Raw genomic sequence first — 57,671 nt, forward strand, 5'->3', positions numbered from 1 at the left:
TATATTTAATATTAATCGTGTTTTATGAATGCTGATTGCTGATTGCTGATTGCTGATTGCTGATTGCCTGCTTTTCACCATATTTAAAGACATAAAAAAACCTCCACGTGGGAGGTTTTTCTGTATTTTTATACTTAGATTTGTTTTGGTTCGCCAACACTTTCTTTTAGGTGTTTACGAATGGTTTCAAACGAGAAATTTTTTGAATCCATGCGTTTTGGCAAAATATATGCACCTTGCTGATCTTTGACTTTGAAGTTGATCAATAAGAAATCTGGTGCGTTGTACCATTCGTACATATCTTTCCAACCAACTGTACCAACACCTTCTTGCATACCCATTTGTTGACGCATAACAAGACCATGAGGTTGTACACCTAAACGAATGCCTTTAATTTCCTGTGCAGGGAATTCGTTCATTTTGCGTTTGACGTACCATTCCAAACCAAACTTGCGGATCAGTAGATAAATTACCACACAGGCAATTGCGACCCAGCAAAAAATAGTTGAATAGTTTTTAATGAGTGCGATACCCACTAAAGCCAATACGACAACAGCACCCATAATTGCCCAAGCTTTCAGGCTAATTTTATTGGTACTACGCCAAATCATCAGCTGTGCATTACGCTGTTCAGCTTCGGAAACTTCATAATTTACGGGTTGCAAAGTATATGCATATAAGGATTTAGCGGTCATAGCGAATAGTTACAAATAGATACTCAAAAAGTTTAGCATTAAACATTGGCGAAACGTGAACATATTACACCAAAATCGCAGCTTTTAAAGAGATGCCAATTCACTGGCATCATTATTCTGCTCATTACTTAAATTCTGTTTTAAGCGCATGAGCTGATCAAGTATGCCAAACATGAGCGAGAGTTGCTGCAAAATAATCAGCGCTTTTTGATCATCCTGATTGCTTTGGGATAAACGTTGGCGAATGTTTTGTAGCATGTTTTGTGCATTCAAGTCTGGACGTTCATCACGTAGTAAAGCACCTTGGATGTCATCTAATGCAGTATTGAGCAGAGTCAGAATTTCAGGATCTTGAATTTGCTCACGATGAGCACCGAGTGCGGCAATATAACTTAAAAAGGTATGGCTCAAGCAGAGTAAGTCAAAAGCGGCAGTTTTTTGACTAGGATCAAAATCAGGTTCTGTTGCCAGTGTTGAAATGAGTGAAGCCAGTTCAGCATCCCGATTATGTGCAGTACGACGTTTAACACGATAATCTAGTCCGTTATTGCGACCATTACGGTATTGCTGAACCACTTCGGTTAGATAATCACATTGAGCGTTGAGTGCACGACGAATGCTGTGCGGCAGGCGACGGAATTTCCAGTCTGGAAAAATAAATGTCACGCCTAACCATGCAAAGCCACAACCAATCAGTGTGTCAATCATCCGCGGTAGGGCTGCGGTTGTACCCATCCCATCAAGGTTGAAATTGATTAGGGCTAAAATTGTGATAAAGGCAGTGGCTTGGGCATATTGTTTACTACGAAGTTCAAAGAACAAAATACCACTTAAGATCAGGACAAACAGTTGGCCTTCGGTAGAGGGAATCAAGTTTAATATCGCAAGACCAATCATGATTCCCAGTAGAGTCCCCCAAATTCGTAGACGTAAACGACGTTTGGTGGCGTTAAAGTTAGGCTGGCTAACAAACAACGCAGTCAATAAAATCCAGTAGCCATATTGAATATGATTATGGGTGATTTGTACAAAAATATAGGCACAAAAAAGCACAACCGAAACGCGAATTGCATGACGGAATAAAACGGATTCTGGGGTGAGGTTTTGTAAAATACGAACTTTAATGTCAGCCCAACCTTTGAGATCATCATCTTTAAGCTGAAGCTCTGTTTGTTTGCCAGTATCAAGACTAATTGCGCGCTCAGCTTCAAGGTTACGCAGTTGTCCATCAATCGCTTTTAAATTTTGATAGAGTGAAGTCAGTGCATTAACCCAAATCGGATCGTCAGGATACTGTTCTGGCAGTTTTTTTAGGGATAAGCGGAGGTTTTCAAAGGCATGTTTAAAGCGTTTGTTGTGCTGATAAGGCATTTGTTTGGTGATGCTATCACTTAAATCCTTACAGGCTTTACCTTGTAGTGACAAAATTCGCTGAAAGCGAAAGAGGATGTCGCTGTGTTTAAAATTATCAGCCAGTTGTTGATAATCGATATGGGCTGAATCGGCACGTTCATGAATATCCTGAGCGACAAAATAATATTGTAGGCTACGACGCGTATCTTTTTGTCCACGGTCACCTTTTAGGCGGGTGAGTAACGCAGTTTTCATGTCATTAAACAGCGCAATCAATTTGCCATTTTCCATCGACAGATCGATCATGCTTTGCCGATAGCTCTCTGGTGTCATGTCGACATCGAACAGATTGGATTTTGCAAATAGAAAGTCACCCAGACAGGTATAACTTTGAGCCAGTTTGACTTGTACAGGACGAATCGGAAACAGCAAGAAACTAATTGTTGAAAGAATGCCGTACCAGATTGCACCTGTCAGTAACAGTAATGGTTGCATATACCAATCTTCAAACAAATGCACGCCGAGCATGGCATAGACAGAAACGACCAAACAGCCATATGAAATCGTGGCGTAACGTCGCCCTAAAGAGCCTAATAAAATCAGCACAATACAGGCAATAATTAAACTAAATGCAAAGAAAAAGGGATGGGGAAATAAAAGTTGAACAGAGCTTGCCGCAATAAAGAAACCGAAATAGGTATAAAACTGATTTAAAATACGAACCGTAAAGCGGTCATCTATATCACTTAATCCTGCTGCAACTACACCCAATGTCAGTGGAATAGTTGCGAGTTGAAAATGCAGAAAATAAGGCACAAAAGCCGTTCCGATAAAGGCAATAGCCATACGGAAGTTATACATCAGCGATGCATTGTAGGTCACTTGACGAATGCGATTTAGCCCAAGATTCAAGTTGTATTTTCCCCAGTCAAAGAATGTCTTGTGATTAAAAATGTACAGTCAGTACAGTTATTTTAGCTGAATAATAAAATTATACGTTGAGGATAATCGACTTGTCTTTAACGTTTACGATTAAAATTAGTGGCCTGTTATTTTTACAGTATTTTTAGGAAACTTTGAGGTAATCTCCATCGGCGGTGACATTATGTCCGAAGCCACAACTGCTGTCTGGTGAACCGTTGGTCGTCGTGGTGACATGCAGTCGATTTGGTTGGAATTTGAGTTGAATTCGGCAAAAATCATGTTCGATTGGATCAGGATAGCTCCACGTTGATTGTCGATTTTGAATTTTCCCTTGATATTCATATTCACCCAAGTTTGGCCCATAGAGCAAACCATTTAAACCAAAATATAAACCTTCAAAATGAATCAGATATTGCTGATGGGCTTGGGCTTTTATGGTATAGCTTTGCCAAGCGCCTAAGCCTGCATAGATCCAGTATTCACCAGCGACACTGTTGTTGGTTGGATGTTGTGGAATCAGTTTTAAATTGAATGCAGTTTTTGGTGATTGAGGTGCAAGGCTCAGCCACGCTTTGGCTTTGCCATAATCATGAGTTTTGATATAGGTCAGGGCAATGCTGTTATATAAGGTATCCAAACTGTTTTGGGTCAAATAAGCAGAATTTTTTGCAGTGAAAATCTGCTTGGCTTGATCACTCGGATCTTCTTTCATGCGTAAACAGCTTTCCAAATATCCCACATGTTCCGTCCAAACTTTGCGGGCTTGTATATACTGTGCTTTTTGATAGTACTGCATGGCTTGAATATTTTTTGCTGCGAGTGTGGTACAAAACTTGAGTTGCTGGGTTTCATTTTCTGGCCAGTCTGCATGTGCGAAAGAACTTATGATGAGGCATAGACTGGTGCTAATGAGACTTATTTTTAAAATAGAAGACATGGTTTATTCTCAAGAAATTTGCAATTTTGTTACAGCATAAAAGTAATCGTTTTCGGCATAATCAGCTTTTTTGTATCTGATAAAAATAGTGAAAATGAAAAAAAGTATCGCAGTGGGTATGTTACTTGGCGGCATGGCAGTTTTTGCCCATGCAGATGATCAATCATTTGAATATAAAGACTGGGAAATGGCTTGTGATAATACTAGAACTTGTCGTGCAGCTGGATATTCCAGTGATGATGCACACGCAAGAGTGTCTGTATTGTTGACGCGTAAGGCTGGTGTGAGTCAGTCGGTCAATGCCAAGCTTCAACTTGCCAATGTGGGCGATGAAGGTGATCCTGCGATTCCTAAAGCCGTGGATTTCTGGGTGGGTCAGCAAAATTTAGGCAAAATTATTTTAAAAGATGCTGCTGGGAATTTTAATTTAGTACAAACTCGTGCGTTACTTACTGCATTGAAAGGCAGCCAGCGTATTTATTTTGCTGCGGGCAAATCCCGTTGGGAACTGTCGAGCGAGGGGGCAAATGCAGTCTTACTGAAACTCGATGAACAGCAAGGGCGTTTAAATACTCCATCTGCCTTGATTCGTGTGGGTAATCAGTCTGAAAAGTCAGTTTTTGCTGCTTTACCGATGCCGATTATTCATCAACAGAAAATTCCAGTCGCCAATTTAAAGCTTTGGCAAAAACAGGTGGATTGGAGTCTTTTGACTCAAAACTTGAAAGTGCAGCAAGCAAAAAACAAATCCGATGAGCGGGAATGTTCGAGTCTGACTGAAAATGACAAATACACCAAATTTGAGCCACAAGTCGAAGCAGTTTTACCGAATAAACGCTTACTGGTGAGTGGGCTATGTTGGCGTGGTGCATATAATGAAGGTCATGGCTATTGGGTGATTCAGCAGCAAAAACCATATAAACCACTATTGGTAACAACTGATGCATCGGGTTATGAGAATGGTGTGATTGAATCATCACAGAAAGGTCGTGGTTTGGGAGATTGTTGGTGGCATGCCCAGTGGGTTTGGAATGGTCAAAACTTCGTAAAAAGTTCAGATACCACGACAGGCATGTGCCGCATGATTCAACTGGGCGGTGCTTGGGATTTACCGAGCTATGTCAGTCAGGTGAAATAAGTATGAGGGATGCGAAGCCAGACATCCCTCTATGGATTATGCTTGTGGATAGGCATAGCGCTGAAAAAATTCAGTCTGTTCCATCTGCTGTTGCAGCTTTGTGATTAAGGGATAACTTTCCTGTGAAATCAAACCTGTGAGTTTGTGCTGGATAAATGTCCATACAATCGCAAGGCTAATACAGACCTGATCTGCTGGATTGAGCTGATAGTTTTGCAGCTGCTGTTCAATCGCTTGGCAAGCTTTCTCAGCTTGATCTAGAACTCTTTGTTTCCATGCTGGGTTTTGCAGTTCTTCTCGACGTAATTGGGTTTCATAGACATATTGCACCGCTTTTTCTGCTAAAGCTAAAGTGAGTCCCAAAAGTTGATAACCTTGAGCTGAGAGTACAAAGCAGTTGAGTTTTTGTTGATGCTCCAGATATTGCAAAATCAGGGTGGAATCCATCAGGTATGTGCCATCATCAAGCAATAAGGTTGGTGCTTTAACGACGGGATTGATCTGAGAAAATTGCTCAAAGGTAGAAAAGACGGATAATTGAATCAGTTCAAAATCGACCTGTTGACTGGCAAGACTGATGGCAACACGTCGTACAAAAGGTGAATCAAGCATTCCGTAAAGTTTCATGGCAAATCTCTGTGTTGCATGATGTTTTTCTTAGCATACACAAATCATTGAACGTGGGTTTTCGTATTTCTAACACAAGCTGTAAGGATGACTTACATGGCACAATTGCCATCATTACACATGCTCAAAAGCTTTGAAGCGGTCAGTCGACTGGGAAGTTTTACTCAGGCCGCAGCAGAATTGCATGTTTCACATTCGGCAATCAGTCAGCAGATTAAAGCACTTGAAGCTTATCTGGGGCGGCAGTTACTACAAAGACATGCCAAGAAAGTCACCGTTTCAGAAGATGGGCGTTTATATGCGATCCAAATTCGGGATGCCTTGAAGTCATTGGAAGATGCCACTTTTCAACTCAAAAGTAATCCACGTCAAACCGAGTTGGTGGTTGCGACTTTACCGTCCTTTGCTGCACAGTGGCTTGCTCCACGTTTGGTAGATTTTCGCCAGCAGTATCCACAAATTCATTTAAAGCTACAGGTCGATTTGGCACTGGGCGATCTTGCTGAGCCGCAGGCTGATGTGGCGATTCGTATGGGAAATGGTGATTGGCGGGCAGCAGCTCAGACCAATCTGTTGTTCTATGATGAATTGTGGGTCGTTGCAGCAGCAGATTATCAACAAGGGCGACTGTATTTTTCGGATCAGGAGATTATTGAAACCCCAATCATTTCATCAATGGAAGCATGGAACTGGTGGTGTGAAAAGGCAGATGTGGCATTCCCTCGGCAGACTTTATTGCAGGTGAATGATTCGAATGTGGTGATTGAAATGCTGCGCCGTGGGCTAGGCATTGCCCTGGAACGTAAAAGTCTGGTGTTTGATTTGGTACAGCAAGGTATCCTTAAAAGAATTTCCAATACGGTGGCGGCGTATCCGTGGGCGTACTGGAGTGTGATACCTGAAGGGCAGACTTTGCAACCTGAAACCAGTCTGTTTTTAGACTGGCTCAAGCAACAGGTGCAGCTTTATGAAAATGATTTAGGGTGCGATACTGCGTTGTAATTGCTGGATGACATCATCTAGCACTTTAATGCGTTTAACTTCATCCCAAAGTTGCTTGGCTTCAGGGTAGGCTTTGCTCATCATACCGAGCCATTGTTTATAACGTCCGACCATGCCAATTTCAGTTTTGCTTGGGCCATTCAGGAAGCGAATTTGTAGCTCGACCAAGTCCTGCCAAGATAGCAAAGCCTGATCAGATTTCTGGCGAATACATTGCGTCAAATCAGGTGTGGTGACTGCACCACGACCCAGCATCAAATCTTCACAGCCTGATTGAAGTTGACATGCTTTGGCATGTTGATAATTCCAGATTTCACCATTGGCAATGACATTAATTTTGAGTGCTTCGCGAATCGGTCGAATTTTTTCCCAGAAGGCAGGCGGTGTATAACCATCGGCTTTAGTACGTGCATGCACCGTCAGCCAGTTTGCACCTGCATCTTCAATGGCGTGGGCATTGTCCAATGTGTAGTTTTCATCGAGATAGCCCAAACGCATTTTGGCAGACACAGGAATATGAGCAGGCACGGCATCGCGAACTGCTTTCACCAAAATATGCACTACATCAGGTTCATCAAGCAGAATAGAACCGCCACGGTGACGGTTGACAGTTTTGGCAGGACAGCCAAAATTCAGGTCGATAGCAGGGGCACCGAGTTCCACTGCACGGACAGCATTGGCTGCCAGCATTTCGGGATTATTTCCCAAAAACTGCACATGTACAGGTGTCCCAGCAGCCGTTTTTCCGCCATTTTTTAGTTCAGGACAATAGCTATCATAGACATGTTCGGGTAACAGACTATCGGTAACGCGAATGAACTCTGTGACACACCAGTCAAAACTGCCGACATGCGTCAGCACATCACGCATAATCGGATCGGTTAAGCCTTCCATCGGTGCAAGAATCAGTTTCAAAGCGATTGCCCTAAAAATAAAAACAGCGTTATACGCAAATTGTACAACGCTGTCTAGGGTGATTGGACAGGATTAGCGTCCTAAAATCATTTCCAAAATAAACTTACTGCCAATAAATCCGACAGCAAGCAGGACAAAACCAATCAAGGTAAAACGAATGGCTTTTTGTCCACGCCAGCCAAATTTAAAGTGACCAACGAGCAACACGCCATAAACAATCCATGAGATAATGCTAAACACCGTTTTATGTGCCAGATGTTGCCCCAAAAAGCTGTCTACGGTAAAGAATCCAAAGCCAAGTGCAATGGTCAGTACCACAAAACCTGTCATGAGCATGTCAAATAACAAGGACTCCATGACTTGAAAGGGTGGTAATAGGTTGACCCACAAACGTTTTTGTTTTTTCTTTAATTCACGGTCTTGGAACCACATCAGAACAGCTTGAATGGTTGCCATAAGCAACACAGCATATGCTGAAAGCGATAAAATGATATGAACATCTAGTCCAAGTGAGTGTTCTTCAGTGAACTGATCGGGTTGGCTAAAGGCAAAACCGAAAATAAGCCCTGTCGCAGCGACAGGAATACCCAGTAAATTGAGGGCAAGAACGGGACGATAGGTGCTGTATACTGCGCTCAAGACGAGCATTAATCCAGAAGTAAACGACATTAGGTTGAAAACGTCGTAATTGACCCCATGTGTTGTCAGCATGTCATTTTGTAAAATATAGCCATGTAACAACAGACCTATGCTCAGAATGATGCCAATAAACCAACGGTTTGGCTCACGCTTCGCCAATAAGTGCATAAAGGAGTACCAAAAACCAGTGGTATAAGCGATTAAAGCCAGTATCGTGTACACCAAGGGGAGACTGATCATGTCAAACCTTTGTTGGAATAATGAATATTCATGCTATGCGATATAATTTCGATGTGAACTCAAGTATCCTATAGCATTTCATGCATAAATTTTCTATTTTTGAGAAAGATTTTTTTGCAACAGACCATTTTAAGCGGAATTTGCAATGTTTGACACCTTAACAGAACGACTCTCACAGAGTTTAAGAAATGTTACCGGTACAGGCCAACTGACCGAAGACAATATTAAAGACACCCTGCGAGAAGTGCGTATGGCACTTCTAGAGGCGGATGTTGCCTTACCTGTAACGCGTGAGTTTATCGCGAAAGTTAAGGAACAGGCACTTGGACAAGAAGTCATGAGCCAGCTCTCTCCAGGGCAGGCTTTTGTCAAGATTGTGCATGACGAACTGACCAAAATGATGGGGGCGGAAAACGAAACCCTTGATTTGGCAGCGAAACCGCCAGTGGTCGTGTTATTGGCAGGTTTGCAGGGTGCAGGTAAAACCACCACTGCAGCAAAATTGGCACGTTTCTTAAAAGAGCGCCAAAAGAAAAAAGTCATGACGGTTTCTGCCGACGTTTATCGTCCTGCGGCGATTAAACAGTTAGAAACGGTTTCAGGTGAAGTCGGTGCAGAATTTATTCCATCTGACCCAACTGAAAAACCCATTGATATTGTGAATCGTGCAATTGAACAGGCAAAAATCAAATTTGCCGATGTCTTGATTGTCGATACAGCAGGTCGTTTACATGTCGATGAAGACATGATGGGCGAAATTAAAGAATTACACGCAGCGGTTAAACCAACTGAAACTTTGTTCGTGGTTGATGCCATGACAGGTCAGGATGCGGCAAATACTGCTAAGGCATTTAACGATGCCTTGCCACTGACAGGTGTGATTCTAACCAAAACTGATGGTGATGCACGCGGTGGTGCGGCACTTTCAGTACGTGCTATTACAGGTAAGCCAATCAAGTTCTTGGGTATGGGTGAAAAACTCGATGCGCTTGAACCATTCCACCCAGAACGTATTGCCCAACGTATTTTGGGTATGGGTGACGTGCTGTCTTTGGTTGAGGAAGTTGAACGCAAACTCGACAAAGAAAAAGCCGAAAAAATGGCGAAAAAATTGCAAAAAGGCGGTAGCTTCAACTTTGAAGATATGCTGACGCAATTTGAGCAAATGAGCAAAATGGGCGGCATGATGGGCTTCTTGGACAAGTTGCCAGGTATGAGCGGTGCTGGTTTGCAACAAGCGATCCAGCAAGCCAATCCTGAAAAACAAGTTAAAAAGATGGAAGCGATTATCTTGTCGATGACGCTCAAAGAGCGCCGTAATCCAGACTTGATGAACCCGAGCCGTAAAAAACGTATTGCAGCAGGCTGTGGTATGGATGTTGCTGAAGTGAATAAATTGATTAAGCAACATGCGCAAATGGCGAAAATGATGAAGAAATTTGCTAATCCATCGGGTTTAGGCAAAATGATGCGTTCGCTCAGCGGTATGCAAAAACAGTTTGGTGGCGGCGGTGGCATGGGCCCACTGTTCGGCAACAACGATCAGAAGAAATAAAATATTCTGAAGATAAAAAAAGGCGCATCTTGCGCCTTTTTTTATTGTTCTTCTTCGGCGAGTGCCTGATTACGATTATTCAGCAGATTCATCAGTAAATAACAAGGATCAAGCTGGTTTTGAGGTTCTAATGATTTTTCAGCAAAGCATTCATTTTCAGGGATGACTTGACCGTGAGGATCCCAACCTTGTGCTTTTAACACATGCCAGTCTTTATTAAACTTTACTTTTAGGGCTGGGACATTTGGGCTATACCAGTAATCACTCTGAATAGTGCCATCTTTATAAGTGACTTCTTTGGATAGTAGCTGACCTTTGCGGTTGAACAATTGACTTGGGCCAATGAGTTGTTGTTTTTGATTGTACTGAGTCGTAAAAAATAGCTCACCCGTTGGGTAGTACAGTTTGAGTGTACCTGTGACAGAAATTGGGTCAAAACTGTGAAGGTCTTCAGTTTGGCTTAACCAGAAAGGATCTGATTGTTTACTCTTGCTCTTGATATAGAAGTCTTGAACCAAGTATTGACCGTGTGCTTTTTTCTTCAATAAAACGCGATAGTAGCCTGTTGTGAGAGGGGTTGCGGAATACTCATTACCCAAAGTTACGGGAGAAAAATAAGCAATAATTTGATTTTTTTGAATGGTATGTGTTGTTGGCGATAATTGATCGAGCGCCTTTGCCGACACGATGGTCGGCATAAAGAGATGGCAAATGAATAGGCTGGTGAACAGTATTTTTTTCATTATGATTCATTGATCGATGACAAAGATGTACTCAATTTTAAACTGACCAAAACCTGTGTTTAGTCAGCCATCGTTGAGCTTGCTTGATAAAGCTGCATCAGTAATTGGTAACATTGGTCGTTTGTGTTTTTAGGATTGAGCGTATTTTCAGCAAAACATTGACTGCTTGGAATCGCATGCTGCTGCTCATCCCAACCTTTTGCAGAAGTCACCTGATTATTGGCATTCATTTCAAACGTCAGCGCCAAGTGGAGATTGGCTGGATACCAGAAACGTCCCGAATATGAACCATCTGCACGGTTTTCTTCCTGTACAACCAGTTTGCCTTGTGGGTTATATGTCGATGCTGGCCCAATTGGTTGATGTTTTGCGCTATAGGTTGCACGTTGATAAACATGACCATTTGGATAATATAGTGTTAAATCTCCCACCATCGAAGTCGGTGCAACTCGGTTTAAGTCGGCAGGATTCGTCAGTAAAACAGGACTGGACTGAGGTTTTTTGGACGCCTGAAAAAAGTCCTGTACCAAATAACCACGCTGGTCATGTTTGATGAGGACGCGATAGACATCGGCATTACGGGCATTGGTCAGTAAGACACCCCCCGTTTCCATAGACGAAAAATAAGCAACGACAGACTGATCCGCATTTGAAGGGTTTTGTGTTGTGGCGACTGATGTTGATGTCGTGGTTTGACATGCCGATAGGGCAAGACCACAGCCAGCTAAAGCAAAGATTTTGTAATGGCTTTTCATGTTCATCCTTAAATTACTCATTATTTTTGTGATGCAAAGTATAGTGTTGCAGACCTTTGAGCAAGAGGTCTGATTCAACAATTGGGTGGTAATCCTGTAAAAAAGGGGCAAATAATGCTGCATCACCACCTGTTAGAATCAACTGGCGTGGCGATTGCTCTAAAATTTTTTGAATAGTACTAATCAGCCCAAGCAAAATTCCATGATGTACACAATCGACGGTTGTCCGTCCAGGTGCTAGGTTTTCAAAGGCTGAATCTGGAATTTTAATGCCCTTGGTGTTTTGAATCAGGGAATCGCGTTGCAAATACAGATTTGGCAAGATATAGCCACCCAAATGCTGCATGCCTTGGGTCAGGTCAATGGTCAAGGCAGTGCCACAGCCAATCACACACAAATTCTGATCAGGGTTTGCCACTGCCAAAAGTTGCAGCCAACGGTCAATCCCGAGTTGTTGAATATCTTCATAACCACAATGCAAACCTGCGTATTCTCGCTGCACTTTGGCAATCGCAAGCGGGGCGTTGAGCCGTTTTAAAATGCGGCTAATACGGTCATTATTTTTCTTGTCCAGTACCGAAGAAATTCCGATACGGCTAATCTGCATGGCTTTAAAGTGATGAACTAAGCCCAGTAATAAATCGGCAGGGGACTGCAAATGCAGCTCTGCGCCGTGTTCAATCACATCCGTACCTTGGGTAATCCAGTATTTTAGGCGTGTGTTCCCAATATCGAGCCATAAATTTTGCATGATATTCTCGGATTACTGTGCAGAAGGAAGTGGGCGTAAACGTCCCTGATAATAAACGGTTTGTCCTTGAGCGGTACTCAGGAGAATGCCACCATCATTTTGAATGCCGAGGAACACGCCTTCAGCAACCCCTTGCTGATGTTCGAAAACAACAGGTTCATCCTTAAACATCGCAACGCGATTAAAGCGTTCAGCCAAATTGTAGCAACCATGATTAAACCATGCGCCTGCTTGCTGAATCGCCACGTAAATATCATGGATGAGTTCGATTCGGCTACGATTATGCAGCCCGAGTTCACTCAGAGAAGTGACTGCCTGATCTAAATTTTGCAGATCGGGCGGGGTGATAATGTTGATTCCGACCCCGACAATTGCTTGATGCGCAGAAATTGGCTCGACCAGAATGCCGCCCCATTTGCCTTGATGGCTATATAGATCATTGGGCCATTTAATTTGTAAATCAAAGTCTTTGAGCACAGGCATATGAATCAGATTTAAGGCAACTTCTAATGCCAAACGTCCATCAATTGCTGTTTTGGTATTGATGACTGTGCTTAAATAGATGTTTCCTTGTGGTGAAACCCATTGTCTCTGATGTTGTCCACGACCTTGTGTTTGTATTTCACTACACACCAAGGCCGTATGCATGCCTTGTTGCGCCAGTGCACGGACGTCGTCATTGGTCGATGTCGTGCTATGTTTCAGCAATACAATATCGGGGGTACAGTTGGACTGTTCGAGTAGCTGCTGTAATTGACGAGTATCCGCATCCATAATCAATCATTCGTGGGAAAACATAAGATGGAGTTAATCATATATTTACTGATTGGTGCAATTGCAGGTTTTGCCGCAGGGCTGTTTGGCGTGGGTGGCGGACTGATTATTGTGCCGATTTTATATATTGTGTTTGCCCAACAGCATTATGCGCCCGACCTGATTATGCACATGGCGCTCGGTACGTCACTTGCTACGATTATGATTACCTCTTTAAGTTCGATTATGGCTCATCATCAAAAAGGCGCGGTGATGTGGACGGTGGTGCGTAATATTGCCCCTGGTTTGGTGATTGGTTCCTTTCTTGGCGCGGGTGTTGCCGATGTCTTGTCGGGACATAGTTTGCAACTGATTATCGGGGTGTTTGCACTTTGGGTGTCACAGCGCATGTTTTTTGGTGCCAATAAAGCGGTTGATACCTCAAAACAACTCCCTACGGTTTGGCAACAGGCACTGGCTGGTTCGGGAATTGGCGTGGCATCAGCAATTTTTGGAATTGGGGGTGGCTCATTGACTGTGCCGTACTTAAACAAACATGGCGTGGTGATGCAAAAAGCGGTGGCGACTTCAGCCGCTTGTGGTTTTCCGATTGCGGTTGCAGGTGCGTTGGGTTTTATGTGGTTCGGGGCTAAACAGAGCGCACAGATTCCGCATGCGATTGGTTATGTGCATATTTATGCCTTTATTGGTATTAGTATTATGAGTTTTGTCACTGCCAAGTTTGGGGCAAAAGTGGCACATGCCTTGTCCCCAGCCATGTTGAAAAAATGTTTTAGCGGCTTACTTTTTACAGTGGGGAGTTATTTTATTTATCAGGGTGTGATACAACTTTTACACAGCACACATTAAAAACAAAATTAAAAAATTCAGCAGGTGAAACATGCTTCAGCAGTCCGCACAACAATGTCTTGCCGAACAGATTGCAGATCGGATTGCACAGCAAATCATTACTGGCGAATTGTTAGAGGGAGAGCGTATTCCTGAACTACGCATTGCCAAAGAAATGCAAGTCAGTCGGGGTTCAGTACGTGAAGCTTTATTGCTATTACAACGCACCCATTTAATCGAGATTTATCCACGTCGTGGGGCAATTGTCACGGAAATGAGTGTGGAGCAGGTCAATCAGCTCTTTGAAAGTTGTGACATGTTGTTGAGTCAGTTGATTCAATGTTTTATCTATCACCATGTATCCAGCGAAAAACAGAAATTTGAACAGCTTGAGCTGCAACTGGCACTGCATGTCAAACAGATGCAGTCCGAACAGTTTTATGATTTGTGGTTCTATTTTCTACTGAATCACGTGGGGCAATTCCATAATTTGTATTTCGCCCAGTTCTTTCAAGATTTGTTCCCCGCACTGCGCCGTTGTTATTTTTTAATCCTGAATACTTCGCGGCGGGATTTGGAGGAAACCTTTAATCGCATAAAATGGATGATTGATGCTATTTTGACCCAAAATTTGCAACAAGCCACTTTATTTATGCACGATTTTTGCCGACACTTGCGAGGGCTTGTGTTGGACTCCCTGACACGAATGAAACAGATCGAGTTGGCATGGGCACGTCGCTCACGTCATTAATTAGGACAGTATGCGTTTAAGCAGTTTAAAACTCTCAGGCTTCAAGTCATTTGCCGACAGTACCACATTACACTTTAAAGCGAACCGTAGTGCGATTGTGGGGCCAAATGGTTGTGGAAAATCCAACGTGATTGATGCCATTCGCTGGGTTATGGGCGAGTCGAGTGCACGCCAGTTACGTGGTGGCAGCATGCAGGACGTGATTTTCACAGGAACAGCCAAACGTAAACCTGTGGGCGTTGCGAGTGTCGAACTGCGTTTTGAAAATACGCTGGGCAAACTCGGTGGCATGTACAATGCCTATTCTGAACTGGCAGTGCGCCGTCAGGTGACGCGTGATGGTAAATCGGAATACTTTCTGAATGGTACACGCTGCCGCCGCCGTGATATTACCGATATTTTCTTGGGAACAGGCTTGGGGCCACGTTCCTACGCGATTATCGAACAGGGCATGATCAACCGTTTGGTCGATGCCAAACCTGAAGAAATGCGTGTGTTTGTGGAAGAAGCCGCAGGCGTATCGCGTTATCAGGCGCGTCGTCGTGAAACTTTGCAACATCTGGAACATACCACACAGAACTTGGAACGTCTGGAAGATATTGCTCACGAGCTGAAAGCCCAACTCAAAACCCTGAAACGCCAGTCCGAAGCCGCAGTTCAATACAAACAGCTTGAACAGCAAGTCCGCACCTTAAAAATTGAAATTTTGTCGTTCCAATGTCAGCAAAGCCAACGCTTGCAGCAGGAATATACCGCGCAAATGACCGAGTTTGGTGAGCAGTTTAAACTGGTGCGTTCGGAACTGAACACAGTGGAACATGACCTGACAGAAACCAGTGGTTTGTTTCAACGCCTGATTCAACAGTCCACGCCATTACAGCAAGCTTGGCAAACTGCCGAGAAAAAACTGGCAGAACTGCAACTCAATGTCGAACAAAAGCAAAATATTCAGCAGCAAAACAGTCAGCAAGTCGTGCAGCTTGAACAGCAAAAAACACAGCTCAAAGAGCAGTTACAACTGACTGAAATGCAACTGGATACCTTGCATGAAGAGTGTGAGCAACTGGCTGAAACGGTTCAGCATGCCGAGCAAAATGATCAACAGCAACAACAGCAAAATTCAGATTTGTCTGCACAATATCAAACAGCATTGCAGCAATATCAACAGGTCAAAACCCAAGTTGAGCAGCAACAGCAAAAGCATGCACAAATGCAGTCGCAACTGGAGCAACTCAATAAAAATATTCTGCGTTTAGAACATCAAAAAGAAACACTGGCACAGCAATATCAACAGGTCAAAGCGCAGGTGGCTCAACCTGAACTGGACGATTTTACCGAGCAACAGCAGTGTGTTGCCGAGCAATTGCAGCAGGCTGAACAGCAGCTTCACGCATTTGAACAACAAAAACAGCAGCAACAAGAAATTGTACAGCAACAGCAAAAAGCACTGGCTGCGCAGCAGTCACAGCTCAAAATCTTGCACGCTGAACAAAACAACCTGCAAAAACTGATGACCAAACAGCAGCCGAAACAGCAGTCATCAGCCCAGCAGTTGATGCAGGTTTTGCAGTTACACGAGGTCGCGAAACCGCATGCAGGATTGGTGGAGAAATATCTGGCACAGTGGCTATCGGCACATGTGTTAGCAGAAGAAACCACATTTAGCCCTGAACAGGCGAGACAACTACACATTACTGAAACGACGGTGCAGACTGAACTTTTAGGTTTGCCAACACTTGCCAGTTGGATTGCTTACCCACAAAATTCGTTGTGGCAGAACGTGGCGATTGTCCCTGATTTTATTCAGGCACAGGCATTACAAACTGAACTACAGGCAGGGCAAAGCTTACTTAGTTTGGATGGTTATTTGCTGGGTCAAGACTGGGTCATCGGGCTGCTGTATGACGAGCAAAGTCAGGCGGCACAAGGTGCATTGAGTCACCGTATTCGTTTGCAGGAAATTGAGCAGGAACAGGCAGAAGGGCAGCAGCAGTTACAGGTTTCGCAGCAACAGACAAGCGATGCTGAACAAGCCTTGCAGTCCACGCAGCAACAGATTCAAACCCTGCAACAGCAAACTAAAGCACTCCGTCAACAGCAACAGCAACTGGATGTGCAGGTTGCAAAATTACACAGCGCACAGCAAGCCTTTGCCGTACAGCAGCAACAATTGCAGATGCAACTCCAGCAATTCGATCTGCAAATCGAAGAAGATGCCATGCAAAAAGATGATCTGGAGATTGATCTGCATGCTGTTGCAATCAAGCTGGAGCAGGCATTACCCCATTATAAAACCTTGCAATATCAGGTCGATGAGCTGGCTGAGCAATGTGAAGAACAACAACAGCAACGTCAGCAAGTGCAAGGGCAGTTACAAGACAGCAAGCAGCAGCTCCAACAGCAGCAACAACAAATCGAACTGCTTGAAAAAGATCTGAGCTTTTTGAAAAGCCAATACGCGCAGTGTGTACAACAGCTTCAGCAAGCACAAAGTGTATTGCAACCGATTCAGCTTGAATTGCCGAGTTTGCAGGCGCAGCTTGAAGAACAGCAACAGCAAACCGCGGTACTGCAAAAACAGTGGCAGGAATGGCAACTTGAACTCAATACGGTTCAGGAAAAACAGCAGCATCTGACCGAGCAGCGCCATCAGTTGCAGCAGCAAGATGAACACGTCCGTGAATTGCTGGAGCAAAAACGACTGGCATGGCAAGCAGCCAAATCCGATTTGAGCCACTATAGCGAACAACTTGAACAGCTCAATGCTGAGCAGTTAAAAGTGGTCGATATTGAGCTTACAGCGCATCAGGCACAATTACAAAAAGCGCAGCAACAGTTCGACAAAATCGGTGCGGTGAATCTGACAGCATCACAAGAATATGAAGAAGTGGCACAGCGCTATGAAGAACTGACTCACCAAATGCAAGATTTGCAAAACACGGTGGAACAGTTACAGCAAGCCATGAAAAGTATTGATCAGGAAACCCGAAAGTTATTTATGCAAACTTTCGAACAGATCAATCTTGAGTTGCAGGAACTCTTTCCAAAAGTGTTTAATGGGGGAGAAGCCAGTTTGAGTTTAGAAAGTGACTGGCAGTCGGGTGTAAAACTGATGGCTCGACCACCGGGTAAACGTAACAGTACTTTGGCATTATTGTCGGGCGGAGAAAAAGCCCTGACGGCCTTGGCACTGGTCTTTGCGATTTTCCGTCTGAATCCAGCACCGTTTTGTGTACTGGATGAAGTTGATGCACCGCTGGATGATGCCAACGTACAGCGTTTTTGCAATTTGGTGCAGGAATTGTCCGAGCAGGTACAATTTGTCTTCATCACGCATAATAAACTGGCAATGACCATGGCGACCGATTTATTGGGTGTTACAATGCCTGAACCAGGCACATCTAAATTGGTTACTGTGAATTTAGAAGAAGCGAAAGAATACGGGTTAGTTGCGGAGTCATAGTATGGAAATCACCACAATCGTAGGTATTGTGATCGCGGTTGCTATTATTTTATTTGGGTTGGTTTTGATCTTTCGAAAACCGAAAGAATATGTCCCTTCTCTTGAGTCGGAATTGCATATTAACCCTGAAACCAGTCAGCCTGTGATTCCGCGTTTTGTGCGTGATCAGTTATCTACAGCACAAGCTCTAGAGCAGCGTGTTGAACCGCATTTAGATGATGAAGATGACAAAACTGAAGCGACACCAGAAGCTGAGCCTGTTTTAGAACAAAAAGCAGTAGAAACCAATCAGAAAGTTGATGCTGAAAAAGTTGTTGCATCTGAGTCAGCAGTGCAAGAAAGCAAACAACCAGAAGCTGAAACGGTAAAAGAAACAGCGGTTGTTGAAGCTGAAGAGGCTAAAAAAGCAGAAGAAATTGAGCTCAGCCTAAATCCTGATGTTGAGACAGTTGCGATTGCAGACTTTGAAGAAGAAAGCTCAATTTTAGATATGCATTTGCATGAACAGCAGCGCTATGACGATGAAAGTGCCTTGTCGAATGCCGAATATATTTTTGCACTCAATGTTTATCCGAACCCACGCCGTGTCCTGTCTGGTGATCGCGCACTGAAAGTGTTACTGAAATACGGTCTGCGTTTTGGTGAGTTGTCGTGTTTCCATCGCTATGAAAATACCGAAGAAGAAAGTCCGCTGATGTTTTCGGTGTTACGTGTAACCGATGAAGGCCCTGCAGGTTTTGATTTGGAAACACTCTCGGCTGAGCAGGTTCAAGGTTTTGCATTTTTCTTGGCATTGCCAAATCCAAATGCACAAACAGGCTTTGACATGATGGTCAGCATTGCCAACCTGATTGCCCGCGACATCGATGGTAAAGTGTTCGATGAAAATAACTGTGAACTGACACAGCAGTTAAAAGAACACTGGCGTCATCAAATTATTGATTACAAACCGCAAGCAGCACAGAGCAACTAATTAAAAGCGCTGAGTTTAGACTTTAGGGTGGACGATGTCCGCCCTTTTATATGGTGAAATTTTATGGTGGATACAAACGCAATCATTGCGCAGATGCGTCAATTGATTCAAATTTTGGCAAAACATAACCATGCCTATTATGTGATGGATCAACCGACCATTTCTGACAGTGAATATGATCATCTTTTTCATCAGTTAAAAGCATTAGAACAACAACATCCTGAACTGGTTCAGCAAGATACACCAACATCAAAAGTCGGTGGTCAGGCACTGAGCAAATTCGAAAGCGTGACCCATGCCGTCCCGATGCTGTCCTTGGGCAATGTCTTTAATCAAGAAGAATTATTTGCCTTTGCCCGTCGTGTTGAGGAGCGATTACCGAGCCAACAGGTTCAATACGATGTTGAGCTGAAACTAGATGGCCTAGCCATTTCTCTCTGGTATGAACAGGGTGTTTTGGTGCGTGGTGTAACCCGTGGTGATGGTGAAACAGGAGAAGACATTACCCAAAATGTCAAAACCATTCGCAACCTGCCGAAATTTTTATATAGCAACGATATTCAGATTCCTGACTTGCTCGAAGTTCGTGGCGAAGTGTTGATGCCAAAATCAGGCTTTGAGAAACTCAATGCCGATCAGCAAGCACGTGGCGACAAAACCTTTGCCAATCCGCGAAATGCTGCTGCAGGCAGTTTGCGTCAGCTTGACCCCGAAATTGCAGGGTCTCGTCCGCTAGCCTTTTATGCCTATGGGATTGCCCAATGTCAGCCTGATCATGGTTTGCCTTCAATGCATGAAAGCTTGGAATGGTTAACCAAGATTGGTTTTGAAATCGCTGAACGCCAGTTCTTGTGCCAGTCTATTCAGGAAGTGCAAGAGAAATACCAACAGATTCAACAGGAACGCCCTGATTTATCGGTTGAAATTGATGGCATGGTGATTAAAGTCGATAGCCTGAAACAACAACAACAATTGGGCTTTTTGAGTCGTGAACCACGTTGGGCGACCGCGTATAAGTTTCCTGCTGTTGCTGCATTAACCACGGTTGATCACATCGACTGGCAGGTTGGCCGTACAGGGACGCTGACACCTGTTGCGCGCTTAAATCCAGTCTTTGTCGGTGGTGTAACGGTGTCGAATGTGACCTTGCACAATATCGGCGAAATTCATCGTTTGGATGTGCGTGTAGGTGATACTGTAAGTGTGTATCGTACAGGCGATGTGATTCCAAAAGTTGAAAAAGTCTGGCCTGAGTTTCGTCCAAATGATGCTTTAGAAATTCAGCTTCCAAGCCAGTGCCCAGTCTGTGATTCTCCAGTGGTCATGCCCGAAGGTGAAGCCTTGGCGCGCTGTTCAGGTGGTTTGTACTGTGCTGCGCAGCGTATCGAAGCGATTCGCCATTTTGTATCCCGTAAAGCCTTGGATATTGAAGGTTTGGGGGATCGCTGGGTGGAATCCTTATTGCATTTAGAATTGCTGAATGATGTCTCAGATATTTACCAGTTACATCTGCATCGTGAAACCTTGCTTGGCATTGAAAAAATGGGCGAGAAATCGGTACAAAACCTATTTGATGCGATTGATGCTAGCAAGAAAACAACACTAGCACGATTTATTTATGCTTTAGGAATTCGTGGTGTGGGTGAAACCACTGCACGTATGCTTGCCAACACCTTCCAAACCTTTGAAGCGCTGCGCCAAGCCGATATTGAAAGTCTAAAGAAAACCCCAGATGTGGGCGATATTACCGCAGAATGGATCGTGGATTTCTTTCAGGCACAGCACAATATTGAAGTGGTTGAGCGTTTACTGGCAGCAGGGATTGAGTGGGATGCACCAACAGCACCGACCCGTCAGCCACTCAATGGTGAAAGCTGGGTGCTTACGGGAACCTTACAGCAACTGACCCGTGATCAGGCGACACAAATGCTTCAGGCATTGGGTGCGCGTGTTAGTGGAAGTGTGTCGAGCAAGACCAAATGTGTCGTGGCAGGTGAAAAAGCAGGTTCTAAACTCGAAAAAGCAGAAAAGCTGGGTGTGCAAGTCATCAGTGAATCTGACTTTTTAAACCTGATGGCAGAATATGGTCAGCAGGTAATTGCTGAATAATTTTTGAGCCATTGATGCTTGATGAATGTTGAAATTTGTAACCTGAATTTGTCATCGTCTAAGCCCTTAAAGTGATTTAAGGGCTTATTTTTAATTCATAAAATCGATAAAATTAGAGTGTAAATGCGTATGCTTCTCATTTTAATTTTATGAAAATCATATACTTATGGGTTTTATTTTTTGCTTTTTGAAGTTAAACGCCGCATACTAGAGTGTATATTATAAGGAGAATTTCATCATGCGTGGCAATCCAGAAGTCATAGACTATTTAAATATGTTGATCGGTGGCGAACTGGCTGCTCGTGATCAATACCTGATCCATTCACGTATGTACGATGATTGGGGTTTAAATAAAATTTACGAACGCATTGACCATGAAATGCAGGAAGAAGCTTCTCATGCCGATGCCATTATTCGCCGTGTGCTGTTTTTAGGTGGCACACCCAACATGCAGCGCGATGATGTTGATGTCGGTACGGATGTCGTGAGCTGTTTAAAAGCCGATCTTGCACTTGAATATCATGTGCGTGAAAAGCTGGTTCAAGGCATTAAATTGTGTGAAGACAAGGGCGATTACATTAGCCGTGACATGTTGCGGCAGCAGTTGTCTGATACCGAAGAAGATCATACTTATTGGTTAGAAAAACAAATGCGTTTGATCGAACTGATTGGTTTGCAAAACTATATTCAGTCGCAAATCTGATTTGATTCCAAATCTGAAGAAGCAGCCCGAAGGCTGCTTTTTTATTGGCTAAACTTTTGAATATCTTGTAAAACCTGTGCAGCATGAGTTTGAGTATCGACACTGGTATAGTGATAAACAATCGTTCCTTTAGGGTCAATTAAAAAGCTTTCGCGCTTGGCGATTTTGGTGAAACCTAAATTGCGTACAATCCCAAACTGTTTAGCCAGTTTCTGCTGATCATCAGCCAAAATGGGAAAGGGAAGATTGAGCTTTTCTGAAAATTTTTGATGTGATTTTACATCATCGAGGCTGACACCCAAGATGACAGCATTGTTTTTAATAAATTGAGGATAAAGCGCTTTAAATTGATTGGCTTCTTGCGTACAGCCAGGCGAATTGTCTTTCGGATAGAAATACAGGACAACCCATTGACCTTGGTATTGAGAAAGTTGGTGCCACTGACCTTGTTGATCTTGTAGTTTGAATGCTGGCGCTTTTTGTCCAACCCATTGTTTTTGAATTGCGGTGAGTAAATTGTCACTTTCTTTTTTGGCAAAAACGAAAGGACTCATGGTGATTAAGCCTGTAATAGCACAACTGGCCAAGAGTGCACGAAAGATGGTCATAATCTCACTCTAAATGACTTGATATCGTTCATTTTAGAGAATATGAGATAGCTTGCAACGCCTAAATTTTGTTACAAGCTATCCTGAATTTAAGCTAGACGTAATCTAAGCCAATATCCAAATAACGAGCACTGTGAGTCACATAACCAAGCGCCAAGAAATCGACCCCTGTTTCTGCAATGCTGGCTGCTGTTTCAGGGGTAATGCCACCCGAAGCTTCAGTCTGTGCTTTGCCCTGACACATGGCTACAGCTGTACGCAATTGCTCTAGACTCATGTTGTCTAAAAGTACCAAAGACACCCCTTCTTTGAGAACTTCTTCAAGTTGCTCAAGGGTATCGACTTCAACTTCAACGGTAATTAAATGCCCTGCATAAGCTTTGGCACGTTGAATGGTTTGAATAATGTCACCACCTGCCAAAGCAATATGATTGTCTTTAATCAGAATGGCATCATCAAGGCCCATACGGTGATTGCGACCACCACCTACACGCACAGCATATTTTTGTACATCGCGTAAACCGGGAATGGTTTTACGTGTACAGGTAATTTTTGCTGACGTATGGGAAATACTGCTTTGCAATTCGTGAGTTGTGGTGGCAATTCCGCTTAAATGAGTTAAGAAATTTAAAGCGGTACGTTCAGCACTTAAAATGGCTTGTGCATTACCTTTAATGCTTGCAATGATGCTGCCTTTTTCCAAGACATCACCATCTTGCAACTGTGCTTTAAACTCAATTGCTGGGTCCATAAGTGCAAAGGCAAGGCGAGCCAGTTGAACACCACACACAATGCCTGCTTCACGTGCAATTATATGTAATTCAGTGGTTTGCTGTGAATCAATGGTGGCTTCGGAGGTAATATCTCCGCGTCGTCCCAAGTCTTCCCTTAATGCGGATTGAACCAGTGGTTGAAGTAACACATCTGGCAATGCATAACGCATGACGAATCTCTCCAATATATGCTCAAACGGAGTATATATTGTTCACTATCCAACACGCAAATATTAATTTTTAGTACAAATACTTGTCATAAATTTTGACTATAGTACTGATTTTGAGCAGAAGTAAAAAGATTTGATTGAGGGTAGAGCGTTTTAATAATTGATAAAAATATAAATTTCAAATATTTATCATTAATTTGGTGTGATTTTTAGTGCAAGCTTATCTGGATTTATATCTATTTTGAGTTAAATAGTAAATTTCTCAATATTTACTATTTAACTTTTAATCAAAAACAGCAAATTAGTTGTTCATAATCGGGAGCTTGTAACCTGAAAGTAAACTTTCCTGATGCACATTTTTTTTGAAGCGATAAAGCTGTGCAGGGCGACCCCGTTCCGGAATCGCTTCTTTACCTGTCGGTTCAACCAGATTTTGGTTGTGAATCAGGCGGCGAAAATTCTGTTTGTGTAGCTCTACACCACTGAGTGCCTGAATACTTTGTTGTAATTGGTACAAGGTGAATTCAGGTGGCATCAATTCGAAAATCACAGGTCGATATTGTAGTTTGGAGCGCAAACGAGACATGGCTGTTGCTAGAACACGACGATGATGATTGTGCATGGCTTTACCTGTAACTGATTCAGGTAGGCGACCATCGTAATATGGAGATTCAGCGATTAAGCCAGATTCATACATCAGTTCATAACGAAGAAGCGTGTTTTCTTCGAGCCATTCGTAACTGGAGAGTCCCCAACATAAATTCATGCGTTGCTGACGTGCTTGGCGCAAGTAGACTGAGGCTGCGGAGTCTACCCAGTCTTGAATTTTAGGCAAAATTTTCTGACAGACTTCCTCGGCATCTTTGCTGCGACGATCTTCCCACGGAAAATATTCATACCAATCGTGCCATTTAGCGGCCAATTTCAGCTTTTGCTCATCGGCTTCTTTCACTAAACCGAGGTAACTAATGTAGACCACAGGGTGTCTTGAATCTTGTGAGCGTTTGATGTCAACGAAAGTGTAAAGTTGTTCCATGTAGCCAAGCGGCTGCTCGGTTTGTTGTTGCACCCAAGTTCGTGCTCCCGCTTGGAGTGAATGGTGAATTGGGGTGAGCGGCCCAAAAGGTAAAAGTGTGCCATCTTGAATCGTGAGTACCCGTGCGGAAAAGTTGGTCACCGCAATTAAAACCGCGACCAGTTCGGTTGCGGTTTCTTGAGAAGGGGAAGGCTCTAAATGGACATGTGACTGCATCTTTGGTCTTATGTTTGTTGCTATCGGGTTCATTGTATGAGAAATATTGGGTGAAACAAAACCTTTACGTACATTCTCTACACGCTTTTGTTATATAAAAAATAAATACATAAACAACAGTCATTTAACATTATTTATGCTCTTTTTGAGCAAAAAGGATTTGAATTTATATACTCACTGTGAGCATAATTGCTCGGACAATCATCGTTGGAACGCCGTTATGAAGGAACATTTGGCTAGCTATCCTTATGAAAAGCCAAGCTTAGATTATATGCAGGCACATATTGAGTCAGCCGTTGATGCTCAGCAAAGCAATGCCTGTACGCTACATGAAGCGTGGGCAAAGGTGCCAGCACCATTAAATGCGACAGAAATTCAGCAATACCAAGAAGAAATCCGTGAACTGTTGAAACAGCATAATGCGGTGATGGTGGCGCATTACTATGTTGAGCCCGAATTACAAGACCTTGCACTTGCAACAGGTGGCATGGTGGGCGACTCACTCGAAATGGCGAAATTCTGTAAAAACCATCCTGCTGATACTTTACTGGTGGTGGGTGTGCGTTTTATGGGAGAAACTGCCAAGATTCTTAGTCCGCAAAAAACTGTATTGATGCCAGATTTGGAAGCGACCTGTTCTCTCGATTTGGGCTGTCCAGCCGATGAATTTAAACAATTTTGTGATGAACACCCTGACCGCACCGTGGTGGTCTATGCCAACACCAGTGCTGAAGTGAAAGCACATGCAGACTGGGTGGTCACCTCTTCAATTGCGATTGAAATTGTTGAGCATTTACATAGCCAAGGCAAAAAAATCATCTGGGGACCTGACCGCCATCTTGGGCAATATATCCAAGATAAAACAGGTGCAGACATGTTGCTTTGGCAAGGTTCATGTATCGTACATAACGAGTTCAAAGGTATTGAACTGACCCATTTAAAACAGCAGCATCCTGAAGCGATTGTTCTGGTACATCCTGAATCACCTGCTGAAGTGGTGGCACTTGCCGATGTTGTTGGCTCGACCAGTAAACTACTCAATGCTGCGGTACAGCGCCCAGAACATGAGTTTATTGTGGCGACTGATCAAGGCATTTTGCATGAAATGCAAAAACAAGCACCGCACAAGAAATTCTTTGCTGCACCGACTGCGGGTAATGGCGCAACCTGTAAATCCTGTGCATTTTGCCCTTGGATGGCCATGAATGGTTTGGCAGCCTGCGCAAAAGTCCTGCGCGATCACAGTCAGGAAGTTCAACTCGATGCTGCGCTGATTGAAGAAGCGCGTGCACCAATTCAACGGATGTTAGATTTTTCAGAAGCGTATAAAAACTATCATCAACAGCATCAACAATTGGGTGCGGGTCTGGCTCAATTTCAACAATGGCTGGCAACACAACATGAAGCAAAATATTCAACATTATGATGTTTTAATTGTGGGCGCAGGCTTGGCAGGGCTTACCGTAGCACTGTCTTTGCCTGAACAGTTTAAAATTGCCCTGTTGGCGAAGCAGGATTTAGACACCTGTTCCAGCAATATGGCACAAGGTGGCATTGCCGCGGTACTTGACCCGCAAGATACTGTCGATGAGCATGTTCAAGATACGCTAGTCGCAGGTGCGGGACTGTGTCATGTGGAAAATACCACGCACATTCTATCGCATGCGGCGGAAGCGATTGACTGGCTCTGTCAGTTTGGCGTGCCATTTACCTACCATGATCAAAGTTTGCATTTGACCCGTGAAGGTGGACATGGACAGCGTCGTATTGTGCATGCGGCTGATCACACAGGTTGGTCGGTTACCCAGACTTTACAGCAACAACTGGCGCAAAAAAATAATGTCACCTGTTTAACTGAGCATCGCTTGCAACAACTCTATGTTGAAGATCAGCGCTGTTATGGGGCTGAACTTAAAGATGCAGCGCAACAGTTGGTACAAGTCTTTGCTAAATATGTGATTTTAGCGACAGGTGGTACGGGTCAACTGTTTGAACTCACCACCAACCCTGAAACCTCTACAGGTGATGGTGTGGCATTGGCATGGCAGGCAGGTTGTCGCGTTGCCAATCTGGAGTTTGTCCAGTTCCATCCAACAGCATTGGCGCTGAAAGGTAGTAAAACATTCCTGATTTCTGAAGCCTTGCGCGGTGAAGGTGGTATCTTGCGTAATCAACAGGGCGAGCGTTTTATGCCTGCCTATGATGAACGCTTAGAACTTGCGCCACGCGATATTGTGGCACGTGCGATTGCCGATCAAATTCAGAAACAGCAACAACAACCTGTTTTGCTGGATATGACCCATCTGGAAAAAGCCTTTATTACCGAGCATTTCCCTTCGATTTATCAGCATTGTCTTGAACAAGGTTTAGATATCAGTCAACAACCGATTCCTGTTGCACCTGCCGCACATTATGCCTGTGGTGGTGTGTTAACCGATGCGATTGGGCACACCGATCTTGAAAATCTGTTTGCGATTGGCGAAGTGTCCTGTACAGGTTTACATGGGGCCAACCGTTTAGCCAGTAATTCATTGCTTGAATGTATTGTGATGGGACGTGATGTTGCACAAGCGATTGTTCAGCAAGATGAATGGCAAGTTCCAAAATCTGAAGCGGAACTGGTACAGCCAAATTTCACTGCGGTTGCCACCCAGTTTGAACTAGAAGATGATTTTGATGTTGCGCGATTACAGCAGAAAATGACGCAGTATTTTGGCATTCAGCGTGACTTTGCAGGCATGCAGTATTTGTATGCACAGCTCAATCACTGGTGGTTGATGACTGAGCAGCAATATCCAATGCTTTTAACTGCAATGCTCATGGTGCATAGTGCGCTGCAACGTCAGGAAAGTCGCGGAACGCATTTCAATCGTGACTGTCCGCAAACCTTGCCAGAGGCAGAAATGAGCGTGATTGCTGCGCCTGTACAGCAAGCCGTGCCACAGCCAGAGGCAGCCTCTTTAGTGTGCTAGCTACATTAAAAATGGTAGATCTTGCACATCGATCATAAATGCTTTGTCTTATACTGCTAGGCACTGAGTTGTAGTTGAGAACAAGGCAATGCCAAAGAAAATCTTGCTGATTACGGGATGGGGTGTGGGAACTGCGCCCCTGATGCCATTACAACAGGCATTACAGCAAGTTGGGCATCAGGTTGAACTGGTGGATATTTTCGACTGGTTTGATACCATTCAAAAACAGCAGATGCTTTCCCGTGTTGCCGAAGTCGATGTGGTTATCGGCTGGTCACTCGGTGGGCAATTGGCGTTGTTGCTGGCTGATGCCTATCAACAGCTTACAGGACAGCACAAAACACTGATTAACTTAGCGAGTAATCCCTGTTTTGTGACACAAGAAAACTGGTCTTGTGCCATGCCTGAAACTGAATTTACTCAGTTTTTCCAAGCCTTTCAGCAACATCCTCAAGCGACACTCAAACGTTTTTATCTGAATATTTGCCGTGGTGATGCACAGGCGAAACAGCATTGGCTGAACTTACAAAATGGCGCAAATCCGCCTGATCATGCGCTTTTAATGCAAGGCTTGATCATGTTGCGTGATTTAAACTTGGCAGACAAATGGTTGGAATTTGCCAATTCAGCTTATTTCATCTTTGCGGAACAAGATGCAGTCATTCCTTGCCAGATTTTGCAAAAAGCCCCTGATATTGCGGTTGAAGCTGCCCATATTGTGATGCTGGAAAATCTGAGTCATGCCTTTCCTGTGACTCATCCTGAACTGACTGCTGAGCAAATTGGTCAATTGGTGACTGAAGCGTCGTTTGTCTGAATTTGACTGATCTGGCAATCGCATCCATGTCAAAAACGGATTAAGATTGGCGACATTGAGGTTAAAAAGGCGGTATTTGGATGACGGATTTATTTGATGCAGAACATATATGGCATCCATATACATCAATGATTAATCCATTACCCACATTTAAGGTGAAGCAGGCATTCGCCTCGACCATTGAGCTTGAAGATGGTCGCCAACTCATCGATGGGATGTCGTCTTGGTGGTGTGCGATTCATGGCTATAATCATCCTGTCCTGAATCAGGCAGTGACCGATCAGTTGCAACGCATGTCACATATCATGTTTGGTGGATTTACCCATGATCCTGCGATTGAACTGGGTAAGGCACTGCTTGAAATTGTGCCACCATCACTCGATAAAATTTTCTATGCAGACTCAGGTTCGGTGTCGGTTGAAGTTGCATTGAAAATGGCCGTGCAATACTGGACAGCACAAGGGCAGCAGCAAAAGACCAATTTTATTACCACGCGTTCGGGTTATCACGGCGATACATGGAATGCCATGTCGGTATGTGACCCTGTGACAGGTATGCATCAGATTTTCGGCTCATGTTTGCCGATTCGTTATTTTGTCCCTGCACCGCAAAGCCGTTTTGATGGTGAATGGGATTCACAAGATATTGCTGAACTGGCAAAAACTCTAGAACAACAGCATCAAAATATTGCTGCATTGATTATTGAACCGATTGTACAAGGTGCGGGCGGGATGCGTTTTTATCATCCTGAATATTTGCGCCAAGCCAAATTGCTCTGTGAAAAATACAATATTTTGCTGATTTTTGATGAAATCGCAACAGGTTTTGGGCGTACAGGCAAGCTCTTTGCATGGGAACATGCGGGGGTTGAACCTGACATTATGTGTATTGGTAAAGGTTTGACGGGTGGTTATATGACACTGGCAGCGACTTTAACCACGCGACATGTAGCAGAAACCATTTCCAAAGGTGAAGCAGGCGTGTTTATGCATGGCCCAACCTTTATGGCAAATCCACTGGCCTGTGCGGTGGCGGTTGCGAGTACCAAGTTGTTGTTGTCGCAAGACTGGCAAGCCAATATTCAGCGTATTGAACAGCATTTAAAACAAGGCTTGGCACCACTTGCGGAGTTGGAGCATGTGGCCGATGTCCGTGTACTCGGTGCAATTGGTGTGGTGGAACTGAACGAATCCGTCAATATGGCGAGCTTGCAACAGCAATTTGTTGCACGTGGGATTTGGGTGCGTCCATTTGGCAAGTTGGTCTATGTCATGCCGCCGTATGTGATTCGCCCCGAAGAATTAGAAATTTTATTACGTGAACTCAAAGCGGTGGTCGCAGCAATAACCTCAGGAGAAGCGCATGTCACTGCTTGAACACTATGCAGCACAGCTTGATCAATTAAAACAACAAGGCAACTATCGCCAGTTTACTGAAAACCGCCAGCACGGGCAGTACATCGAAATTGCAGGGCAGCAGATGCTGAACCTGTCCTCCAATGACTATTTGGGACTTGCTGCTGAGATCAGTTTGCGTGAGCAGTTTTTTGCCCAGTATCCAGTGGCAGAGTGCTACTTGAGTAGTTCATCTTCGCGTTTGCTGACAGGAAATTTCCCTGAATATGCCGACTTGGAGCAAAGTCTTTCGCAAGCATTTGCTGGGCGTGCGGCGTTACTGTTCAATAGTGGCTATCACATGAATGTCGGGATTTTACCTGCGGTTGCAGACAGTAAAACCCTGATTTTGGCAGATAAATTAGTTCATGCCAGTATGATTGATGGTATTCGTTTGAGTGCTGCCAAATATGTGCGTTATCGCCATAATGATTTGCAACATTTACACAGCTTGCTTGAAAAATACCACGATGATACCGAGATTGATCGGATTATTGTGGTGACTGAAAGTATTTTCAGTATGGATGGTGATGAAACTGATCTCACCGCACTGGTGGCGATTAAACGCCAGTTTGCCAAAGTCATGTTGTATGTCGATGAAGCACATGCGATTGGTGTGCGTGGTGAACGTGGCTTGGGCTGTGCCGAGCAGCATCAATGTATTGAAGAAATTGATTTCTTGGTCGGTACATTTGGCAAAGCGATTGCTTCAGTCGGCGGTTATTTGCTGTGTGATCCAATCATTAAAGCCTATCTGATTAATAGCATGCGTCCATTGATTTTTAGTACAGCTTTGCCACCTGTAAATATTGCTTGGACAAAATTTGTTTTTGAACATATGCAAGGTTTAACGGCTGAGCGTCAGCATTTGGCACAAACCAGTCATTATTTACAGCAACAAGTCTTGGCGCGTGGTTATGACAGCCCATCGACCACGCATATTGTGCCGATTGTGATTGGTGCAAGTGACCAAGCTGTGGCAAAAGCCATGCAGTTACAGCAACATGGTTTTTATGTGATGCCTGTGCGCCCGCCAACAGTTCCAAAAAATGCTGCACGGTTACGGGTGTCGCTGACGGCGCAAACCCAGCAGGACGCGCTTGAAGCCTTGGTACAATGGTTGTGAATCAAATGATGTCGCTCGATAAAAGCGTGATCCAGCAGCGTTTTGCAAAAGCACGCGAAACCTATACGGTGCAAGCAGTGGCGCAGCAGCAGATTTGCGAGCATCTTGCTCAGCTGATGCGGCAATTTTGTCCTGAACAATTGTCCCGTATTTTTGAAATTGGCTGTGGCTCAGGTACATTGACGCGTCAGTTGCAACAGCAGTTCGCTGTGCAGCGCTATGTGGTGAATGACTTGTATGCCGAAGTGATGGAGTTTTTTCCTGAACAGCAGGTTGAGTTCTGTATCGGTGATGCTGAAAAGATTGCATTTCCAAATCAACTTTCGGCAGTGGTCTCAAGCTCGGCATTGCAGTGGATGCAGGATTTATCGGCGGTTTTTGCCAAAATTCATGCAACGCTCAATGCCCAAGGTTGGTTGTGTTTTTCAACTTTTGGTTCACAGAATTTATGCCAAATCAAAGAATTGATCGGGCAGGGCTTAGATTATCTATCCTTAGATCAGTTGCAGAGCTTGCTAGAACAGCAAGGTTTTGAAGTGGTACATGCTGAACAGGAACTGATTGAACTTGAGTTTGCTCAACCACGTGATGTACTGAAACATTTGAAAGCTACAGGCGTGACGGCAACCAATCGTGACTTTTCATGGACTAAGCAGCGTTTGCAACAGTTTTATGCTGACTATGCATCACTTAAATTAGCGCAGTCCAAGCAGCAGTATCCGCTGACTTATCATCCTATTTATATCATTGCTCGGAGGTTGACATGAGTGCCCAAGTTTATTTTATCAGTGGTATTGATACAGGGATTGGGAAGACCTTCGCCACGGGCTTTTTGGCGAAAACCTTGGCAGAGCAACAGCAAAAAGTCATTACCCAAAAACTGATTCAAACGGGTAATGTCGATGTCTCCGAAGATCTGGAAAAGCATCGTGAAATCATGGCAACAGGCTGGCTACCAGAAGATCATGAAAAGCTGACTATGCCAGAAATTTTTACTTATCCTGCATCGCCACATTTAGCGAGTGAACTGGATGGACGTGAGATTGATTTTGCCAAAATCAATGCAGCAACCGAAACTTTAGCACAGCGCTATGATGTGGTTTTACTCGAAGGAGCGGGTGGTTTAATGGTGCCTTTGACACGTCGTTTGCTCACCATCGATTTTGTGAAGCAGCAGGGTTATCCTGTTGTTTTGGTCTCTTCTGGTCGGTTGGGCAGTATTAATCATACTTTGTTGAGCCTTGAAGCATTAAAAGCACGTCAGATTCCATTATATGCCTTGGCTTATAACCTGAATGATGATTCACAAGATGAAGTGATTGCTCAAGATACGCAGCAATTACTCAAAGCGTATTTGGCAGAACATTTCCCAGAAGCCTTATGGATTGATGTTCCTGTTCTGGTCGCTTGATTGTAAAAATCAAATATAAAAAAAGATGAGCATTGTTACTCATCTTTTTTTATGGCTAGCATTTCGATCAAGTCATGATCTTTATGGCTCCAAGTGAGGCATAAAGATCACAGTTTATTAAAATTTCTTGAAATTTCTGCCTTGAGCAGCAGGTCGGCGTTGTTGTTGGCCATTCCCATTGCTAGAGCCTGAAGTATTTTGTTGTTGCTGTGGGTTGTCGGTGTCACGACGTTGTTGACGTAGGAAACCACCACGACGTGCTGACATTGGTTTTTCGGTCATACGTTCCGCACGGCGTTTTGCCATACCAAATAAGCCAGTACCTTGACGTGGTTTGAGTTCAACCAGTTTCACCAAGTTGTCGATATCTTGTTTATCAAGCTCTGTCCAACGACCTGTACGTAATTCACGAGGTAAGGTAATTGAACCATAGCGAGTACGTAACAGACGGCTCACTTTTAAACCTTGCGATTCAAACAGACGACGTACTTCTCGGTTACGTCCTTCTTTCACTACAACTTGATACCAGCGGTTAATCCCTTCACCACCCAAGTCTGAGAAAGATTCAAATTTTGCAGGGCCATCATCCAGTGTGACACCTTTCAGCAAGGTGTTGCGCATTTGAGGCGTTACTTCACCCATCACACGTACGGCATATTCACGTTCAATTTCATTTGAAGGGTGCATCAAACGGTTGGCAAGTTCACCATCGTTTGTGAATAGCAATAAGCCTGTACTGTTAATATCCAGACGACCGACCATAACCCAGCGGTCATTGGCAATTTGCGGTAAATTGTCAAATACAGTCGGGCGTTTTTCTGGATCGTTACGTGAACAGATTTCACCTTCAGGTTTGTAGTAAACCAAGACGCGGCGACGGATTTCATCTTCCACTTGAAACTGAACTTTACGTCCATCAATACGGAGCTCATCTGTCGGTTCAATACGCTCACCGACTTGGGCAATTTTACCATTCACACTTACACGACCAGCGGCAATGACTTCTTCCATATAACGGCGAGAACCCAAACCAATACGCGCTAAAACTTTCTGTAGTTTTTCACTCATGACAGCATAACCTTAGAATTAATCAATCAACAGTCCACCTATTCACGACTTTGCTGCTTGGGCATCAAGTGTCATGAAAGCTTCCTTGGCATCCTGCAGGGGAGGCAACTGGCTTAGCGAAGCTAAACCAAAAGCGTTCAAAAATTGGGGCGTTGTAATCAACAGCGCCGGTCGTCCAGGGAGTTCACGAAAACCAGATTCTTTAATCCAGTTAAAGTCAAATAATGTGCGCAAAATCTGACTGTTATTGGTCACTCCGCGAATTTGTTCAATATCTGCACGAGTCACAGGCTGGTGGTAGGCCACCACCGCGAGTGTTTCGAGTAAAGATGGTGATAGTCGTGTCGGTCGTTCAGGCCAAGTTTGAGTAATCACCTGTCTATATTTGGCACGGACTTGGAAACGAAAGCCTTGTGCAGTTTCAATCAGTTCAATCGATCGACCATGTTGTAATACAGCAAGTTGCTGTAAAAATAGTCGTAATTGTTGTTTGCTATATTGATCTTGAAACGCTTCTTTTAACCGAGCGATTGAAACAGGTGCATCGCTGGCAAAAATAATCGCTTCGAGTTGCATTAAAACTTCATGATGCAGGTCATCAATCGACATGCTCATATTTTCAATGGTCATGCAGCTTCCCCTTGAATCGTAAGCGGGGCTTCAATACCTGTAGTAACAATCTGGATTTTTTGTTGGCGTGTTAGCTCTAAAATCGCCATAAAGGTCACCACCATGCCCATTTTACCTTGGCTTGGTTTCAGCAGTGCTGAAAAATCAAGGATTTCACCTGACTGAATTAACTGTTCAATATAAGCAATCCGTTCTTCAAGCAAAACAGGCTCTTGCTGAACCTGATGAATCACCGGTTCTGGGCGATTGAATACACAAAACAAAGCATCTTTAAGTAAATCAGCGCTATAGCCTTCATAAACAGCTGTGCTCTGACCTAAATTGACATTGATATTAAAGGTATCACGCTCAAGAATAGAAAATTGACCAAGCTGCTCGGCTGCTTTTTTAATCCGTAAATAGGTTTCTAAACGGTCAATGAGTTGCTGTTTCGGATCTTTTTCGAGTTCGATATGTTTTGGTTTTGGTAATAACAGGCGAGATTTTAGATCTGCTAATAACGCTGCCATCACCATGTAATCTGCGGTTAACTCGATATTGAGTGACTTCATGGCATCCATATATTGCAAGTATTGGCTAGCAATCGGAGCGATATCAAGTTGTAGAAGGTCAAAGCCGTTTTTTTGAATCAGGTAAATTAAAAAGTCGAGTGGTCCCTCGAAGTGATCGAGTAAAATTTCAAAGGCAGCAGGAGGAATATATAAATCTTCAGGAATGGTATCCTGCCATTCATCCAATACACGGATGTTTGGAGCAGAGTCCATCGTGGTATGAAGCACTTGATTCATTACAATATTAGGCCACGCGAATTTTCAAAAGCATGAGAGTCTACAGCGAAAAAATGTCAGTGGAGAAAGAAAATGTTTTTCAACACTGCTAAAGGTTAATATTTTATGACATTCGAAGATTGAATGAAACGAAAATAAGCAATATTTCCGATAAAAATGATAAAAGGTTAAATTAGTCGCTATTCAAAGGTGCTCACATCACCTACTCCACGACGTATGACGACAGGTGAGTCCCCTGATAAATCGACAATACTGGTTGTGGTGAGTGTACCAAACCCACCATCAATAAACACATCAATGCGTTTACCCAGTTGCATTTCAATATCATACGGATCGTCCAGTGGATCACTTTGATCGGGAAGGATCAGTGTACTAGTCAATAGGGGTTCACCAAGTTCCTTAAGTAGCATTTGACAGATCGGATTGCTTGGAACGCGTAAGCCAATGGTTTTTTTCTTTGGATGCATCAAACGGCGAGGGACTTCACTGGTTGCAGTCAAAATATAGGTGGTAATGGCTGGAGTATTGGCCTTGAGTAGGCGATAGGTCGCATTATCGACTTTAGCAAAAGTCGCAATATCAGACAAATCACTGCAAATAATTGCGTATTGATGCTTATTACCCAAGTTACGAATTTGCGCAATTCGTTCCATGGCATTTTTATTTCCAATCTGACAGCCAATTGCATAAGCGGCATCGGTTGGGTAAACAACAACGTCGCCTGCACGAATTCGCTCAACCGCCTGCTGAATGAGTCGTGGTTGAGGATTTTCTGGATGAATTCGTAAGTGAAGCATGGTTGCTCTCCGAAGTGCTACGCTTGCTTATATTATGGAACGATTGCATATAAAGGTGCAATGTTGTTTGTTATTCAATGGATTTTTAACCTAACATTTCGCGACAAAACTCATCTGCATGTAAGCTTTTGCCATTGCGCGTGCATAAACAGATACACGCAATAAAATGTGCGGCATCTCGCGGCAAACGTGCTTCACCAGAAAAATAGCGTTGCACTTGAGCATAGACATTATCTTTAAACTGGCAACCATCTCCGCCATCACCTGTTAAATTATCCAGCGAAACCCGAAATTTCCGACCAAATGCAACGGCAAATAACCATTCAATGGCTTGAGGGATGATTTCAACCTGTTCAAACAGGTTTTGTTGTTCTTGAGTACGACCATCGGGCGCATACCAGTAACCTAAATCTGGAAGTAGGCGACGTTTTGCCCCTGCGATGCTCCAGTGACTGATCTCATGCAGTGCACTGTTAAAAAAACCGTGGGCAAACTGAATTTTGGCAGGACTATCTGGAGTTGCTGGAAAATATTCGGGTTCGTCAGCACCTTTGAATAAAATCACATTGTGGTGGGAAAACCACTGATTAAAGTGTAAGATGAGCCAGTCAACGTGTTCAGTTTCTGTCTGTAAATTCGTCCATTCCAAACGTTGCACTTGGTCTGGTGAAATGTCAAAATGAACAGTTGAAAGTGTGCTAACAAGTGATTTTTTATTCACTTCTGTTTGCGGCTGCAACAGATGCATGACTGTGTTACCCAAAATGGTCTGTCTAAATAAGTACAAAATTGTATCTTAATCTTTGACAGAGTACTGATGAATTTGTAGAATTGCCGCCTTAATTATGTCAGCAAATACCTTTCCGGCACAGATTGAGCCGTTTAAATGGGCTGAACAAGGCTTTACATGGTCAGGTACCCTGCCATTGTCTCGCTTTGCTCGTATTGCCCGTGAAGCTGTTGGATCAATTGATGATCAATTGATTAACATAGACTGTAAGCTATCAATGGATGCGTATCATCGTATTGTATGGTTAGATGGTCACGTTGAAACGACTGTTCCAATGGAATGTCAGCGTTGTTTAGACGCGGTTAATATTGAACTCGTTTCAGATTTTCATCTAGCTCTAGTGGATGATGAGTCACTGATAGAGCGCTTGGATGAGGAAGCTGATTTCATCGTCTTAGGTGAAAGTGAAGCAACGACGAAAGGTAGCTATGATGCGCCTGCGACTGCTGATTTACTTTCTCTGATAGAAGATGAATTGTTATTGTTGATGCCTTTGTCTCCTAAGCATGATGCTTGTGAACATAAGCACCAACCTGCCATTGAAGAGCTTGTCGAAGAGAAGCGGGACAACCCGTTTGATGTTTTGGCAAGTTTGAAGGGTAAACTTAACTAATTTTTGTGTTATACTCATGCGTATAAGACAATTGAATTTGTTCTGATCCATATTTTCGATTTGTAAGGAGCCATCATGGCCGTTCAGCAAAACCGTAAAAGTCGCTCTCGCCGTGACATGCGCCGTTCACATGACGCTTTAACTGAGAATGCATTAACTGTAGACCAAGCTACTGGTGAGACTCATCGTCGTCACCACGTAACTAAAGACGGTTTATACCGTGGTCGCCAATTATTCGCTAAAGCATCTGCTGAATAATCGGTTTGCATTAAGCCTTCTTGGCTTAGTGAGAAAAAGGGAAGCGAAAGCTTCCCTTTTTTATTAGAAGTAAATGTTGTATTTGGCAATTAAAAATCGTGAAATTTAATGTTAAATTGCAGAACCGAACTTCAATAGAAGACAAAAAAGGATTCTTATATGTCTGCTAAACGACTCGAGCAAGTGGTTCAAGCAACTAAAACTGCATTTGTGTTTCCTGGTCAAGGCTCACAGAAAGTCGGCATGCTCGCCGAAATTGCAGAGCAGTTTAGTGGTGTTCAAGACACTTTTGCAGAAGCTTCTGAGGCATTAGGTTTTGACTTGTGGCATATTGCTCAAACAGGTGAAGGTTTAGATCAAACAGAAAATACCCAGCCTGTATTGTTAACAGCAAGTATTGCATTGTGGCGCACTTGGCTGGATTTGGGTGGTGTTGCACCTAAATATTTAGCAGGTCACTCATTGGGTGAATACAGCGCACTGGTTGCTGCTGAATCAATGACTTTGGCAGATGCTGTGAAATTGGTTAACTTACGCGGTAAGTTGATGCAAAGTGCCGTTCCTCAAGGTGAGGGTGCAATGGCAGCAATTTTAGGTTTGGCAGATGATCAAGTTGTTGCACTTTGCCAACAAGCAAGTGCAGGTGCAGCAGGTTCAGTTGAAGCGGCGAACTATAATTCTCAAGGTCAGGTTGTCATTGCGGGTACAACCGCGCTTGTACAAGCCGTGATGGCAGAAGCAAAAGCACAAAATGGCAAGGCAATTGCATTACCTGTATCTGTACCATCACATTGTTCTTTAATGAAACCTGCTGCTGAACAATTCGCACAGGCTTTGGAACAAACTGCCATTGAGCTACCACGTATTCCTGTAATACAAAATGTAAATGCTCAGGCAGCAACAGATGTTGCAGCTGTGCGTCAAGCTTTAACTGCACAATTGTATCAGTCTGTGCAATGGACGAAGACCATGCAATATCTACAAGATGAAGGCATTGGTTATATTGTTGAATGTGGTCCAGGTACAGTACTTAGCAATTTGGCTAAACGTTTACCAAACATTGAAAAAACATTTGCGATTGATAGTAAAAGTCGCATTGAAGATGCCCTAAGTGCTGTTTTAGTGGCAGAAGGAAAAATTGCATGACACAAGAACGAAAAGTTGCATTAGTTACAGGCGCAAGTCGTGGTATTGGTGCTGCGATTGCGCAACAACTTATCCAAGATGGCTTTTTTGTGGTAGGTACAGCGACTTCTGAATCTGGCGCAGAGAAATTGACTCAGCAATTTGCAGACAACGGTACAGGTGCTGTCCTTGATGTGCGTAATGCTGAAGCAATTGAGCAATTAGTTTCTGATATTGAGCAAAAGTATGGTTCAGTATTGGTATTGGTTAACAATGCGGGTATTACGCGTGATAACTTGTTGCTACGCATGTCAGAAGATGACTGGGATGATATTTTAAATATTCATTTAAAAGCAGTTTATCGTTTATCTAAACGTGTATTGAAGGGTATGACTCGTGCACGTTTTGGTCGCATTATTAACATCAGTTCCGTAGTTGCACATTTTGCAAACCCAGGTCAGGCAAACTATTCTGCTGCTAAAGCAGGTATTGAAGCGTTCAGTCGCAGTCTGGCGAAAGAAATGGGTAGCCGTCAAATTACGGTGAACTGTGTTGCACCAGGCTTTATTGCAACTGAGATGACTGATCAGTTAAGTGAAGAAATTCGTAAGAAAATGAGTGAGCAAGTTGCACTTGGTCGTCTAGGCGAACCTCAAGACATCGCAAATGCGGTCAGCTTCCTTGCGAGTGACAAATCCAGTTACATTACAGGTAATGTATTACATGTAAATGGTGGGTTGTATATGGCTTAATCCTAAGCTATTAAACTTTTAAATTTTTTTATATTCAATTAAACTAACGGCATTAAAAAACGCCACAAGCAATGAGGAGAATTCCTGTGAGCGATATCGAACAACGCGTTAAGCAAGCAGTAGCTGAACAATTAGGTATGCGTGCTGAAGAAATCAAAAACGAAGCATCTTTCACAGATGATTTGGGTGCGGATTCTTTAGACCTAGTTGAACTTGTTATGTCTTTCGAAAATGACTTCGACATCACTATCCCTGATGAAGATTCAAACGAAATCACAACTGTTCAATCAGCGATTGACTATGTAACTAAAAAACTTGGTTAATTAGTTACAGATGTGGAAAAGCCGCTTTTATAGCGGCTTTTTTATTGCTGATATTTCGCCATCAATAAACTTTGCGAGTTCAATGCATGTTTGATTGAGCTAAATCGATTTTTTATACACCTTTTTGATTTTTCTGACACGGTATTCAAATAAACTCCAATTTGCTTGGAGATAAGCAGAAAAATGGTACAAGCCATCATAAAAAAGCTGCGCTAAACACATATATCACTTAATTTCGAGACTTACCATTTTGCAGCTAAAAGTAAACGATCTGCTGTGTGTTTGGATTTTTAAGTTGTTACTGCCTTGAAAATAACAATGCCTAATGCAGGACATTAGGCATTGGGTTGGTTGTTTATTTATTGCGTTTAAATGGCGATAGCAGGCTTAGAATGACACCATCTTGCCTGGATTCATCATGGCACCTAAACCATAAGCACCTTTCGCCATAGGAATCACTAATGGCGCTAATGCACGCCCAAATGTAATGTCTTTATGCTGGATTTGTGTGAGCATTTCAAAATCTTTGGCGTGCCCAACAAAATCATCTGCAATTGCTTTACCAATTCTGACGGTTTGAGCGACACCGTGACCACTCCAACCATGCACGGCATAGATTGGGAACTTTTCGCCAAATTTGCGACTGTCCGTTGCACCATTTACGGTTAAATCTGTCGTCCCGCTCCAGACAAAGTCAAGTTTCACCTGTTTAAGTTGCGGGAAAACGCTATTTATACGACTTAAAAGATATTGATAGGTTTTTTCAGGGCTCCAGCAACTTCCAGTGCCCTGTCCACCAAAAAGCAAACGATTTTTGCTGACACCACGATAATAATCGATCTGGAACTGTGTGTCGTAGACAGGATGATCACTTGGTAATAGCTCAGTTAAATCGACTTCGAGCGGTGCAGTCGTGCAGACATAGGTGTAAAAAGGGATGGTGGTCTGATTATGCTGTGGCAGCAATTTAAATGAGGCATGATGCACGCCAATCACAACACTCTTACGCGCTTTAATTGTACCATTCGCTGTATGCACATAAATTCCATCATCACGTTCTTCAATTTCGGTCACTTCGGTGCGCTCATAGATGGTTCCGCCATTTTGCAAGAAGCCGTAAGCAATGCCGCGGTTGAGTGCTAATGGATGAATATGCCCACCTAGACTATCCATCAGTCCACCAAAATAGCTTTCCGATTTGACGTGATCGAACAATTCATGTTTGCCCACGACACGGGTATGGTTTTCACCTAGGTATTTACGTGCATCTGAGCCTTGTGTCAGTGCCACAAGATGCCCTTCATGTACAGCAGCGGTAATGTGCCCACGTTTACGTTGCAAGTCGAGTTGATATTTTGCAGCGATGTTGTCAATCAGTTGCATGGCTTCAACGGAAGTAAAATTCCAGAGACGTTTGGCATCTTCATGACTGAAATGTTCGATCATCTCTTCAGCTTCCCAACGTGCAAGCCCTGGCGTGAGCTGACCACCATTACGTCCTGATGCGGCACTACCAATACGATCTTTGTCAAGCAGAATGGTTTCTACGCCTTGTTCAGCAAGGTGAAGGGCAGTAGATGAACCCAAAAGTCCACCACCAATGACCACAACATCGCATTCTGTATGGGTTTCTAGCGCATCAAAGCTGTGCCATTCTGCCAAAGAGCTTTCGTAATAGTTGGCTGGGCTTTCAATTTGCCCATGTTTAGGGTTAATCCAGTTCCAGTCTTTGCCGTTAAGCTGGTTGATACTGACTTTAAATTCAACATCATTCAGCAAGGTTGGTTTGTTAACCAGTTTTTGCATTTTGATACTCACTTGACTTGATTAATATGCACTTTCAATCGCAATGGATTGTTTGCGTGCTTTTTTATAAATAAAGAACAGGATGCCAATGCCAAGCCATGTGCCACCAAAAGTCAGCGCGGATTTTTCAAGATTCATCCATAAACAGACAATTGCAGCCACAGAGATCAGCGGAAGAATGGCATTGAAGAAAAGATTTTTGAGTCCTTGGCGCTCTTTGTTGCGCACATAAAATTGCATGAAGACTGAGAAATTAACCGCAGTAAATGCAACGAGAGCACCAAAACTGATTAGGTTCACGACTTGTGCAAGATCAAGAAAAATTGCACTTAGAGAGACGAGACCGATGAATAATGTAGCGTATAAAGGTGTGCCGAAGCGTGGATGAATGCTGCCTAGGGTCTTTTTATGGAAAATACCATCACGGCCCATAATATAGATCAGACGTGAAGCACTGGCATGGCTCGCTAAACCAGAAGCAACGGTATTCATGATTTGACCTGTTAAGAAAACAGATTGAAATAATGCACCACCGACATACATGACAATTTCAGGAAGCGCTTCATCTGGATGTTTGAATTGAGCATTGGTCGGGAAGTACAGTTGGATAAACCATGCTGCTGTAAAGAAAATCACACCACCGATCAGCGTGGTGAGCATAACCGCACGGGGAATATTACGTTTAGGGTCTTTAGTTTCATGTGAAAGGGTTGTGACTGCATCAAACCCTAGGAATGAGAAACAGAGAATAGATGCACCTGCAATCAGGGGTAAAATATGCGTATTTCCATGCACTAATGGTGCAAGTGTCAGCACATGTTCATAGCCTTGAGTGGTTCCAACACCATGAATGACAAGATAAACGAAGAACACCATTAAAGTGACAGGTGCTAATACAAAGATGAGGCTTAGATTAGCTAAAAGATTGACTCTAAAGCAGTTAATGAGTGTGACCACACCTGCTGCAACCAGAACCCATGCCCAGTAAGGTACACTTGGAATAATCGCTTCCAGATAAATACCGCAAAGTAGCGCATTGATGAGTGGTAAGAGAATGTAGTCGAGTAGAGAGCACCAGCCGACAAAGAATCCAAGAGATGACCCACAGCTTTCAGCGGTGTAAGTATATGCTGAGCCTGGTTTTTCAGAAACACGGCTAAAGCGGGCATAGCTAAAAGCGGTCAACAGCATGGCGACTAGTGCAAATAGGTATGCCAAAGGAACATGTCCTTCGGTTGTCCCTGAAACAATACCAAATGTGTCGAATACAGTCATTGGAGTCATGTATGCAACGCCTACTACGATCACTTGCCATAGTGATAGTTTTTTTAAATGAACTTCATCTTGCAGCATAATCTAATCCTTGTAACAATAATAATCCCTGTGGGGAATATTCAAACATATTTTTATTTGTGCATAAAGTGTGCCATTAATATTTTTTTTTGAGAGGATTAATATGCCGAAATATACAATTGAAATTAGAAAGGCTGCATTAGAGGCTTATCGGAAAACAGATTATAAAGTTGCTGTATGTAAGCAATTTAATATCTCAAGAGTGACCTTGGATGCATGGATTAAGCTTGAAGAAGAGACAGGAAGCTTGCAACCAAAGCCGAGTAAGAAACGTGGTGCTCCATCGCATATTCTAGACTGGGAAGCCTTTCAAAATTTCATAAAAAAACATAAATTTCAAAATATTAGTGACTTGATTCCATTGTTTGAACAAGAGTTTGGTTACAGTGTTTCTTACGCAGTTTTGGTGCGTGCAATCCATATTTTGGGACTTCGTCGCCGCCGTGGACGGTTCTATGCATGAGCTAAATATGTATGAAAATATTGATAAATATAAATGCAAAAATGTTTAATTATTAAAATAAAAAAGTAAATTTTAAATATTAAAAAAGTAATGTTTTATTTTTTAAAAAGTAAGTTTTTAATATTAAAAAAGTAAATTAATAAATATAAAAATGTAAATATTTAATTATAAAAACGTAAATTTATAAATATAAAAATGTAAAATTATAATTATAAAAAAGTATGGTTAAATTTATAAAAAAGTAAATTTATAAAAATAAAAATGTAAAATTATAAAAAATAAGCATTCTATAAGTAGGCAAAAAGTGCTTGTTTGTAGTGCGGGTGAGATATTTTGGGGAGTGTGTCACGAAATCATGAATTGGTGAGATGGAATGAGAGAAATTACAAAAGTATTTGTTAAAAAAACTATAGATATACAAAATCCTTTTCTTTAAAAGAAACTTAGATTTATTAGTTTTTCTGTTGATATTCTAAACAAATAAGGCTTTTTAATGATAAGCGAACTATGTATGATGGCTCACCATAAAAATACAGTTTTTAGATCATCCTAGATAACATTCAAGAGCCTAATATGACCCTCCCTGTAGGAAGAAAATTACCTCATCTCAAACCACGTGGTGGTCTTCAGGTGATGTATGCTGCAATCCGTGCATTGTTTCTACGAGAATTACAAACGCGATTTGGTCATTACCGATTGGGATATTTGTGGGTTTTTCTTGAACCATTATTCAATATTGGGATTATGGTGCTGCTATTTGGAACCATAATGAAGAGAACTTTACCTGGTATTGATTATGAAATTTTTCTAATTAATGGCATTATTCCTTTTTTTATGTTTAGAACGGGAATATCTCAAGCTTTAAGTGCTGCTGCATCCAATCAAGGTTTGTTTAGCTATCGACCTGTCCGCCCAATAGATGCATTGTTGGCACGTAATCTTTTAGAGCTTTTTCTCAGTTTCATTACCTATGTTTTTTTCAGTGTGATTGTACTTTGGTTTGGTTACCATATGAGTTTTGAGGCTATACCTGAGTTATTAGGGTATTGGTTGTCATTATTTGTCTTTATGGTTGGTTGTAGCCTGATTTTTATGGTGATCGGCGATTTTTCGAAGGAACTAGGAAAGTTCTTATCTGTTTTTTTTACAGTGCTCTATTTCCTTTCAGGAATCGTGTATTCAATTCATCTTATTCCTGTTCAGTATCAACAATATTTACTTTGGAATCCGATCATTCATGTTATTGAATTGATGCGGCATGCGGTGTCACCGAGTTATCCATTGGTTGTAGGTATTAGCCTTATCTATTTTTGGATATGGACAGTAGCTAGTCTATTTCTCGGTTTACTTCTATATAAACGTTTTGAGCGCCGTATGGTGAAATCGAAATGATCGAATTACGTCGTTTAACAAAATCTTATGTCACGCCGAAAGGTCGTCATTTTGTTTTTAAAGACCTAAATGCAATTTTACCTGAGGATAAAAGTGTTGCCTTGCTCGGTAAAAATGGAGCAGGAAAAAGCACCTTGCTTCGAATTATTGGTGGCATTGACTATGCTGATTCTGGTCAAGTTCTTAGTAAAAAATCTATTTCATGGCCTGTGGCTTTGGCGGGTGGCTTTCAAGGTAGCTTGACAGCACGTCAAAATGTACGCTTTGTCGCACGTTTATATGTTTCAAATGAAGATGAAGTCCAACAGGTGGTCGACTTCGTGGAAGATTTTGCCGAAATTGGTAAATATTTTGATATGCCAATAAAAAGTTATTCCTCCGGTATGCGTTCACGGATCGGGTTTGGTTTAAGTATGGCATTTAATTTTGATTACTATTTGCTCGATGAAGCGGGTGCTGTTGGTGATGCATCTTTCCGCAAGAAGAGCCAAAAGTTGTTAGATGAGCTAAAAGAAAAGTCCAATATTATTATGGTTTCACATGACTTAAATGATTTAACTCGAAATTGCGATGTCGCATTCTTGGTTAGAGACGGAAAAGCAGAATATTTTGAAAATGTTCAGGATGCGGTAGAGGTGTATAAAGCATATGCAATCCAAAATAAATAAACAACTGATCATTGCATATGGCGGTTTTGTTATTTTGCCACTGATTATTATTATTCTATATCTATGTTTTTTTGCAAAAGATCGTTATGAGTCTTCATCTGTACTACTGGTCAAACAGGTTGGGGAGACAGCATCATTTGATACGAGTGGGTTAAGCGCATTATTGGGTGTTGCCAATACCAGTGGAGAGGATACCAATATTCTAAAAGAATATATCACTTCACGGGATATGGTTGAAAAATTAGATAAAACGCTCAATTTACGCAAAGCATTTACTGCACAAAGTGATCCATTTTTTTCATTACATCCAGATGCTCCAATTGAAGATCTGGTTCAATATTTTCAAAGTAGAGTTAATGTTCAGCTCGATGAAAAAACTATGATGCTACAGGTTTCATCTCAAGGTTTTTCACCTGCGTTTTCATTGAAGTTAAACCAAGAAATTTTGAATCAAAGTGATCTTTTTATTAATCATATTTCACAAAGTCTTGCGACAGAGCAATTAAAGTTTGCTGAAAAGCAAGTGAAAGAAGCTACTCAGAAGTTAAATCAATCACGTGATGCATTGTTGGCATATCAGAATAAAAATGAAATGTTTGATCCAGAAACTCAGGCAAAAGCTGTTTCAATGATTGTGGCGAATCTGCAAGGTAACTTAGCTCAACTGACCACAGAAGAACGTACTTTATTGAGCTACTTAAATCCAGATGCACCGCAAGTCATTGCGATTCGAAGCCAAATCGCGGCCGTTCAAAAGCAAATTGATGATGAAAATGCCAAATTAACCTCGTCGAATACTCAAAAACTCAACCGAAAAGTCGCAGATTTTGAGGAGCTCAAAGCTCAAGTCACCTTTGCAACAGATTTATATAAAATTTCTTTAGCTTCTTTGGAAAAAGCACGTTTAGAAGCTTCACGGAAACTAAAGAAGTTGGTTGTTATTTCTACGCCACGTTTGGCGCAAGATGCGTTGTATCCACGTAAAGTTTATATTTCAGTAACTGTATTTATTTTGCTGAACATTATATTTGGGATTGGTGTGCTTGTTCATTCCATCATCCGTGAACATAGAGAATAAGTCATGAAGAAAATCTTACTCATTTCAACATTAACTGTCAGTATGAGCTCTGTTTTTGCGGCCGATAATACAAGTAATATGGTGCCAGCAGATTTAGCTGCATTAGGTCAAAGCGCTTCGATTGCAAGTGTTGGACGTACGCAGGCTGTTACTGATCAAACGATTTTACCTAGTCAGCCTGTAACAGATTTATCGCCGAGTAATTCGATTAAGTATCCGAATGCGAAAAATATGTTTGGCTCGCAACTCTTTAAAGGGGCTTTTGCGAGTACAGCAGGTTCAACTTTTAATGGCAGCTATGTCATTAACCCAGGTGACAATATTAATTTACGTCTATGGGGCGCGTACCAGTTTGCAGGAACTTTAACGGTTGACCCGCAGGGCAATATCTTTGTACCCAATGTTGGGCCAGTCAAGGTTGCAGGGACAAATAATGCAAATTTGCAAAAGCTGATTGAGTCGAATATTCGAAGAGTTTATGTTGCCAATGTAGGTGTCTATGCCGCTTTAGAACAGGCTCAACCAGTAAAAGTTCTGGTGACGGGCTTTGTCAACCAACCAGGTAACTATGGTGGCGTTGCCAATGATACAGTGTTGGCTTATCTCGATCGGGCAGGTGGGGTTGATCCTGAGCGCGGAAGTTATGTTGATATTAATATCATGCGTAATGGTAAGTTAATGCAGCATGTAAACTTATATGAATTTTTGATTGCAGGTCGCATTTTACCATTTAGTTTTAAAGATGGTGACGTGATTGTTGTTGCACCAAGACAACATACCTTTAATATCAGTGGTGAAGTTTTTAATGCCTATGATTTTGAATTTAATGTCTCTCAATTAACTGTTGCCCAAGCGTTATCTGTTGCTAAATTAAAACCAGGTGCAACCAATGTCAGTATTATGCGTCGTCAAGGTGCAGAATATCGTAGTGAATACTATTCTTTAGCAGATGCACAAAATGTCATTTTACAAGATGGTGATCAGGTTACAGTCACTGCAGATCGTTATGCAGGCACTATTCAGGTGCGTGTAGAGGGTGCACATAAAGGTGCACATGCAGTAGTTTTACCATATGGTTCAAAATTGTCCGAAGTACTGAAGCAGATTAAACCAAATGCTTTGTCTGAAGTGGGAGCAATCCAGCTCTTTAGACCTTCGGTTGCTCAACGCCAAAAAGAAATGCTCAACACCTTGTTGGATAAACTTGAAGAGTCGACATTAAATGTGAATTCAAGTACCCAAGAAGAGTCAGAATTGCGTACGAAAGATGCGGCACTAGTAGAAAAATTTGTGCAAAAAGCACGTTCTGTTCAGCCAAAAGGTCAGGTCGTGCTCGATCCAAAACATTTGGATAATGTGATCTTACAACAAGGTGATGTGCTTGTTATTCCAGAACAAACATCGGTTGTTATGGTGAATGGTCAAGTCACATTCCCAAATGGTGTTGAATACAAACCGAACATGCGTGTGAAAGATTATATTGCACAAGTAGGTGGTTTTAGCCAGAAATCCAATAAATCAAAAATTATTGTTTTCCATCAAAATGGGGAAGCATTACTGGTTGGCGAGCGTTATAAGATCCAACAAGGTGATGAAATTTTAGTCTTACCTAAAGTAACTGCAAAACCAGTTGAAATTGCTCGTGGTATTACAGAAGTTTTATATAAAATCGCTTTAGCAACTAAATATGCGATTGATTTATAGGAATAAAATATGAAAATTAATCATGTGATGTCTAATAATGTGAATAGTGGTATATATGAAGCAATTGTTGGATATTTTCAAAGATATAGTAATGAATGTGAAATTCATGTCAGTGAAAAGCCATTGGAAAATATGGATATTTATCACTATTATCGACCACATCTAGAAAAGAAATTGCAGGAAAACTCAGTTGTTACTGTACATCATGATCTAAATGATTCTGATAGTTGGTTAAGTATTGATAAATTTATTGATCGCTATAAAGAAGCAAAAAAAATAATTTGTTTAAATAGTAATCAAGAGAAAATATTAAATGATTTGGGAATAACACAAACAGTTGTTATACCACATGGTTATAATAGTGATATTTTTAATATAAACAAAAAAAGAAATTATCAAAAAAAAGAAAAGTTAACACTTGGTTTGATTTCAAAAAGATATGGAAGAAAGGTAAAAGGTGAAGCATATTTATATGAGTTAATCAAACATTTGGATAATACTAAATTTAAATTTATTTTAGTAGGTGAGGGTCGTTTAGAAGATGCTAGTTATCTAAATCAATGGGGATATGAAGTAGATGTATATGAATATTTGCCATACCCTTGCTTTCAGGATTTATATAATAAAATAGATTTTTTGCTTATGTTAAGTAAGTTTGAAGGTGGTCCTGCAAATATACCAGAAGCAATCGCTAGTAAAACTCCAATTATTTCTTTTAATATTGGGATGGTAACAGATTATTTGAAAGATAATTTAAATGGAATAATTCTATCTGGAAATATAAAGAGTGATTCAGAAAGAATTAATGATATTTCAAAGAAAGATTCAATATATAAATCTATGCTGAAATTTTCTAATGATATTCCAAATAATTTATATACTTGGCAAGAAGTAATTAAGCAGAACATAGATGTTTATAGAGAGTTAGTTCCAGAAGATGATAAGCTTACAGCCATTCAAGAAAATATATTCTTAGATTCAGAGAAAGTATAAAATGAGTTTAGATAAATTAAGTATATTATTTGCAGATAATTTGCATTTTCATGATCGAAATTTCAAAAGTTTATTTGATTTTTTTAATAAAAATAAAATTAAATATGATTTTGTGAATATAGATAAATCATGGTTATCTTTATATGGTAACTATTTTTCCAAAAAGAGTAATCTTGGTATATATTGTGATTTGCTTCAGAAGATGGATGCAAAGGATTTGTATGAATTCAGCATCGATGGACATAATGTTTTTCATATAGCTAGATCTGAATTACTTTCCTATCTAATTCCTAAAGAAGAATGGGTTGATAGCAGTATTGTTTATGACTATGAATTGTTTGTAGAAATTCTTAAAAAAAATAAAGAACCTCTGCTTTTGAATATGGCTGCTGTATGCTATTGGTTTGATTTTTGGAAAAGCTATTTAGATGCACATAAAGTATATAGCTATTGTTGTATTTTTTCTGGTGCATTGATTTATTCAAAAGTATTGTTAAAGTGTTTGGAGACTAGGGTAACAAACCCTTTATTGTTTGAATCAAGTTTTACAGGATTAGATTACTATTGTGAATTTCAATATAATGTGATTCCTAATAATTCAGTTATTGGGTATAAAAATTATTATTCGAATATTAAATTAGATTATGATGATTATTTTTTATATAAGAAAGATGAACATAAAGCTATTAATAAAATTAGGCTAATGAACAATAAGAATGTTGTTCAGCCATTAGAAAGTACATGTGATGATATTAAATTTGAGAATAGTAATAAAAATGTTACTATTTTAGGTCAGGTTATTAATGATTTTTCAATTTTGGAATCTGATTTAAATGAATATAATTCATTACTTACGTATAAGAAAATGATTAGAGAAATTTTAGATAAGACTAATTTTAATATTATTTTTAAGGCCCATCCATGGGAGTTAAATAAAATTAATATTTATAAAAGCTTAACTAAAGATTCTTTATCTGATTTTATAAATCTTTTCAATGAGGATGATAAAAAGCGTATTAAAATTATAGAGGATTATAATATTAAAAAGCTTTTTTCTAATTCTTCTCATGTTATCACACTCTGCTCACAAGCGGGGTTGGAAGCAGCTTATTATGGTTTGAAACCAATTCAAATTGGGAAAGCCTTTTATGGTGAAAAAGGATTTACTTTTGATGTAAATGATTTAGATATTGTTACTGATATTTTGAATAATCAAGTTGGTTTTTTATCATTAAATGAATTTAATTCTTATACTGAATTTTTAGTTAAATTTTTACTTAAGCATTTGGTTTCTGTGAATCCTTCTGGTTATATTAATTTGAGAGAAATTTTTTCTCCTATGGATCGTGTTAACCTAATAAATAAAGTTAACAATGATAAACCTAAGTTAATTGCTGAAGTTAAAAATAAAGTTAAGGTATCAGATGTTGATAAGAAGCCAAATGTAGTAAGTGAAATGAAAGTTTCGAAAAAAGATCAAATTGAAACCAAAATGATTAATGATGATGGTTCTAGCCTTGTAAGAGTTGAAAAGAAGATTTCAAAACTTATATATAATCCAGAGAGATTTTTTGGTGATTCTAAATATCAAGCTTTTAGGAAAATAGGACATTTATATAAGGCAATTAAGCAGAAGTAAAATTGAGAAGCCCCTGATTTATAAGGGGCTTTTTATAGCAAGCCACTTTATAATTTTAGTTGATTTATATCTTATTTAGCTGATCATCAAGATATTTAAAAAATAAATTTGGCTCTAATAAAATATCTCCTGATGGATCATTTGGGAAAGCATATTTTTTATTTTGTGGTTCTACATAATAAGCAGAATAGTTGCAATTTAATAGCTGTGCTGTTCTAAAATAACTTACACGATTATATGTAGTCGACATTATTTCAATTAACAATTTTAATTCCCCAGAAAAAGCAGCATTCGCAATTCCCATACCATGCTGTCCTACAATGATTTCTGCATTTGAAAAAAGATTAATCTGTTCAATTTTTGAAAAATCTCCAGGCTCTATAATTGTGAAGCCCCGGCTCTTCAGCCCGTCATGAAGAACATCTTCATTTAATAAACGTCTCATCTTCGCATTTCTTCTTGATATATATAACCTTTTTGGCTGAATTGTTTCTATATTCATTTTAGAAATTTCATCTTTCAAAAGCTTAGATGTATTAAGATAATAATCAGTTGGGGTGTGTAGATGCCCAAAGCTACTAAAGCATGGTAATATTAGTTCTTCGAATTTTATCCATTTACTGTCTATTTGAATAATATTATCATTTGGAATATCTAATGCATAAAGTATTTCTAATATATCTTGATTGGTAGTAGGAATGATGAAATTTATGTTTTTGTAATCTTCATTAATCTCTTTCAGGGTTAATAGAGCAGGTAGACATTCTCGGACTAAATGATCCATATTTTTAAATGTATAAAGCCAGACACTTTTACCGGGAATATAGATTGGTTTAATTTTTTCGGAATGAAAATCTATTTTGTCTTCAGGTAATCTTTTAAAAATATTTCTTGATTCGAATGAATTTTTAGCATGTTCGTTAATAAAATTATAAATATAATGATTGTCAAAGAACATGGCCCAATATCTTGGTAGTCCAACTGATTTTGGTGATACTAAGATATTTTTTACATATGCTGTATATACTTCTGGAGTTGGATATTCATCTGTAAATATTTTAGAATATTCGTTTAAATCAAAATTTTCTTGTGCAAAAAAATCTTTTCTAATATTGAAATTTAATTTCTTATTATTTTTGTGTAATACTACTTGGACTTGTGGATGCTTTAATATATGATTTTTTCTTAAATCAAATGAGCTATATATCATGAGTTTGATGCCTGATTTTGTACAATGAATTCAATTGTTAAGTAGATTTGATTTTTACTTCAAAATTTCTACTTATATCTTATAATATTTTTAGAATTATTTACTACTAATTATTAAGTTGATTTTAAGGCCTATTCTAATTTGAAAAATTCGTTTTAATGAGTTCTTTTAGATCATTTTTATTTGTATATTTTTTCAATAGTACATGCTCTATTTACTAATAATATTTGGCAACAGATTCAATTTACTATGCAGTTGCATGATTATTCTTTTTAAGAAAAAAGTATACATATCAATAAGATATCTTATAGAAATTACATACAGGTGCGATATGGCATGATATTTCTGAAAAATTTTGGCCTTGGAAAATAGTACATAACCGCTTTAATCATTGGACAAGTAAGTGTTTATGGAATCACTTTTTAAACTACGAAACGTATTGGATCTAGAATGGGTATTCATTGACGGAAGCTACATACCACGCACCAGCATGTAAGTGGAACTCGGCATGGTTTCGAGCGAGCAATTGGCCAGTCTAGAGGTGGATGAACCACAAAATCCATCTTGAAACCGACACGCATTGATTAGTGATTGATTTTAAAATCACTGGGGTGAAGTCCATGAATATTAAGTTGCAAAGCAGTTAATTTGTGAGATCGGTCAGGCATATTATTTGATCGCTAATATAAGGCTATAATCAGGTATTTAATAGAAAATGCCTTTGTAATATTAAAACATTTCAGAGCGGTAGCGACTTGATTTGATAAGCTTGCACGAAATTATCAGTCTATGTTTTACATTGCTTACATGTTGATTTGGTGTAAAGCCAAATGAGGACACGCCCTAGCATCATCTAATTTTTTTTTGTTACGCATACTGAGTTGATTGGATTATGTGTTCTTGAAGCTGCAATGAGCGGTGCACCAGTGTTTATTCCAAGTAGAGCTATTAACATAGATCTATTACAGAAGATAAGTCATATTGAATTTTCTAAGTCAATCAACTGGAGTGACTGGGGAAAAATTTCAGAAAATCTAACACTAGAAATTAATTCTATATTGGTTCAAAAATATAATTGGAAAAATTTTACTTTAAACATATTAGAGGGTCTAATTCGATTTAAAAAAAGAGATTCAACTCATAAATTTCCAATAAAACAACTATGTTAAGGTTATCAAAACTGAAATATTTTTCAGTATTGTATCTTATCCATTCTTTAGAAAAACCACCATTTCTGGTGATTTTAATATATTGATTTCTTCAATATACTTCTTATAGTACTAATTTTTACTCAGTGTCATATAAAGCATTTATTTGTAACTATTATAAGTTGATTAATCCTCATTATTGATAAATTGTGTGCAAATTTTATCTTAAATGTATACTTTTGTGCAAAAAAATGTGATATTTTGATCAGAGGCAAAGGAATGGAAAGGGGCTATATGTTAGTACTCTTAATTGCTGTTGTAGTTATCGTTATCATTGGATATATTGTGTACAAGCTATTGATTGATACTCTGCGTGATGCAGATCATCATTGAATTGCATGTAGCGAGTCATGCTTTCTCATAACAAGAAAAATCTTACTTTGATGGAAAATCATTTATACTTTGTTAAGTAATTTTCTTAATTTGATGTTATAGATGTTTATTTTTCCTAATAAAAAAATTTCAAAAATCGCTAATCTTCATGTTTTCTTAAATGGCAGATGTGATCATAAGGCTGTTGTTGGCTGGGGGCGTAAGCCGAGCTATTTTCACGCGAAAGAGTATGCAAAAAAACATAATTTACAATGTATCAGTTTAGAAGATGGGTTTATTCGTTCTCTTGGATTAGGAAAAGAAGGTTATCCACCTCTATCATTGGTTGTTGATGAAAGTGGCATTTACTTTGATGCAACCCAAGTTTCTGATCTAGAAAAAGTAATTCAACAGCCTGAAAATCAGCATGATATTTTTCGTGCGAAGCGAGCAATTCAACAAATCTTAGATCATGGCATTACTAAATATAATCAAAAATTTGTACCTATTCCAGAAAATTATTTCAGTACAGGACAGCATATTTTAGTCGCTGATCAAACTTTTGGTGACCAATCTATTCAATATGCAGGTGCAAATGTAGACAGCTTTAAAGCGATGTTAAAAGTTGCATTAGAGCATCATCCAGATGCAACCATTTGGGTTAAAGTGCATCCTGATGTTATAGCAGGAAAAGCAAAAGGACATTTTTCTTCCACTGAATTGCAGCATCCACAAATACACATATGTAGTGAAAATTACAACCCAATTGAATTGCTACAATATATGGATGATGTTTATGTTGTGAGTTCACAACTTGGGTTTGAAGCACTTTTATGTGGGAAAACGGTACATTGTTTTGGAGTGCCATGGTATGCCGGTTGGGGGCTTACGCAAGATCAGTACGCACCTATACATATATTAAAAGGGCGACGTCAGAAGCAGAAAAGCCTTGAGCATCTTTTTGCCTGTGCTTATTTTCACTATGCTCGCTATGTATCACCCATTACTCAGCAGCGTTGTGATTTAGAAGAGATTATTGACGTTTTAATTCCAAATATTGGGTTTCAAAAAAATTTACAACTCAATTTGGCTGCTGTGGGGTTTAGCCGTTGGAAAAGAAAATTTATAGCCAGTTTTTTAGATTTCCCTAAAGCAAAGCTGATGTTTAAAAAATTACTTTCACCTAATAAAGAGCAAAATATTTTAGCGTGGGGAAAAAAAGCATACCTTCTAAAACAAAAGCAATATCAGAATGTGATGACCGTGGAAGATGGTTTTATTCGGTCGCTAGGTTTAGGCGCAGCTTTAGTTCGTCCACATTCACTGGTTTTTGATGATGTTGGAATTTATTATGATGCGACCAGAGCCTCTCGACTTGAAAATTTATTAAATGAAGTTGAATTAAACCACGAGCAAATTTTAAGAAGTCAAAAACTAATTAAAAAATTAGTTGATTTACAAATTTCAAAATATAACGTTGGTGAACATATTAAATTAGTTCGCCCTGAAAATGTCGATAAGGTTATTCTAGTTGTTGGACAGGTTGAAGATGATATGTCAATTCAGCTTGGTGGTGTAGATATTAAAGAGAATCTCACTTTACTACAAACAGTTAGAGCTAATAATCCCGATAGTTATATTATTTATAAACCACATCCAGATGTTTATTCAGGATTACGTGTTGGACATATTTTAGAAGATTTGGCTTTAAAATACGCAAATCAAATTGAATTAAAGGCATCTATTCTAGAATGTTTTAAAATTTGTGATGAAGTTCACACAATAACTTCTTTAAGTGGATTTGAAGCATTATTACGAGGCTTAAAAGTTTATTGTTATGGACTTCCTTTTTATGCAGGTTGGGGATTAACACAAGATCGACATATTTGTCACAGAAGGAAAAAACAACTTACTTTTGAACAGTTGGTATATCTGTCTTTAATCCAGTATCCTGTGTATAATATCGAGGCTACGCAAAAAATGCGTATTCCACTTGTTACGCCTGAACATGTAATTGATTATTTACAGCCATTAATTAGGCAACCCAAAATATATTCACCATCCTTTTTTAGTAAAGTTTTTACAAGTTTTAGGCGTCTAAGAATTAGGAAATAGACTTTAAAATGTCAGTTCATTTAGATGAGTTGCTTTCATCAAAAAAAGTGCTTCTTTTACAAGGCCCAATGGGAGACTTCTTTAGTCAGCTTTCAACATGGCTCACTGATCAAGGTATTGAATGTTATAAACTTAATTTAAATGCTGGAGATTGGCTTTATTATCATTCAAAGCCCAATATTTTTCATTTTCGAGGTCGAGTTGGAGATTTTTCTAATTGGATTGAGCATTTTGTAAATGCGCACCAAATCGACAGTATGGTTTGTTTCGGCGATTGTAGAAAATATCACCGAATTGCAAATCAAATCGCCAATAAATTAAATATTAAATTTTTTGCATTTGAAGAAGGTTATATTCGTCCAAATTATATTACCTTTGAACAAGAAGGGGTAAATTTCTTTTCAAATTTTGCCTTGCATTTAAACGCTCAACCACGTCCACAAAAAAATATTGCTCAGGATGATTTCATTCCTGTTGAAACTAACTATGCTAAAATACTAAGAAGTGCACTTTTTTATTATTTTATTTGGGTTTTAGGAACGCTGCTCTATCCATATTATAAACATCATCGTGGTATTTCACCTTTAATTGAATTGAAATGTTGGTTAGTGTCAGCATATCGACGTTTTAAAAATAGATTAGTAGAAGATAGGCGTTTTTATAATTTTCTAAATGAAAATAACCATCAATATTATGTGTTTGCATTACAGGTACATAATGATTTTCAGGTGCGGATACATAGTGATTTAAAGAAAGTTGAAAGTTATATTGAGAGCGTCATTGAAAGTTTTGCAGAACATGCAGATTCTGAACATCGTTTGTTATTAAAACATCATCCTATGGATCGGGGATATCGAAACTATACGAAACTGATTCAACAATATGCCCAAAAGTTTGGTGTAGAGAAACGTGTACATTATTTTTGTGATGTACATTTACCTACTGTTTTAAAACAGAGTCTAGGTATGGTTACGATTAATAGCACCACTGGAATTCAGGCATTATTTCATAATATTCCAGTGAAAGTTTTGGGACGTGCACTTTATAACTTGCCAGATTTAACTTATCAGGGTGCTTTATCGGAATTTTGGAAAAATCCAGGTAAAGTTGATCGTGTGTATTTTAATCACTTTCGTCATGAGCTGATTGTTTATTCACAATTAAATGGAGCTTATTACGGCTTGTCTCCATGGATGAAGAATTATCAAAGAAAAGTTTTACGTCCTGATGCAACTTCAGAAGTTGAATCTGATAAGATTGTTTCAAACATTTAAAGCACATTTCTAAGTTCTCGTGCTGTTTCTTGCAGTAACGGTAGAATGTGTTGAATGAGGTATTCTCTGGTTGTACGCATCGTTGGGGATACAATATTGAGTGCTGCAACGACTCTAGAATTACCATTATAAATAGGAACAGCCAGCGCATGGACGCCAAGCTCATGTTCCTCAGAAGAATAACACCAGTCTTGTTCTTTTAACTCTTTTAGTAATTTCAGGAATTCTGCGTTATCAACATAAGTATATTTGGTTAAGCGCTTCAGAGGATATTTTTCAAGCCATTCTAGTTGTTGCTCGGGTTCTAAATGTGCCAATAAAATTTTACCTGCTGAAGTTGCATGAGCAGGTAGACGATTACCTAAATGTAAACCATAAGGGTTAACGCGATCCGTTTGTTGATGGGCTGCGCTACGAGCCACAGTAATTGCTTCATAACCGTCGAGCACCATCACTGAAAAAATAAGTGATGTTTGATTGGTTAACAGGTTGAGCAGTGGTTGTGAAATTTTAGGGAGGGGAGCTCCACTCAAATATGCACCTGAAAACTTTAAGATTTTAGGCGCTAGATAAAAATAATGACCGTCATGTTCTAGGTAGCCGAGGTACTCTAAGGTCAATAAATGTCGGCGTGCTGCTGCTCGAGTTAAGCCTGTACGTTCAGCTGCCATGGAGATATTTAAGCGATGACGCCCATTTCCAAAACTTTCTAAAATCGCAAGACCTTTACCCATGCCAGCAATAAAATCTTCATGACGAATGATTTTTTTATTTTCTGGATTTTGCAGGATTTTGTCCTGTTTTTGATTTGGATTGTCCATCGCACTAACCACTTCTAATGACTCTAATCTGTATTTTCTAGGATATCTAAAAAAATAACTATTGTGCGATAGTCGAACAATATTGTTTGTAAT

The 57,671-nt window shown here is 40.6% G+C and carries 52 protein-coding genes; 30 read left to right on the plus strand and 22 right to left on the minus strand.

What is annotated here, in order from left to right; translation table 11 throughout:
- Positions 1 to 134: 134 nt before the first annotated feature.
- The 3 genes from C1A47_RS14490 to C1A47_RS14500 all read right to left on the minus strand — a co-directional run bounded on the left by C1A47_RS14490 (position 135) and on the right by C1A47_RS14500 (position 3,909).
- Positions 135 to 695, minus strand: a complete 561-nt coding sequence (locus C1A47_RS14490) for a hypothetical protein (protein WP_111895734.1) — start codon at positions 693 to 695, stop codon at positions 135 to 137.
- Positions 696 to 779: 84 nt separating this feature from the next.
- Positions 780 to 2,960 (minus strand): YccS family putative transporter, encoded by a 2,181-nt coding sequence (gene yccS / locus C1A47_RS14495; protein WP_111895735.1) that lies wholly within the window; start codon positions 2,958 to 2,960, stop codon positions 780 to 782.
- 154 nt (positions 2,961 to 3,114) lie between these two features.
- The gene (locus tag C1A47_RS14500; RefSeq protein WP_111895736.1) at positions 3,115 to 3,909 is read right to left on the minus strand and encodes a hypothetical protein; all 795 of its coding nucleotides are present in this window, start codon (positions 3,907 to 3,909) and stop codon (positions 3,115 to 3,117) included.
- Positions 3,910 to 4,003: 94 nt separating this feature from the next.
- Here C1A47_RS14500 and C1A47_RS14505 point away from each other — a divergent pair, with 94 nt between their 5' ends.
- A complete protein-coding gene (locus C1A47_RS14505; RefSeq protein WP_111895737.1) occupies positions 4,004 to 5,047 on the plus strand; it encodes a DUF1176 domain-containing protein in 1,044 nt (347 codons plus the stop codon).
- A gap of 36 nt (positions 5,048 to 5,083) precedes the next feature.
- Here C1A47_RS14505 and C1A47_RS14510 read toward each other — a convergent pair whose 3' ends face one another.
- Positions 5,084 to 5,674: a glutathione S-transferase gene (locus C1A47_RS14510; RefSeq protein ID WP_111895738.1), complete on the minus strand. Its 591-nt coding sequence runs from the start codon at positions 5,672 to 5,674 to the stop codon at positions 5,084 to 5,086.
- Between the two features lie 96 nt (positions 5,675 to 5,770).
- Here C1A47_RS14510 and C1A47_RS14515 point away from each other — a divergent pair, with 96 nt between their 5' ends.
- Positions 5,771 to 6,676: a LysR substrate-binding domain-containing protein gene (locus C1A47_RS14515; protein WP_111895739.1), complete on the plus strand. Its 906-nt coding sequence runs from the start codon at positions 5,771 to 5,773 to the stop codon at positions 6,674 to 6,676.
- On the opposite strand, the gene C1A47_RS14520 is transcribed toward C1A47_RS14515, so the two are convergent.
- Together C1A47_RS14520 and C1A47_RS14525 are read right to left on the minus strand one after the other, a co-directional pair.
- Positions 6,653 to 7,591, minus strand: coding sequence for a tRNA-dihydrouridine synthase (locus tag C1A47_RS14520; protein WP_111895740.1), 939 nt, complete (start codon positions 7,589 to 7,591; stop codon positions 6,653 to 6,655). The two genes, C1A47_RS14515 and C1A47_RS14520, sit on opposite strands and share 24 nt — an antisense overlap.
- Positions 7,592 to 7,663: 72 nt before the next feature.
- Positions 7,664 to 8,470: an inner membrane protein YpjD gene (locus C1A47_RS14525; RefSeq protein ID WP_111895741.1), complete on the minus strand. Its 807-nt coding sequence runs from the start codon at positions 8,468 to 8,470 to the stop codon at positions 7,664 to 7,666.
- A 145-nt stretch (positions 8,471 to 8,615) separates the two neighbouring features.
- Between C1A47_RS14525 and ffh the strand changes: the two genes are divergently transcribed.
- The gene (gene ffh / locus C1A47_RS14530; RefSeq protein ID WP_111895742.1) at positions 8,616 to 10,025 is read left to right on the plus strand and encodes a signal recognition particle protein; all 1,410 of its coding nucleotides are present in this window, start codon (positions 8,616 to 8,618) and stop codon (positions 10,023 to 10,025) included.
- A gap of 41 nt (positions 10,026 to 10,066) precedes the next feature.
- Here the strand turns inward: ffh and C1A47_RS14535 are convergent, their stop codons facing one another.
- Genes C1A47_RS14535 through C1A47_RS14550 form a run of 4 tightly spaced genes read right to left on the minus strand, consistent with a single transcriptional unit; the run spans position 10,067 to position 13,048 of the window.
- On the minus strand, positions 10,067 to 10,768 hold the full coding sequence (locus C1A47_RS14535) for a hypothetical protein (RefSeq protein ID WP_111895743.1): 702 nt from the start codon (positions 10,766 to 10,768) through the stop codon (positions 10,067 to 10,069).
- 59 nt (positions 10,769 to 10,827) lie between these two features.
- A complete protein-coding gene (locus C1A47_RS14540) occupies positions 10,828 to 11,523 on the minus strand; it encodes a hypothetical protein (RefSeq protein WP_111895744.1) in 696 nt (231 codons plus the stop codon).
- 13 nt (positions 11,524 to 11,536) lie between these two features.
- The gene (locus tag C1A47_RS14545) at positions 11,537 to 12,274 is read right to left on the minus strand and encodes a type III pantothenate kinase (protein ID WP_111895745.1); all 738 of its coding nucleotides are present in this window, start codon (positions 12,272 to 12,274) and stop codon (positions 11,537 to 11,539) included.
- Between the two features lie 12 nt (positions 12,275 to 12,286).
- On the minus strand, positions 12,287 to 13,048 hold the full coding sequence (locus tag C1A47_RS14550; RefSeq protein WP_111895746.1) for a biotin--[acetyl-CoA-carboxylase] ligase: 762 nt from the start codon (positions 13,046 to 13,048) through the stop codon (positions 12,287 to 12,289).
- 27 nt (positions 13,049 to 13,075) lie between these two features.
- Between C1A47_RS14550 and C1A47_RS14555 the strand changes: the two genes are divergently transcribed.
- The 6 genes from C1A47_RS14555 to ftn all read left to right on the plus strand — a co-directional run bounded on the left by C1A47_RS14555 (position 13,076) and on the right by ftn (position 21,875).
- Positions 13,076 to 13,897: a sulfite exporter TauE/SafE family protein gene (locus C1A47_RS14555; protein WP_111895747.1), complete on the plus strand. Its 822-nt coding sequence runs from the start codon at positions 13,076 to 13,078 to the stop codon at positions 13,895 to 13,897.
- 31 nt (positions 13,898 to 13,928) lie between these two features.
- On the plus strand, positions 13,929 to 14,627 hold the full coding sequence (locus tag C1A47_RS14560; RefSeq protein ID WP_111895748.1) for a GntR family transcriptional regulator: 699 nt from the start codon (positions 13,929 to 13,931) through the stop codon (positions 14,625 to 14,627).
- Positions 14,628 to 14,637: 10 nt separating this feature from the next.
- Positions 14,638 to 18,090 carry a chromosome segregation protein SMC gene (smc, locus tag C1A47_RS14565; RefSeq protein ID WP_111895749.1) on the plus strand — a complete coding sequence of 1,151 codons (3,453 nt, stop codon included), beginning with the start codon at positions 14,638 to 14,640 and terminating at the stop codon, positions 18,088 to 18,090.
- A 1-nt stretch (position 18,091) separates the two neighbouring features.
- Positions 18,092 to 19,063 (plus strand): cell division protein ZipA C-terminal FtsZ-binding domain-containing protein, encoded by a 972-nt coding sequence (locus C1A47_RS14570; RefSeq protein WP_111895750.1) that lies wholly within the window; start codon positions 18,092 to 18,094, stop codon positions 19,061 to 19,063.
- A gap of 63 nt (positions 19,064 to 19,126) precedes the next feature.
- Complete coding sequence (gene ligA / locus C1A47_RS14575; RefSeq protein ID WP_413772969.1) at positions 19,127 to 21,172, plus strand: NAD-dependent DNA ligase LigA; 2,046 nt, start codon at positions 19,127 to 19,129, stop codon at positions 21,170 to 21,172.
- 238 nt (positions 21,173 to 21,410) lie between these two features.
- A complete protein-coding gene (gene ftn, locus C1A47_RS14580) occupies positions 21,411 to 21,875 on the plus strand; it encodes a heteropolymeric bacterioferritin subunit Ftn (protein ID WP_111895751.1) in 465 nt (154 codons plus the stop codon).
- 41 nt (positions 21,876 to 21,916) lie between these two features.
- Here ftn and C1A47_RS14585 read toward each other — a convergent pair whose 3' ends face one another.
- The 3 genes from C1A47_RS14585 to C1A47_RS14595 form a co-directional block, all read right to left on the minus strand.
- Positions 21,917 to 22,429: a peroxiredoxin gene (locus tag C1A47_RS14585; RefSeq protein ID WP_227539795.1), complete on the minus strand. Its 513-nt coding sequence runs from the start codon at positions 22,427 to 22,429 to the stop codon at positions 21,917 to 21,919.
- A 148-nt stretch (positions 22,430 to 22,577) separates the two neighbouring features.
- Positions 22,578 to 23,426: a carboxylating nicotinate-nucleotide diphosphorylase gene (gene nadC / locus C1A47_RS14590; RefSeq protein ID WP_111895753.1), complete on the minus strand. Its 849-nt coding sequence runs from the start codon at positions 23,424 to 23,426 to the stop codon at positions 22,578 to 22,580.
- Between the two features lie 301 nt (positions 23,427 to 23,727).
- Positions 23,728 to 24,678, minus strand: coding sequence for an NUDIX hydrolase (locus C1A47_RS14595; protein ID WP_111895754.1), 951 nt, complete (start codon positions 24,676 to 24,678; stop codon positions 23,728 to 23,730).
- Positions 24,679 to 24,949: 271 nt separating this feature from the next.
- Between C1A47_RS14595 and nadA the strand changes: the two genes are divergently transcribed.
- From nadA to bioD, 7 genes are all read left to right on the plus strand, one after another.
- Positions 24,950 to 26,104, plus strand: coding sequence for a quinolinate synthase NadA (gene nadA, locus C1A47_RS14600; protein ID WP_171294400.1), 1,155 nt, complete (start codon positions 24,950 to 24,952; stop codon positions 26,102 to 26,104).
- On the plus strand, positions 26,079 to 27,650 hold the full coding sequence (nadB, locus tag C1A47_RS14605; RefSeq protein WP_111895756.1) for an L-aspartate oxidase: 1,572 nt from the start codon (positions 26,079 to 26,081) through the stop codon (positions 27,648 to 27,650). Before nadA ends, nadB begins: the two co-directional genes overlap by 26 nt.
- An 88-nt stretch (positions 27,651 to 27,738) precedes the next feature.
- Complete coding sequence (locus tag C1A47_RS14610; protein ID WP_111895757.1) at positions 27,739 to 28,467, plus strand: alpha/beta fold hydrolase; 729 nt, start codon at positions 27,739 to 27,741, stop codon at positions 28,465 to 28,467.
- An 80-nt stretch (positions 28,468 to 28,547) separates the two neighbouring features.
- Positions 28,548 to 29,843, plus strand: coding sequence for an adenosylmethionine--8-amino-7-oxononanoate transaminase (gene bioA / locus C1A47_RS14615; RefSeq protein ID WP_111895758.1), 1,296 nt, complete (start codon positions 28,548 to 28,550; stop codon positions 29,841 to 29,843).
- Positions 29,830 to 30,987: an 8-amino-7-oxononanoate synthase gene (locus C1A47_RS14620; RefSeq protein ID WP_111895759.1), complete on the plus strand. Its 1,158-nt coding sequence runs from the start codon at positions 29,830 to 29,832 to the stop codon at positions 30,985 to 30,987. Before bioA ends, C1A47_RS14620 begins: the two co-directional genes overlap by 14 nt.
- 8 nt (positions 30,988 to 30,995) lie before the next feature.
- Positions 30,996 to 31,754, plus strand: a complete 759-nt coding sequence (gene bioC / locus C1A47_RS14625; protein WP_227539796.1) for a malonyl-ACP O-methyltransferase BioC — start codon at positions 30,996 to 30,998, stop codon at positions 31,752 to 31,754.
- Positions 31,751 to 32,398, plus strand: coding sequence for a dethiobiotin synthase (gene bioD / locus C1A47_RS14630; RefSeq protein WP_111895761.1), 648 nt, complete (start codon positions 31,751 to 31,753; stop codon positions 32,396 to 32,398). Before bioC ends, bioD begins: the two co-directional genes overlap by 4 nt.
- A gap of 117 nt (positions 32,399 to 32,515) precedes the next feature.
- On the opposite strand, the gene rluB is transcribed toward bioD, so the two are convergent.
- The 5 genes from rluB to C1A47_RS14655 form a co-directional block, all read right to left on the minus strand.
- Positions 32,516 to 33,466, minus strand: a complete 951-nt coding sequence (gene rluB, locus C1A47_RS14635) for a 23S rRNA pseudouridine(2605) synthase RluB (RefSeq protein ID WP_111895762.1) — start codon at positions 33,464 to 33,466, stop codon at positions 32,516 to 32,518.
- 42 nt (positions 33,467 to 33,508) lie between these two features.
- Positions 33,509 to 34,096, minus strand: a complete 588-nt coding sequence (scpB, locus tag C1A47_RS14640) for an SMC-Scp complex subunit ScpB (protein ID WP_111895763.1) — start codon at positions 34,094 to 34,096, stop codon at positions 33,509 to 33,511.
- Complete coding sequence (locus C1A47_RS14645) at positions 34,093 to 34,884, minus strand: segregation and condensation protein A (protein ID WP_111895764.1); 792 nt, start codon at positions 34,882 to 34,884, stop codon at positions 34,093 to 34,095. Before C1A47_RS14645 ends, scpB begins: the two co-directional genes overlap by 4 nt.
- 179 nt (positions 34,885 to 35,063) lie before the next feature.
- Entirely contained in the window at positions 35,064 to 35,681 is a 618-nt protein-coding gene (locus C1A47_RS14650; protein WP_111895765.1) for an L-threonylcarbamoyladenylate synthase, read from the minus strand.
- 85 nt (positions 35,682 to 35,766) lie between these two features.
- Positions 35,767 to 36,429 (minus strand): elongation factor P hydroxylase, encoded by a 663-nt coding sequence (locus C1A47_RS14655; RefSeq protein WP_111895766.1) that lies wholly within the window; start codon positions 36,427 to 36,429, stop codon positions 35,767 to 35,769.
- Positions 36,430 to 36,526: 97 nt separating this feature from the next.
- Between C1A47_RS14655 and C1A47_RS14660 the strand changes: the two genes are divergently transcribed.
- The 5 genes from C1A47_RS14660 (at position 36,527) to acpP (ending at position 39,542) form a co-directional block, all read left to right on the plus strand.
- The gene (locus tag C1A47_RS14660; protein WP_111895767.1) at positions 36,527 to 37,084 is read left to right on the plus strand and encodes a YceD family protein; all 558 of its coding nucleotides are present in this window, start codon (positions 36,527 to 36,529) and stop codon (positions 37,082 to 37,084) included.
- 75 nt (positions 37,085 to 37,159) lie between these two features.
- The gene (gene rpmF, locus C1A47_RS14665; protein WP_111895768.1) at positions 37,160 to 37,342 is read left to right on the plus strand and encodes a 50S ribosomal protein L32; all 183 of its coding nucleotides are present in this window, start codon (positions 37,160 to 37,162) and stop codon (positions 37,340 to 37,342) included.
- A 159-nt stretch (positions 37,343 to 37,501) separates the two neighbouring features.
- Positions 37,502 to 38,488, plus strand: coding sequence for an ACP S-malonyltransferase (gene fabD, locus C1A47_RS14670; RefSeq protein WP_111895769.1), 987 nt, complete (start codon positions 37,502 to 37,504; stop codon positions 38,486 to 38,488).
- Positions 38,485 to 39,219 carry a 3-oxoacyl-ACP reductase FabG gene (gene fabG, locus C1A47_RS14675; protein WP_111895770.1) on the plus strand — a complete coding sequence of 245 codons (735 nt, stop codon included), beginning with the start codon at positions 38,485 to 38,487 and terminating at the stop codon, positions 39,217 to 39,219. Before fabD ends, fabG begins: the two co-directional genes overlap by 4 nt.
- A gap of 86 nt (positions 39,220 to 39,305) precedes the next feature.
- Entirely contained in the window at positions 39,306 to 39,542 is a 237-nt protein-coding gene (acpP, locus tag C1A47_RS14680; RefSeq protein WP_111895771.1) for an acyl carrier protein, read from the plus strand.
- A gap of 387 nt (positions 39,543 to 39,929) precedes the next feature.
- Here the strand turns inward: acpP and C1A47_RS14685 are convergent, their stop codons facing one another.
- The gene (locus C1A47_RS14685) at positions 39,930 to 41,348 is read right to left on the minus strand and encodes an NAD(P)/FAD-dependent oxidoreductase (protein ID WP_111895772.1); all 1,419 of its coding nucleotides are present in this window, start codon (positions 41,346 to 41,348) and stop codon (positions 39,930 to 39,932) included.
- Positions 41,349 to 41,369: 21 nt separating this feature from the next.
- Complete coding sequence (locus C1A47_RS14690; RefSeq protein ID WP_111895773.1) at positions 41,370 to 42,701, minus strand: APC family permease; 1,332 nt, start codon at positions 42,699 to 42,701, stop codon at positions 41,370 to 41,372.
- Between the two features lie 103 nt (positions 42,702 to 42,804).
- On the opposite strand from C1A47_RS14690, the gene C1A47_RS14695 reads away from it, so the two are divergent.
- The 7 genes from C1A47_RS14695 (at position 42,805) to C1A47_RS14725 (ending at position 50,638) form a co-directional block, all read left to right on the plus strand.
- Positions 42,805 to 43,164, plus strand: coding sequence for a helix-turn-helix domain-containing protein (locus C1A47_RS14695; RefSeq protein ID WP_111895774.1), 360 nt, complete (start codon positions 42,805 to 42,807; stop codon positions 43,162 to 43,164).
- Positions 43,165 to 43,737: 573 nt separating this feature from the next.
- Entirely contained in the window at positions 43,738 to 44,556 is an 819-nt protein-coding gene (locus C1A47_RS14700; RefSeq protein ID WP_227539794.1) for an ABC transporter permease, read from the plus strand.
- A complete protein-coding gene (locus tag C1A47_RS14705) occupies positions 44,553 to 45,224 on the plus strand; it encodes an ABC transporter ATP-binding protein (RefSeq protein WP_111895775.1) in 672 nt (223 codons plus the stop codon). Before C1A47_RS14700 ends, C1A47_RS14705 begins: the two co-directional genes overlap by 4 nt.
- Positions 45,205 to 46,302 (plus strand): capsule biosynthesis protein, encoded by a 1,098-nt coding sequence (locus C1A47_RS14710; RefSeq protein WP_111895776.1) that lies wholly within the window; start codon positions 45,205 to 45,207, stop codon positions 46,300 to 46,302. The genes C1A47_RS14705 and C1A47_RS14710 overlap by 20 nt, the downstream gene beginning before the upstream one ends.
- A 3-nt stretch (positions 46,303 to 46,305) precedes the next feature.
- Complete coding sequence (locus C1A47_RS14715) at positions 46,306 to 48,006, plus strand: polysaccharide biosynthesis/export family protein (RefSeq protein WP_111895777.1); 1,701 nt, start codon at positions 46,306 to 46,308, stop codon at positions 48,004 to 48,006.
- A 9-nt stretch (positions 48,007 to 48,015) separates the two neighbouring features.
- Positions 48,016 to 48,999: a glycosyltransferase family 4 protein gene (locus C1A47_RS14720; RefSeq protein ID WP_111895778.1), complete on the plus strand. Its 984-nt coding sequence runs from the start codon at positions 48,016 to 48,018 to the stop codon at positions 48,997 to 48,999.
- A gap of 1 nt (position 49,000) precedes the next feature.
- Entirely contained in the window at positions 49,001 to 50,638 is a 1,638-nt protein-coding gene (locus C1A47_RS14725; RefSeq protein WP_111895779.1) for a hypothetical protein, read from the plus strand.
- A 64-nt stretch (positions 50,639 to 50,702) separates the two neighbouring features.
- On the opposite strand, the gene C1A47_RS14730 is transcribed toward C1A47_RS14725, so the two are convergent.
- Entirely contained in the window at positions 50,703 to 51,848 is a 1,146-nt protein-coding gene (locus C1A47_RS14730; RefSeq protein WP_111895780.1) for a glycosyltransferase family 61 protein, read from the minus strand.
- A gap of 1,643 nt (positions 51,849 to 53,491) precedes the next feature.
- On the opposite strand from C1A47_RS14730, the gene C1A47_RS14745 reads away from it, so the two are divergent.
- Together C1A47_RS14745 and C1A47_RS14750 are read left to right on the plus strand one after the other, a co-directional pair.
- The gene (locus C1A47_RS14745; RefSeq protein WP_111895782.1) at positions 53,492 to 55,483 is read left to right on the plus strand and encodes a capsular polysaccharide biosynthesis protein; all 1,992 of its coding nucleotides are present in this window, start codon (positions 53,492 to 53,494) and stop codon (positions 55,481 to 55,483) included.
- 8 nt (positions 55,484 to 55,491) lie between these two features.
- On the plus strand, positions 55,492 to 56,757 hold the full coding sequence (locus C1A47_RS14750) for a capsule biosynthesis protein (RefSeq protein ID WP_111895783.1): 1,266 nt from the start codon (positions 55,492 to 55,494) through the stop codon (positions 56,755 to 56,757).
- Here C1A47_RS14750 and pcaU read toward each other — a convergent pair.
- On the minus strand, positions 56,754 to 57,578 hold the full coding sequence (gene pcaU / locus C1A47_RS14755; protein WP_111895784.1) for an IclR family transcriptional regulator PcaU: 825 nt from the start codon (positions 57,576 to 57,578) through the stop codon (positions 56,754 to 56,756). The genes C1A47_RS14750 and pcaU overlap by 4 nt on opposite strands.
- Positions 57,579 to 57,671 lie beyond the last annotated feature (93 nt).

Origin of the sequence: Acinetobacter sp. MB5 (assembly GCF_003261585.1) — a bacterium.
GTDB lineage: Bacteria > Pseudomonadota > Gammaproteobacteria > Pseudomonadales > Moraxellaceae > Acinetobacter.

Coding starts and splice junctions, on each gene's coding strand:
- C1A47_RS14555 (WP_111895747.1), top strand. CDS start 13,076: ATGGAGTTAATCATATATTTACTGATTGGTGCAATTGCAGGTTTTGCC.
- C1A47_RS14545 (WP_111895745.1), bottom strand. CDS start 12,274: ATGCAAAATTTATGGCTCGATATTGGGAACACACGCCTAAAATACTGG.
- C1A47_RS14515 (WP_111895739.1), top strand. CDS start 5,771: ATGGCACAATTGCCATCATTACACATGCTCAAAAGCTTTGAAGCGGTC.
- fabG (WP_111895770.1), top strand. CDS start 38,485: ATGACACAAGAACGAAAAGTTGCATTAGTTACAGGCGCAAGTCGTGGT.
- C1A47_RS14705 (WP_111895775.1), top strand. CDS start 44,553: ATGATCGAATTACGTCGTTTAACAAAATCTTATGTCACGCCGAAAGGT.
- C1A47_RS14730 (WP_111895780.1), bottom strand. CDS start 51,848: ATGATATATAGCTCATTTGATTTAAGAAAAAATCATATATTAAAGCAT.
- C1A47_RS14695 (WP_111895774.1), top strand. CDS start 42,805: ATGCCGAAATATACAATTGAAATTAGAAAGGCTGCATTAGAGGCTTAT.
- C1A47_RS14715 (WP_111895777.1), top strand. CDS start 46,306: ATGAAGAAAATCTTACTCATTTCAACATTAACTGTCAGTATGAGCTCT.
- C1A47_RS14685 (WP_111895772.1), bottom strand. CDS start 41,348: ATGCAAAAACTGGTTAACAAACCAACCTTGCTGAATGATGTTGAATTT.
- C1A47_RS14660 (WP_111895767.1), top strand. CDS start 36,527: ATGTCAGCAAATACCTTTCCGGCACAGATTGAGCCGTTTAAATGGGCT.
- C1A47_RS14490 (WP_111895734.1), bottom strand. CDS start 695: ATGACCGCTAAATCCTTATATGCATATACTTTGCAACCCGTAAATTAT.
- ligA (WP_413772969.1), top strand. CDS start 19,127: ATGGTGGATACAAACGCAATCATTGCGCAGATGCGTCAATTGATTCAA.
- C1A47_RS14655 (WP_111895766.1), bottom strand. CDS start 36,429: ATGCATCTGTTGCAGCCGCAAACAGAAGTGAATAAAAAATCACTTGTT.
- C1A47_RS14525 (WP_111895741.1), bottom strand. CDS start 8,470: ATGATCAGTCTCCCCTTGGTGTACACGATACTGGCTTTAATCGCTTAT.
- bioA (WP_111895758.1), top strand. CDS start 28,548: ATGACGGATTTATTTGATGCAGAACATATATGGCATCCATATACATCA.
- C1A47_RS14505 (WP_111895737.1), top strand. CDS start 4,004: ATGAAAAAAAGTATCGCAGTGGGTATGTTACTTGGCGGCATGGCAGTT.
- bioD (WP_111895761.1), top strand. CDS start 31,751: ATGAGTGCCCAAGTTTATTTTATCAGTGGTATTGATACAGGGATTGGG.
- C1A47_RS14510 (WP_111895738.1), bottom strand. CDS start 5,674: ATGAAACTTTACGGAATGCTTGATTCACCTTTTGTACGACGTGTTGCC.
- C1A47_RS14560 (WP_111895748.1), top strand. CDS start 13,929: ATGCTTCAGCAGTCCGCACAACAATGTCTTGCCGAACAGATTGCAGAT.
- C1A47_RS14570 (WP_111895750.1), top strand. CDS start 18,092: ATGGAAATCACCACAATCGTAGGTATTGTGATCGCGGTTGCTATTATT.
- C1A47_RS14690 (WP_111895773.1), bottom strand. CDS start 42,701: ATGCTGCAAGATGAAGTTCATTTAAAAAAACTATCACTATGGCAAGTG.
- C1A47_RS14725 (WP_111895779.1), top strand. CDS start 49,001: ATGAGTTTAGATAAATTAAGTATATTATTTGCAGATAATTTGCATTTT.
- smc (WP_111895749.1), top strand. CDS start 14,638: ATGCGTTTAAGCAGTTTAAAACTCTCAGGCTTCAAGTCATTTGCCGAC.
- rpmF (WP_111895768.1), top strand. CDS start 37,160: ATGGCCGTTCAGCAAAACCGTAAAAGTCGCTCTCGCCGTGACATGCGC.
- C1A47_RS14585 (WP_227539795.1), bottom strand. CDS start 22,429: ATGAGTCCTTTCGTTTTTGCCAAAAAAGAAAGTGACAATTTACTCACC.
- C1A47_RS14620 (WP_111895759.1), top strand. CDS start 29,830: ATGTCACTGCTTGAACACTATGCAGCACAGCTTGATCAATTAAAACAA.
- scpB (WP_111895763.1), bottom strand. CDS start 34,096: ATGACCATTGAAAATATGAGCATGTCGATTGATGACCTGCATCATGAA.
- C1A47_RS14610 (WP_111895757.1), top strand. CDS start 27,739: ATGCCAAAGAAAATCTTGCTGATTACGGGATGGGGTGTGGGAACTGCG.
- C1A47_RS14595 (WP_111895754.1), bottom strand. CDS start 24,678: ATGCAGTCACATGTCCATTTAGAGCCTTCCCCTTCTCAAGAAACCGCA.
- nadA (WP_171294400.1), top strand. CDS start 24,950: ATGCAGGCACATATTGAGTCAGCCGTTGATGCTCAGCAAAGCAATGCC.
- C1A47_RS14720 (WP_111895778.1), top strand. CDS start 48,016: ATGAAAATTAATCATGTGATGTCTAATAATGTGAATAGTGGTATATAT.
- C1A47_RS14550 (WP_111895746.1), bottom strand. CDS start 13,048: ATGGATGCGGATACTCGTCAATTACAGCAGCTACTCGAACAGTCCAAC.
- rluB (WP_111895762.1), bottom strand. CDS start 33,466: ATGAGTGAAAAACTACAGAAAGTTTTAGCGCGTATTGGTTTGGGTTCT.
- C1A47_RS14750 (WP_111895783.1), top strand. CDS start 55,492: ATGTCAGTTCATTTAGATGAGTTGCTTTCATCAAAAAAAGTGCTTCTT.
- bioC (WP_227539796.1), top strand. CDS start 30,996: ATGTCGCTCGATAAAAGCGTGATCCAGCAGCGTTTTGCAAAAGCACGC.
- C1A47_RS14700 (WP_227539794.1), top strand. CDS start 43,738: ATGACCCTCCCTGTAGGAAGAAAATTACCTCATCTCAAACCACGTGGT.
- nadC (WP_111895753.1), bottom strand. CDS start 23,426: ATGCGTTATGCATTGCCAGATGTGTTACTTCAACCACTGGTTCAATCC.
- C1A47_RS14540 (WP_111895744.1), bottom strand. CDS start 11,523: ATGAAAAGCCATTACAAAATCTTTGCTTTAGCTGGCTGTGGTCTTGCC.
- C1A47_RS14500 (WP_111895736.1), bottom strand. CDS start 3,909: ATGTCTTCTATTTTAAAAATAAGTCTCATTAGCACCAGTCTATGCCTC.
- C1A47_RS14650 (WP_111895765.1), bottom strand. CDS start 35,681: ATGCTTCACTTACGAATTCATCCAGAAAATCCTCAACCACGACTCATT.
- fabD (WP_111895769.1), top strand. CDS start 37,502: ATGTCTGCTAAACGACTCGAGCAAGTGGTTCAAGCAACTAAAACTGCA.
- C1A47_RS14645 (WP_111895764.1), bottom strand. CDS start 34,884: ATGAATCAAGTGCTTCATACCACGATGGACTCTGCTCCAAACATCCGT.
- C1A47_RS14745 (WP_111895782.1), top strand. CDS start 53,492: ATGTTTATTTTTCCTAATAAAAAAATTTCAAAAATCGCTAATCTTCAT.
- C1A47_RS14535 (WP_111895743.1), bottom strand. CDS start 10,768: ATGAAAAAAATACTGTTCACCAGCCTATTCATTTGCCATCTCTTTATG.
- ftn (WP_111895751.1), top strand. CDS start 21,411: ATGCGTGGCAATCCAGAAGTCATAGACTATTTAAATATGTTGATCGGT.
- pcaU (WP_111895784.1), bottom strand. CDS start 57,578: ATGGACAATCCAAATCAAAAACAGGACAAAATCCTGCAAAATCCAGAA.
- nadB (WP_111895756.1), top strand. CDS start 26,079: ATGAAGCAAAATATTCAACATTATGATGTTTTAATTGTGGGCGCAGGC.
- ffh (WP_111895742.1), top strand. CDS start 8,616: ATGTTTGACACCTTAACAGAACGACTCTCACAGAGTTTAAGAAATGTT.
- C1A47_RS14710 (WP_111895776.1), top strand. CDS start 45,205: ATGCAATCCAAAATAAATAAACAACTGATCATTGCATATGGCGGTTTT.